At 73.0% G+C, this 40,448-nt stretch carries 38 protein-coding genes and 1 pseudogene; 25 read left to right on the top strand and 14 right to left on the bottom strand.

The genetic code is table 11. The features are described from left to right. Nucleotides 1-283 precede the first annotated feature (283 nt). Nucleotides 284-2,503, top strand: a complete 2,220-nt coding sequence (locus ACWD01_RS33790) for a catalase (protein ID WP_451167320.1) — start codon at nucleotides 284-286, stop codon at nucleotides 2,501-2,503. 57 nt (nucleotides 2,504-2,560) lie between these two features. On the opposite strand, the gene ACWD01_RS33785 is transcribed toward ACWD01_RS33790, so the two are convergent. Continuing rightward, complete coding sequence (locus ACWD01_RS33785; RefSeq protein ID WP_451167325.1) at nucleotides 2,561-3,265, bottom strand: class E sortase; 705 nt, start codon at nucleotides 3,263-3,265, stop codon at nucleotides 2,561-2,563. A gap of 221 nt (nucleotides 3,266-3,486) precedes the next feature. On the opposite strand from ACWD01_RS33785, the gene ACWD01_RS33780 reads away from it, so the two are divergent. Both ACWD01_RS33780 and ACWD01_RS33775 read left to right on the top strand, forming a co-directional pair. Then, nucleotides 3,487-3,984 carry a helix-turn-helix transcriptional regulator gene (locus ACWD01_RS33780; RefSeq protein WP_451167323.1) on the top strand — a complete coding sequence of 166 codons (498 nt, stop codon included), beginning with the start codon at nucleotides 3,487-3,489 and terminating at the stop codon, nucleotides 3,982-3,984. Then, nucleotides 3,981-4,430, top strand: coding sequence for a VOC family protein (locus tag ACWD01_RS33775; protein WP_451167318.1), 450 nt, complete (start codon nucleotides 3,981-3,983; stop codon nucleotides 4,428-4,430). Before ACWD01_RS33780 ends, ACWD01_RS33775 begins: the two co-directional genes overlap by 4 nt. 36 nt (nucleotides 4,431-4,466) lie before the next feature. Here the strand turns inward: ACWD01_RS33775 and ACWD01_RS33770 are convergent, their stop codons facing one another. The 6 genes and pseudogenes from ACWD01_RS33770 to ACWD01_RS33745 form a co-directional block, all read right to left on the bottom strand. Next, a complete protein-coding gene (locus ACWD01_RS33770) occupies nucleotides 4,467-5,621 on the bottom strand; it encodes an FUSC family protein (RefSeq protein WP_451167316.1) in 1,155 nt (384 codons plus the stop codon). A gap of 2 nt (nucleotides 5,622-5,623) precedes the next feature. Continuing rightward, the gene (locus tag ACWD01_RS33765) at nucleotides 5,624-6,751 is read right to left on the bottom strand and encodes a DUF6895 family protein (RefSeq protein ID WP_451167314.1); all 1,128 of its coding nucleotides are present in this window, start codon (nucleotides 6,749-6,751) and stop codon (nucleotides 5,624-5,626) included. Next, nucleotides 6,748-7,443, bottom strand: a complete 696-nt coding sequence (locus ACWD01_RS33760; protein WP_451167312.1) for a hypothetical protein — start codon at nucleotides 7,441-7,443, stop codon at nucleotides 6,748-6,750. Before ACWD01_RS33760 ends, ACWD01_RS33765 begins: the two co-directional genes overlap by 4 nt. A gap of 12 nt (nucleotides 7,444-7,455) precedes the next feature. Further along, nucleotides 7,456-7,639 (bottom strand): annotated as a pseudogene (locus ACWD01_RS33755) (hypothetical protein). 167 nt (nucleotides 7,640-7,806) lie between these two features. After that, a complete protein-coding gene (locus tag ACWD01_RS33750; protein ID WP_451167311.1) occupies nucleotides 7,807-8,688 on the bottom strand; it encodes a diacylglycerol/lipid kinase family protein in 882 nt (293 codons plus the stop codon). A 29-nt stretch (nucleotides 8,689-8,717) separates the two neighbouring features. Then, nucleotides 8,718-10,310 (bottom strand): FAD-binding oxidoreductase, encoded by a 1,593-nt coding sequence (locus tag ACWD01_RS33745; protein WP_451167309.1) that lies wholly within the window; start codon nucleotides 10,308-10,310, stop codon nucleotides 8,718-8,720. 85 nt (nucleotides 10,311-10,395) lie between these two features. On the opposite strand from ACWD01_RS33745, the gene ACWD01_RS33740 reads away from it, so the two are divergent. From ACWD01_RS33740 to ACWD01_RS33730, 3 genes are all read left to right on the top strand, one after another. Then, nucleotides 10,396-10,995, top strand: coding sequence for a TetR/AcrR family transcriptional regulator (locus ACWD01_RS33740; RefSeq protein ID WP_451167307.1), 600 nt, complete (start codon nucleotides 10,396-10,398; stop codon nucleotides 10,993-10,995). Further along, entirely contained in the window at nucleotides 10,992-12,605 is a 1,614-nt protein-coding gene (locus tag ACWD01_RS33735; RefSeq protein ID WP_451167306.1) for a glycerol-3-phosphate dehydrogenase/oxidase, read from the top strand. Before ACWD01_RS33740 ends, ACWD01_RS33735 begins: the two co-directional genes overlap by 4 nt. Before the next feature lie 73 nt (nucleotides 12,606-12,678). Continuing rightward, the gene (locus ACWD01_RS33730; RefSeq protein ID WP_451167304.1) at nucleotides 12,679-12,966 is read left to right on the top strand and encodes a hypothetical protein; all 288 of its coding nucleotides are present in this window, start codon (nucleotides 12,679-12,681) and stop codon (nucleotides 12,964-12,966) included. Nucleotides 12,967-13,020: 54 nt separating this feature from the next. Here ACWD01_RS33730 and ACWD01_RS33725 read toward each other — a convergent pair whose 3' ends face one another. Next, nucleotides 13,021-13,434, bottom strand: coding sequence for an SRPBCC family protein (locus ACWD01_RS33725; protein WP_451167302.1), 414 nt, complete (start codon nucleotides 13,432-13,434; stop codon nucleotides 13,021-13,023). A 413-nt stretch (nucleotides 13,435-13,847) separates the two neighbouring features. Between ACWD01_RS33725 and tgmA the strand changes: the two genes are divergently transcribed. Both tgmA and tgmB read left to right on the top strand, forming a co-directional pair. Further along, a complete protein-coding gene (gene tgmA, locus ACWD01_RS33720) occupies nucleotides 13,848-14,039 on the top strand; it encodes a putative ATP-grasp-modified RiPP (protein WP_451167300.1) in 192 nt (63 codons plus the stop codon). Nucleotides 14,040-14,052: 13 nt separating this feature from the next. Continuing rightward, the gene (gene tgmB, locus ACWD01_RS33715) at nucleotides 14,053-14,982 is read left to right on the top strand and encodes an ATP-grasp ribosomal peptide maturase (RefSeq protein ID WP_451167299.1); all 930 of its coding nucleotides are present in this window, start codon (nucleotides 14,053-14,055) and stop codon (nucleotides 14,980-14,982) included. Nucleotides 14,983-15,010: 28 nt separating this feature from the next. Here tgmB and ACWD01_RS33710 read toward each other — a convergent pair whose 3' ends face one another. Then, a complete protein-coding gene (locus tag ACWD01_RS33710) occupies nucleotides 15,011-15,421 on the bottom strand; it encodes a DnaJ family domain-containing protein (protein WP_451167297.1) in 411 nt (136 codons plus the stop codon). A gap of 31 nt (nucleotides 15,422-15,452) precedes the next feature. After that, nucleotides 15,453-16,907, bottom strand: a complete 1,455-nt coding sequence (locus tag ACWD01_RS33705) for an MGH1-like glycoside hydrolase domain-containing protein (protein ID WP_451167321.1) — start codon at nucleotides 16,905-16,907, stop codon at nucleotides 15,453-15,455. Nucleotides 16,908-17,322: 415 nt separating this feature from the next. Here ACWD01_RS33705 and ACWD01_RS33700 point away from each other — a divergent pair, with 415 nt between their 5' ends. From ACWD01_RS33700 to ACWD01_RS33690, 3 genes are all read left to right on the top strand, one after another. Then, nucleotides 17,323-17,901 carry a TetR/AcrR family transcriptional regulator gene (locus ACWD01_RS33700; protein WP_451167295.1) on the top strand — a complete coding sequence of 193 codons (579 nt, stop codon included), beginning with the start codon at nucleotides 17,323-17,325 and terminating at the stop codon, nucleotides 17,899-17,901. Nucleotides 17,902-18,077: 176 nt separating this feature from the next. Next, complete coding sequence (locus tag ACWD01_RS33695; RefSeq protein WP_451167294.1) at nucleotides 18,078-18,443, top strand: hypothetical protein; 366 nt, start codon at nucleotides 18,078-18,080, stop codon at nucleotides 18,441-18,443. 81 nt (nucleotides 18,444-18,524) lie between these two features. After that, on the top strand, nucleotides 18,525-19,007 hold the full coding sequence (locus ACWD01_RS33690; RefSeq protein ID WP_451167292.1) for a GNAT family N-acetyltransferase: 483 nt from the start codon (nucleotides 18,525-18,527) through the stop codon (nucleotides 19,005-19,007). A 33-nt stretch (nucleotides 19,008-19,040) separates the two neighbouring features. Here ACWD01_RS33690 and ACWD01_RS33685 read toward each other — a convergent pair whose 3' ends face one another. Then, entirely contained in the window at nucleotides 19,041-19,466 is a 426-nt protein-coding gene (locus tag ACWD01_RS33685; protein ID WP_451167290.1) for a VOC family protein, read from the bottom strand. A 188-nt stretch (nucleotides 19,467-19,654) separates the two neighbouring features. On the opposite strand from ACWD01_RS33685, the gene tap reads away from it, so the two are divergent. From tap to ACWD01_RS33630, 11 genes are all read left to right on the top strand, one after another. Then, complete coding sequence (gene tap, locus ACWD01_RS33680) at nucleotides 19,655-21,880, top strand: telomere-associated protein Tap (RefSeq protein WP_451167288.1); 2,226 nt, start codon at nucleotides 19,655-19,657, stop codon at nucleotides 21,878-21,880. A 3-nt stretch (nucleotides 21,881-21,883) separates the two neighbouring features. Further along, the gene (gene tpg / locus ACWD01_RS33675; protein WP_451167286.1) at nucleotides 21,884-22,438 is read left to right on the top strand and encodes a telomere-protecting terminal protein Tpg; all 555 of its coding nucleotides are present in this window, start codon (nucleotides 21,884-21,886) and stop codon (nucleotides 22,436-22,438) included. 751 nt (nucleotides 22,439-23,189) lie between these two features. Further along, complete coding sequence (gene rox / locus ACWD01_RS33670) at nucleotides 23,190-24,626, top strand: rifampin monooxygenase (RefSeq protein WP_451167284.1); 1,437 nt, start codon at nucleotides 23,190-23,192, stop codon at nucleotides 24,624-24,626. A 139-nt stretch (nucleotides 24,627-24,765) separates the two neighbouring features. Continuing rightward, a complete protein-coding gene (locus ACWD01_RS33665; RefSeq protein ID WP_451167282.1) occupies nucleotides 24,766-25,641 on the top strand; it encodes a GyrI-like domain-containing protein in 876 nt (291 codons plus the stop codon). A 174-nt stretch (nucleotides 25,642-25,815) separates the two neighbouring features. After that, nucleotides 25,816-29,292, top strand: coding sequence for an NACHT and WD repeat domain-containing protein (locus tag ACWD01_RS33660; protein ID WP_451167281.1), 3,477 nt, complete (start codon nucleotides 25,816-25,818; stop codon nucleotides 29,290-29,292). Between the two features lie 131 nt (nucleotides 29,293-29,423). After that, nucleotides 29,424-30,398: a slipin family protein gene (locus tag ACWD01_RS33655; RefSeq protein ID WP_451167279.1), complete on the top strand. Its 975-nt coding sequence runs from the start codon at nucleotides 29,424-29,426 to the stop codon at nucleotides 30,396-30,398. Between the two features lie 124 nt (nucleotides 30,399-30,522). Continuing rightward, the gene (dnaK, locus tag ACWD01_RS33650; protein ID WP_451167277.1) at nucleotides 30,523-32,415 is read left to right on the top strand and encodes a molecular chaperone DnaK; all 1,893 of its coding nucleotides are present in this window, start codon (nucleotides 30,523-30,525) and stop codon (nucleotides 32,413-32,415) included. Next, a complete protein-coding gene (grpE, locus tag ACWD01_RS33645) occupies nucleotides 32,412-33,098 on the top strand; it encodes a nucleotide exchange factor GrpE (RefSeq protein WP_451167275.1) in 687 nt (228 codons plus the stop codon). The genes dnaK and grpE overlap by 4 nt, the downstream gene beginning before the upstream one ends. Nucleotides 33,099-33,267: 169 nt before the next feature. Then, nucleotides 33,268-33,501, top strand: coding sequence for a hypothetical protein (locus tag ACWD01_RS33640; protein ID WP_356893061.1), 234 nt, complete (start codon nucleotides 33,268-33,270; stop codon nucleotides 33,499-33,501). Between the two features lie 131 nt (nucleotides 33,502-33,632). After that, nucleotides 33,633-34,124, top strand: coding sequence for an AAA family ATPase (locus ACWD01_RS33635; protein ID WP_451167273.1), 492 nt, complete (start codon nucleotides 33,633-33,635; stop codon nucleotides 34,122-34,124). Between the two features lie 39 nt (nucleotides 34,125-34,163). Beyond that, on the top strand, nucleotides 34,164-34,559 hold the full coding sequence (locus tag ACWD01_RS33630) for a cupin domain-containing protein (RefSeq protein ID WP_451167271.1): 396 nt from the start codon (nucleotides 34,164-34,166) through the stop codon (nucleotides 34,557-34,559). Nucleotides 34,560-34,631: 72 nt separating this feature from the next. Here ACWD01_RS33630 and ACWD01_RS33625 read toward each other — a convergent pair whose 3' ends face one another. Then, nucleotides 34,632-35,207, bottom strand: coding sequence for a GNAT family N-acetyltransferase (locus ACWD01_RS33625; protein WP_451167269.1), 576 nt, complete (start codon nucleotides 35,205-35,207; stop codon nucleotides 34,632-34,634). Between the two features lie 63 nt (nucleotides 35,208-35,270). Then, nucleotides 35,271-36,443, bottom strand: coding sequence for a cytochrome P450 (locus tag ACWD01_RS33620; RefSeq protein WP_451167267.1), 1,173 nt, complete (start codon nucleotides 36,441-36,443; stop codon nucleotides 35,271-35,273). Nucleotides 36,444-36,532: 89 nt separating this feature from the next. On the opposite strand from ACWD01_RS33620, the gene ACWD01_RS33615 reads away from it, so the two are divergent. Continuing rightward, nucleotides 36,533-37,132, top strand: a complete 600-nt coding sequence (locus tag ACWD01_RS33615; RefSeq protein ID WP_451167265.1) for a TetR/AcrR family transcriptional regulator — start codon at nucleotides 36,533-36,535, stop codon at nucleotides 37,130-37,132. A 393-nt stretch (nucleotides 37,133-37,525) separates the two neighbouring features. Here ACWD01_RS33615 and ACWD01_RS33610 read toward each other — a convergent pair whose 3' ends face one another. Next, the gene (locus ACWD01_RS33610; RefSeq protein WP_451167263.1) at nucleotides 37,526-37,993 is read right to left on the bottom strand and encodes a GNAT family N-acetyltransferase; all 468 of its coding nucleotides are present in this window, start codon (nucleotides 37,991-37,993) and stop codon (nucleotides 37,526-37,528) included. A 345-nt stretch (nucleotides 37,994-38,338) separates the two neighbouring features. Between ACWD01_RS33610 and ACWD01_RS33605 the strand changes: the two genes are divergently transcribed. Both ACWD01_RS33605 and ACWD01_RS33600 read left to right on the top strand, forming a co-directional pair. After that, a complete protein-coding gene (locus ACWD01_RS33605) occupies nucleotides 38,339-39,013 on the top strand; it encodes a hypothetical protein (RefSeq protein ID WP_451167261.1) in 675 nt (224 codons plus the stop codon). A 96-nt stretch (nucleotides 39,014-39,109) separates the two neighbouring features. Then, on the top strand, nucleotides 39,110-40,309 hold the full coding sequence (locus ACWD01_RS33600) for an AI-2E family transporter (RefSeq protein ID WP_451167260.1): 1,200 nt from the start codon (nucleotides 39,110-39,112) through the stop codon (nucleotides 40,307-40,309). Nucleotides 40,310-40,448: the final 139 nt, after the last annotated feature.

The raw sequence follows: 40,448 nt of genomic DNA, 5'->3' as shown, positions 1-40,448 counted from the left end.
CCTCCGCCTTGCGAGGCGTCCCCTCGGCCCTGGCGGGCCTGGGGAGACCCCATGCACCAGACCCCGCTCACCGATCCGGCCTGATCCAAACGAAAAACCCTAGCCGCGGGCGGCACGCGGCCGCCCCTCCGGCAGTACCCACCACGGTCCCGAACACCCCCGCTTGGCCCACCTGGATGGGGGTACTCAGGCTGCTCCGTGCCGCTCGCGGCAGAACAATCGGCCGGGTATGCCCGACGGCGGTCACCCTCCGGCGTCCGGCACCCGACATCGTGGAGGACGCATGAACCGGAAGGACTCCCCGCCCCGGAACGGCATCCCGGGCGGGCCCTCGCCAGAGCCGCCCACCGTCGAAGAGCCGACAGAGCCCCGACAGCCCCTCCCGCCCAAGCCGGACCAGACCGGTCCCGCGACCGTCAGCCCGACGGGCCAGGAGACCGGGGCGGAGCAGGCGGACCTGGCCCAGGGCGGCGCCTACCTCACCACCGCGCAGGGCGCCCGGCTCCCCGACACCGACCACTCGCTGAAGGCAGGCAGCCGAGGGCCCGTCCTGCTGCAGGACCACCATCTGCGCGAGAAGATCACCCACTTCGACCACGAGCGCATCCCCGAGCGGGTCGTCCACGCCCGCGGCGCCGCCGCGCACGGCGTCTTCCAGGGGTACGGCACCGCCGCCGAGGTCACCAGGGCGGCGTTCCTGGCCAAGGACGTCGAGACGCCGGTCTTCGTCCGCTTCTCGACGGTGCTCGGATCGCGGGGCTCCGCCGACACGGTGCGCGACACCCGCGGATTCGCGACCAAGTTCTACACCAGCGAGGGCACGTTCGACCTCGTCGGCAACAACATCCCGGTGTTCTTCATCCAGGACGCCATCAAGTTCCCCGACATCATCCACGCCGGAAAGCCGCACCCGGACCGGGAGATCCCGCAGGCGCAGAGCGCCCACGACACGTTCTGGGACTTCGTCACCCTGCACACGGAGGCCACCCACCACACGTTGTGGAACATGTCGGACCGCGGCATCCCCCGCTCCTTCCGCATGATGGAGGGGTTCGGCGTCCACACCTTCCGGCTGGTCAACGCCGCGGGCGCGACGACGCTGGTGAAGTTCCACTGGAAGCCGAAGCTGGGCGTGCACTCCATGGTCTGGGAGGAGGCCCAGATCACCGGCGGCATGGACCCCGACTTCCACCGCAGGGACCTCGCCGACGCGATCGAGGCCGGTGCCCACCCGCAGTGGGAGCTGGGCATCCAGACCTTCCCCGACAACCCGGAGCAGACCTTCGAGGGCATCGACCTCCTCGACCCGACGAACATCGTCCCCGAGGAAATGGCGCCGGTGCGGCCGATCGGCCTGCTCACCCTGAACGCCAACCCGTCGAACTTCTTCGCTGAGACCGAGCAGGTGGCCTTCCACCCGGGCCATCTCGTCCCCGGCATCGACATCACGGACGACCCCCTGCTGTCCGGCCGGCTCTTCTCGTACCTCGACACCCAGATCACCCGGCTCGGCGGCCCGAACTTCGCGCAGATCCCCGTCAACCGCACCCACGCACCCGTCAACGACATGCTGCGCGACGGCATGCACCAGACCGCCGTGCACCGGGGCGTGGCCCCCTACCGGCCCAACTCGCTCGACGGCGGCTGCCCCTTCCAGGCCGGGGCCGACCTGGGCGCCTACATCGAGGTGCCCCACGAGGTGCCGGCCGCGAAGAAGGTCCGCGAGGCGCCTGAGACGTTCGCCGACCACTTCAGCCAGCCCCGCCGGTTCTGGCTCAGCATGACCCCCGTGGAGCGGCAGCACATCATCGCCGCCTACTCGTTCGAGCTGGGCAAGTGTTACGAGCAGGCCGTCAAGGAACGCGGCCTGCGGGTCCTCGCCAACATCGACCCGGAGCTGTGCGCCGGCGTCGCGACCGCCCTCGGCCTGCCCGCCCCCGAGCCGTCGGAGCCCCTTGCCACGGTCGATCCGAGCCCGGCGCTGTCCCAGATCGGGCAGACCTGGCCCCTGGACGGCCGGGTCATCGGCATCGTCGCCGACGCCGGCTGCGACCTCGACGGGGTCCGCTCCGTGCGGCAGGCGGTGTTCGACGCGGGCATGGTGCCGCTCGTCGTCGCGCCGTCCGGCGGGACGCTGGGCGACGGCGGGGAGCCGGTGACCGCGCAGCGCACGTTCGCCACCGCCCGCTCGATCGAGTTCGACGCGGTCCTGCTCGCCGGCGCGCCCGGCCCGGCCGCCGACGCGGCGGGCGCGCTCGACGCGAAGGCCGGCGACCCGGCAACGGCGGGCGGCGGGGCCGACCCGCGGGTGCTGCTGATGCTGTCGGAGGCGTACCGCCACGGCAAGGCCATCGGCGGGTGGGCGGGCGCCGAGAGCGTCCTCACGGCGGCGGGTGTGCCCACGGACGCGCCCGGCGTGGTGACCGGCGACAGCGGTGACGACACGCTCGCCGGGATCACCCGGCTGCTGGGCGGCCACCGCGTCTGGGAGCGGTTCGCCTGACGCCCGACCCGCGCCGCCCCTGCCGCGTCTACCGGCGGGACACCTCGTGTGCCTCGTCTACTGGCGGGACACCTCACGGAGCACACCGATCTTGTCGATGCGGTGCTCCGGGTTGCCCTTGTCGTCCCGCCAGAAGTTGCCTGCCGCGTCGTCCTCGGGCGTCGCGCAGGTGGAGACGGTGATCATCGCCTTGGTGGGCCGCTCGCCCGGGGAGCCCGGCACCGCGGCCCGCTGCTCGGCGAGCGAGCGCTCCGAACGGAACGACGTCTGCCGGGTCTCGGTGATCACGTACTCGTAGACCGTGCCGCCCGCGCGGACGAACACCGACTCGCCCTTCTCGAGCGACGGCAGGTCACGCAGCGGGCCGCCGGCGGACAGCCGGTGCGCGGTGACCAGGTAGTTGCCGACCTCGCCGGGGCCGACGCCGCCGTTCTCCCCGTACGGACTGGCGGCCACGCCGCGGTTCTGGATGCGGGTGCCGGGCCAGTCGTCGGTCGTGCCCTCGTACGGGACGACCCGCAGGTCGTCGAGGCCGATGGCCGGTACGGACAGGGTCGCGGTCTCGGTCCGCGGCTCGGGCGTCGGCTTGGGGGTGGGCGTGGCGCTCGGCGGGGGAGCGGCGGCGGTCTGCGCCGGGGCGGAGGCCGGCGCCGCGACGGCGGACGAGCCGGGCCGCTCTTCGGCGGCAGCGCCGCCGCAGCCGACGACGAGCGCGGCCACCACGCCCGCGAGGGCGGCGGGAGCGATACGGGAAGAGATCATCAGCAGCCGGACTCCGTAGCCGGGGACGGTCGGGCCGAAGCGCGGACGGGCCACGACCCCTTTCAGGGCGAAACAGCACAATCCGAGCAGATGTTCCCCGCCGGGTCAACGCCCGCCATGCCCGTCCCGCCTGTCCGGTCTCAATGTCAGTGCCCCGTGCCAGCATGGACCGCGTGACCGACCAGGCCCACCTCCGACAGTTGCGGCTGGCCAAGGACGCGATGGACCGCGACTGGGCCGGCCCACTGGACCTCGAGGCGACCGCCGCCCACGCCGGATACTCCCGGTACCACTTCGTCCGTGCCTTCAAGGCCGTGTACGGGCAGACCCCCGGCCAGTACCTGTCCCGCCGCCGGGTCGAGCGGGCCGAGGAGATGCTGCGCTCCGCCGACCTCTCCGTCACCGAGATCTGCACGCTTGTCGGCTTCAACAGCCTCGGGACCTTCTCCGCCCGCTTCAAGAAGCAGACGGGCCTCTCCCCGAGCGAGTACCGCGCCGCGCACGTCGGCCGCGGCGCCGCCCTCATCCCAGGCTGCTACGCGATGTTCTGGGCCGGAGGCTTCCCGCCGCCGGGCGGCCGTCCAGAGCAGAGCGACCCGCCGCGGAGCGACCCGCAGCACGGCGATCCGGAACACCGCAATTCTGGAGAAGCGGACCGAGACGGCCGCTGCCTACCGTGGCAGGACCGCGAAGAACCCCGTCCGAGGAGCAAGAAATGATCAAGGGCCTCGCCATTTCCACCGTCTGGGTGCTGGACCAGGACCGCGCCAAGGCGTTCTACACCGAGAAGCTCGGCCTCGAAGTGCGTACGGACATGACGATGGGCGAGGGAGGCATGCGCTGGCTGACCGTCGGGGCCAAGGACCAGCCCGACGTCGAGCTGACGCTGATGGTGCCGGGCAACCCCGCCATGGACCCCGAGTCCGCCGAGGCGATGCGCACCCTCGTCTCCAAGGGCATCCTCGGCGCGGGCGTCCTCGCCACCGACGACATCCACGGCGACTACGAGAAGCTCAAGGCGCGCGGCGTGGAGTTCCTCCAGGAGCCGCAGGAACGGCCCTACGGGACGGAGGCCATCTTCCGCGACGACTCGGGCAACTGGTTCTCCTTCACCCAGCGGCGCGAACAGGCCGGCCTCGACCTCGACAAGGACTGGGCCTGCTGACCGGTTCCGCCGACCGGTTCTGCCGGCAACGGCCGTTCAGCGCGTCCGGGCGGCCGGTTCCGGCCCGGCCTCCAGGGCGTACAGCAGCTGCTGGGTCTGCGCGGCGATCCCGCCCACCGCGGTCGCCGTCTCGTGGTCGTGGTCCGGGAGGCGTTCCTTGAGACGCCGGTGCGCCTCCCAGGCCCGCCGCAGCGTCTCGCTCCGTTCCTCCCGGGCCTTCCCGGCCTCGCCGGCCGGCGGAGGGGAGGTGAGCGCGGCGCGGTCCGCCTCGCACGCGTCCGCCGCGGCCCGCAGCAGGTCGGTGAGCAAGCCGAGCGCCCCGGCCGGCGGCGCGGCGAGCCTGCGCGACTCCCCGGCCGTGTCCAGCAAGGTGGCCGTGAGCGACTCCAGACGGTCGGCGATCCCGTTCCAGTAGGTGTCCCAGTGGTCCGGGGGAGGGGGCGCGCAGCGCCGCAGCCGGTGGCCGGGGTTGAAGCGGTAGCTCTCCCGCGTCCAGCCGCGTGCGCTGTCCAGGCCCCGCACGGCGCCGCACAGCCGCTGGGCTCCCTCGTGCCACTGGCCGGCGCTGGTCCGGTCGTAGCCGTCCTCCACGTCGTCGGCCACGGTCCTCAGCAGTTTGGCGCTGTCACGGCCGAGTCTGTCCAGGTTCTCCTGGACGTCGCGGAGGTGGACCGGGGGCAGGACGAGGGCGTTCACGGCGATGCCGATCACCGCGCCGACGAAGGCCTCGAACAGGCGGTGCGCGATCGCGGTCGTCGTGAAGGAGCTGTACGCGAGCACGAAGATGGCCGTCGTCGGCGCGTAGATGCCCTGGTCCCCGAAGCGCGAGTAGTTCCCCAGCAGAACGGCCGGCGGCAGCGCCAGCGCCATCGCCGCCATGGAGTTCCCCGTCAGCGTCGCGGCGCCCGCGGCGAGCAGGGTGCCGAGGCCGATGAGGGTCATCTGCTGCGCCCCGGCACGCAGCGACCGGTAGACGGTGCTCTGCACCAGGACCACGGCCGTCCAAGGGGCCATCAGCGCCATCGGCGCCTTCCACCACCAGCCGACCAGCGCCCACGCGAGGATCGCGGCCCCGGCGGCCTTGAGCGACTGGACCACCAGGTCCCGCTCCGCCCCGGGCCCCGTCAGGGCCCGCCGCACGGACGCCCACACCCGCGCGCACTCCCACGTCACCCACCGCTGCGCCTGCACGGTCAGCTCCGCTCCCTCCCTGTGACTGCGGGCGCGGGGGCCCCGCGCCACCGGTCACGGAACGTGTAACCGGCAGGTCGTCCGCTGAATCCTCCGGCTTCCACCTGCGGCCTCGGCCCAGCAGCGGGCGCGGTCAGGCCGTCTCGCCGAGGAGCCGGTAGGCGGTCGTGACGAGCGCGTCGTGCCGGTGGCAGCGGCCGGTGGACAGGGCGGTGAGCGCGGTGCCGGCAGGCGTCGACGACGAGCAGCTCCCCGAGCAGGCCCCAGCGTTCGAGGTCGAGCCAGTCGTCCAGCCAGACCGGCAGCCAGACGTCGAGATAGTCGGCCACGTCCTGCGGCAGGCCCCCCGGATTCTCGCCCCAGTCGGTGAGGTGGAAGACGGTGTGCGTGATGTCGTAGCCGATGTGCGCGTCGACCGTCCACGGCTCCGGCCTGCCGCCGAGCCAGGTGCGGCCCAGCGCCTCGTCCTCCGCCATGGTGGCGGGCAGGCCCAGCCGGCGTTCGAACGCCGACAGACCGAGCCGCCGTACGGGCAGCACCTCGCGTGCGGCCCAGCTGCGCAGCCCGTGCTGGAGCCGGGCGACGCGTTCCATCTCGGGCTGCGAGTAGCCCAGTTCCCGGAACGGCACGTACACCTCGAGGGGGATGGGCGAGCTCGGCTCGATGCGCTGGCCGTGCGCCAGCAGCCGGCCGCCGTCCAGGGCCTCGCGCCAGGCGTGGTCGACCAGTCGGCGGGCCAGCTCCGACTGCCGGGAGCCGGAGACCCCTTCACGGAACAACACCTTGCAGATCAGGGCCAGTTCGCCGATCGGCTTGAAGCGTTCGAGGAAGCCCACTTCCGGGTCGACGTCCAGTTCGAGCCGGAAGCCGTCGCGGTGGGCGTACAGCCACTCGATGGCTCCCTCGCCGACCGCGTGGACCAGGCGGGTACTCGTCATGCCGGTGCCTTGCGGGGTGCCGCCGTGGCGGCGGCCGAGGGACAGGGCGGCGGCGAACGCCGCCATCAGCGTGGAGTGGTAGCAGTGGGCGAAGTCCCGGGGCACGTGCCTGCCCGGCCGTCCGGGGCCGATCTCGGGCAGCGCGCCCGACGGGTCCTGCGCGGCGGCCGCCGCGTCCGCTCGGGCCGTCACACCCGTGCTCCGGCCATCAGTTGAGCCGCCCGCACGTGCAGCACCACCCGGGGGTCACCACCGGCCATGTGCTCCACGAACTCCAGCCCGGCACCGAGGCCCAGACTGTCCGGGACCCCGTCGAGCACGGCGAGCCGGCGCCCCGCTCCCGCGGCCTGCAGCCAGTCGCGGCGCCGTACCGCGCGCACGAACCCGCGGGCCGCGTCGACCGGCCGCCTCTGGGCGGCCGGGGCGACCCCGCAGGTCGTGCCGGGCACACACAGGGCGCCCAGGACGGCGAGTTGATGCGTGAGCAGCTGCCAGGGCGCGCCGTCCAGCCACGCGGTGTCCGGCTCGTACGCCTGCGCCGGGTCGACGACCGCCGAAGTGCCCTGGTCCAGCAGAGCCGTTGTCATCGCCCAGTGGCTCCACACCGAGGTGGGGGCGGCGTCCGGGCCGGGCGGGAAGGCGACCACCGCCTTCTCCAGCGCGGCGAGGTCCTCCGCGGCGGGCGGCCGGCCGGCCATGACGGCCGGCAGCAGCACGTCCGCTCCGAGGACGCGAACCGCCGCGAGGGACAGACCCTCGTCCCCCGGTGCTCCGGCCGCACGGCAGACCGCTTCGCCGTGGTCTCCGCTGCCGAGAGCGGAGACCACCTGCAAAGCGAGTTCCTGCACGGCGCCCGTCAGCGGGGACGTGTCAGGACGCTCCATTCCGCTGTCCCGTCAGCGCTTCTTCGGGCGCGGAGTGGGCGGCGCGAGCAGCAGTTCGTGGCTGCCGCCCGAGAGCGCCAGTGCGGCGCATTCGCGGGTGTCACGGTAGAACCCCTGCTTTCACCGGGTTGAGGGCTGCTTCGACGTCTGTCTCCAGGACCTTGGCATCCTGGACCTCAGGCTTCGTGAAAGACATGCCACCATCCCCTTACGGGAGGAACGTGCAGTTGCCCTTCCAGTGGAGCGCAGCCGGAGGAACCGCGCCGATAGCATGAAATGGACACGGATTGTCCAGGTTTCAATCGCCGCACGCCAGTTGGAGCCGCGCGCAGCGCCGGCCACCGGGCGGGGCGCGGCGGCCCGTCAGCGGATCACGTTCAGCGCGCCGGGCTCGACGCGCACCGTCACCGGCAGCGCCGCCTCGACCTCGCCGTCGGCGCCGTACGGGACGTCCCGGTCCGCCTCGATACGGACCTCCCGGCCCCGCAGGACCTCCACTTCGGGGCGGGCGACGTGGGCCCCGGTCTTCAGCTCGTTCATCATCGTGAAGAACAGGCGCTTGGGCGCGTGCCGGATGACGACGACGTCCAGCAGGCCGTCGTCGACCCGGGCGCCCGGCGCGATCCGCCGACCGAAGCCGTAGAAGCCCGAGTTGGCCGCCACGACCGTGTAGCCGCGCCGCTCGTACCGGGTCCCGTCGACCGTGATGCGGTACGCGGCGGGCCGCCAGCCCAGGACGGCCCGCAGCCCGCCCGCGTAGTACGAGGCGGCGCCCCGCAGCAGCCGGGAGGTGTTGGCGTGCCGGTTGGCCACCGCGTCCACGCCCGCGTACACACTGCCCAGCACGGACGTTCCGGCGTGGAAGGCAGAGGACACCCGGATGGTGTCGACCGGCCGCGGCGAGCCGTTCAGCAGTAGTTCGGCCAGCGCGGCGGGCTCCGTGGGCAGCTCCAGCGCCCTGGCGAAGTCGTTGCCGCGCCCGGCGGGGACGATGCCGAGGACGGCGTCGGTGCCGCTGAGCGCGCCGCCGACGCAGCCGGCGATGCCGTCGCCGCCCACGGCGAGCACGACATGACCCTGCCCGCCCGCCTGCCGCGCCACCTCCTGGGCGTGTTCCAGGCTGCGGCTGTACTGCGTGTCGAGCCGCGCCCCGGCCTCCCGCAGGAGGCGGGCCAGCGGCAGCAGGGCCGCCGTACCGCTCGACCCGCCCGCGGCAGGGTTGACGACGGCGGTGAACTGTCGCATGAGTACGCCTTTCGGGAGGCAGTGGCCGGTCAGCGGAGGGGGACGAGCACGCCGGGACTGAGCACCCCGGCCGGGTCGAGTTCGGCCTTGAGTGCCTGGAGGACACGGACCCCGACCGGGCCGATCTCCCGCTCGTAGCCGTCGCGGTGGTCGGTGCCCACGCCGTGGTGGTGGCTGATGGTGCCGCCGGCCGCGAGGATCGCCTCGTTCGCCGCCTGCTTCGCCGGGGCCCAGTGGGCGACCGGGTCCTCGCCCTGCGCCGAGACGACCGTGAAGTACAGGGACGCGCCGTTCTCGTACACGTGCGAGATGTGGCACATCACCAGCGGCGGGGTTCCCGCCTCGGTGAGCGTGGCGGTGAGCGCCTGGCGCACCCGCTCGTAGAGCGCCGGCAGGGCGGACCAGAAGGCGGCCGTCTCCAGCGTCTCCGCGAAGGCGCCCGCGTCGAGCAGGGCGTCGCGCAGATAGGGCGCGTTGTAGCGGCCGTGCGCCCATCGGTCGCCCGGCTCCTCGCCCGCGTACTCGCCGCCGCACGCCAGCAGCACCTCGCGGGCCCGTGCCCGCCGGTCGGCGGTGTCCGCCGCGGTGCCCTCGTAGCCCGCGATCGCCATGCATCCGGCGGGCTGCTGGGTGAGGGAGCTGCCGATCCGGTCGGGCTGCGCCAGGCCGACGAACGTCTCCGTCTCGTCCGACAGGCGAAGCACGGTCGGCCGGGGGCCGTCCTGGGCGAGCCTGCGCAGGGCCGCGGCCCCGGCCTCGAACGACTCGAAGCGCCAGCCCTCGTAGACCCGGGTGGCCGGCAGCGGCCGGATCCGTACGGTCACCGAGGTGATCACGCCCAGCGCGCCCTCCGAGCCGAGCACCAGCTGCCGCAGGTCGGGCCCGGCCGCCGAGCGCGGCGCGCGCCCCGCCTCCAGGGTCCCCTCCGGGGTGGCGAGGGTGAGGCCGAGGACCATCTCGTCGAAACGGCCGTAACCCGCCGACGCCTGGCCGCTGGAGCGGGCCGCGGCGAAGCCGCCGATGGTGGCCCACTCGAAGGACTGCGGGAAGTGGCCCAGCGTCCAGCCCCGCTCGTTCAGCAGCCGCTCGCAGTCGGGGGCGCGCAGCCCCGGCTGCAGGGTGGCCGTACGCGAGACGTCGTCGAGGGCGAGCAGGGCGTCCAGCCGGCGCAGGTCCAGCGCGACGAAGGGGCGCTCGCCCTCTGGGGCGAGGCCGCCGACGACGGAGGTGCCGCCGCCGAACGGCACGACGGACACGGTGTGCTCCGCGCAGACCCGCAGCACGGCCGCCACCTCGTCGTGGCCGCCCGGCAGGACGACCGCCGCGGGGACGTCTGCCACGTCGCCGGCCCGGATCCGCAGCAGATCGGGGGTGGACTTGCCCCGGGTGTGCCGCAGGCGGCTCTCCGCGTCGGTGCGCACCTGCGCCTCGCCCACGCACCCGGTGAGCGCGGCGCGCGCCGCGTCGGTGAGGGGGCAGGCCGGGACGGCGATCTCCTCGAGCGCGGCGGCGCCGCTCGCCCGCGGTGTCACGCCGAGCAGATCGCGCAGCAGGCCGGTCACCGAATCCGGCAGGGGTGCTGCCTTGGCCGGGTCGCCCCAGCCGCTCCACAACATGTCCACGTGTGCTGTTTCCTCACATCGGTTTCCGCCGGGTTCCGGCGGGGCGCACTGCCGCGCGGGCTGCACTGGCATTACACTGTGACAGATGACGCCCATTCGTCACAACCATTCGGACGCGGACACCGTCCTCGACGCCGCCCGGGACTGCGTCCTGGCCGTCGGCGTACGCCGGACCACGCTCACCGACATCGCCCGGCGCGCCGGGGTCTCCCGGATGACCCTCTACCGCCGCTGGCCCGACGTGCGCACCCTCGTCGGCGACCTGATGACCCGGGAGTGGACCGGCCTCGCCGTCGGCGCCATGCCCGAGCAGCGGCCGGACACCCCCGCGCGCCGCCGCGTCGTCGACGGGCTCGTCGCGGGCGTCGCCGCCTTCCGCGCCCACCCGCTCTTCCACAAGATCATCGACGTGGACCCGGAGCTCCTGCTGCCCTACATCCTCGACCGCAGGGGCGCCAGCCAGGACGCCCTGCTGGAGCTGCTGGCCGGCGGCCTCGCGGAGGGCCACGCCGACGGGTCGATCCGCCGCTTCCACCCCGACCGCCAGGCCCGCTCCCTGCTGCTCGTCGTGCAGTCCTTCGCCCTGTCCCTGCGCACGATGACCGAAGAGGCCGACCCCGAACTCGCCGACGCAGCCTTCCTCGACGAACTGCGGACCATCCTGGAGAGGACCCTCGCCCCATGAGCCGCCGCCCCGACAGGAATGACAGGCGAGACAGTCACGGCAGCCACGACGGGCCCGGCGCCCCGGCCGCCGCGTCCTCGCTGAACGCGGCCCGCCGCAGCCGCGAACTCGCCGAACTCGCCGACGGGACCGAGGTCGACGTCCTCGTCGTCGGTCTCGGCGCCACCGGCGCCGGAGCCGCCCTCGACGCCGCCTCCCGCGGCCTCACCGTCGCCGCGATCGACGCCCACGATCTCGCCTTCGGCACCTCCCGCTGGAGCTCCAAACTCATCCACGGCGGACTGCGCTACCTCGCCACCGGCCACCTCGACGTCGCCCACGAAAGCGCCGTCGAACGCGGCATCCTCATGGAGCGCACCGCCCCCCACCTGGTCCGCGCCCAGCCCTTCGTCATGCCGCTCACCCCCCTCGTCTCCCGCGGCCAGGCCGCGCTGACCCGGGCGGGCCTGCGTGCCGGGGACCTGCTGCGCGCCGGCGCCCGCACCTCACGCGCCACCCTGCCCGCGCCCCGCGCCCTCTCCGCCGTCGAGACCCGGCACATGGCCCCCGTCCTGCGCCCGACCGGCCTGCGCGGCGGACTCCTCTCCTGGGACGGCCAACTCACCGACGACGCCCGGCTGGTGACCGCCGTCGCCCGGACCGCCGCCGCCCACGGCGCCCGCATCCTCACCCGGACCCGCGCACTCGAGGTGACCGGCGCCGACGCCCGCGTACGCGACGAACTCACCGGCGAGGAACTGCGCATCCGGGCCCGAACCGTCGTCAACGCCGCCGGCGTGTGGGCGGGCGGCCTCGTCGACGACATCCGCCTGCGCCCCTCCCGCGGCACCCACCTCGTGCTGCGCTCCGACGACCTGGGCGGCCTGCGGGCGGGCATGCACATCCCGGTCCCCGGCGAGACCAACCGCTTCGTCCTCGTCCTGCCGCAGGGCGACGGGCGGGTGTACGTGGGCCTCACCGACGAACCGGTCGAAGGCCCCGTGCCCGACGTGCCCGACGTGCCAGAGACCGACATCGGCTTCCTCCTCGACGTCCTCGGCTCCGCCCTCGACGTACCGCTGGGCCGCGAGGACGTCATCGGCGCGTTCGCCGGGCTGCGGCCATTGCTGGACACCGGCGCGCCGGGCGGCGCCGGACGCACGGCCGACATCTCCCGCAGGCACGCCGTCCTCACCTCGCCCGACGGCGTCGTCACCGTCGTCGGCGGGAAGCTCACCACCTACCGGCGGATGGCCCAGGACGCCGTGGACGCCGCCCTCACCGCGGGCGGCCTCACCGCCGCCCCCAGCCGCACCGCCACCACCCCCCTCGTCGGCGCGGCCCCGGCCGGCGCGCTCGCGCGGCTCGGCGCACCCCGGCGGCTGGTCCGCCGCTACGGGGCGGAGGCCCCGGCCGTCCACGCCCTCGGCCTCGCCGACCCCGCCCTCGCCCGGCCCGCCGTCCCCGGCCATCCCGTCACCCGCGCCGAACTCGTCTGGGCCGTGCGGCACGAGGGCGCCCTGGACGAGTCGGACGTCCTCGACCGCCGCACCAGGATCGGCCTGGTCGACGAGGACCGCCGGGCCGCGCACGAGGCGGCCCAGGAGGCGCTGGAACGCTGCTTCTCCTGACGGGCCTTCGCCGCCAGACCTGCTCGGCGGCCGTCCCCGGTAGCATGGAGCGCCTTCCGGGGAGGGGAGCGGGATGTTCGTCCTCATCTGGTCGGGGTGGGGCATTCTCGTCCTGCCGCTGGCGGGGCTCGGTATCGCCGCGGGGGTCGCGCTCGGGGCGCTGCTCGGCGGCTCGCTGCTCGCCGAGGACATCGGCCTGATCGTCGGGTGCCTGGTCTCGGCCGTCGCCATCCGCCTCGTCGGCAGGAAGCTGAACGACGGCCATGACCACCACCGGTTCTTCAACGTGCCGATGCAGCACTGGGCGTGGGGCGGCGTGCTGTTCGCCCTCGCGGGCATCGCCATCACCCTGTCGCGCTGACGTGCCCGCCCGGTGCGGGCCGGGCACGGTCACGCGCCCCGCAAGACCGGCCGGTCAGCCGGCGGCGCCCTCGCCCCTGAGCTGCACCTGCTCCTCGAGCCGCCGCAGGCTCCGGTCGAGGGCGTCGTTCACCGCCTGCTCCCCGGGGTCGTGCGTCTCGTCGAAGAACGACAGGTGGACGGTGACCTCGCTGGCGCCGGAGCCGATACCGGCCACCTGAAGCCACCCGGCGTAGCTCCCCTGCTCCCGCGTCCCCCACTCGACCCGCATCTGCTCCTTCTCCGGACTCAGCAGGGCGGGGGTGTCCTCGTCGGTCCGGTCCTCGTGCACGGTGACCGCGGGCAGCTCCTCCGCGCGGACGTGCAGGTCCTCCGGCAGCCAGCTGTCGAGCTGGTCGACCCGGGCCGCCTGGTCGTAGACATGCTCCGGGAGTGCGGGCATCGTCCGGGAACGTTCGTATTCGCTCATCAGTGCACCGATCCTTGGGGCAAGGGGTAACAGGTGTGAAGGAAGTGAAGAAGGCGGGGAGCCCTCCGACCAGCTTTTGCCCCGGCGGCCCGCATCGAAGCGACAACAGTGCACGGCCCACCCGTTCGCCGGGAATGCGACGTATCCGCCCCTTCGGTGTGTTGCCTGGGTCACGTTGGCGGCTTCTCTGAAACCTGTGGGGCTGGTGGTGCGTCTGTCTTCACGGCGCCGGAAGGCAGTGAAAGTCCCGCCAAGCAGCGTCACGGCGCTGCCGGTCCCGGGACTTCCATGGGGCAGCCGTAGAGGAACAGCAGACAGTTGGTCACAGTGCGTACTGAAACCATTACCTCGTACACACGTACCTGTCACACGAGAGCCCGGGCCGGCGTGCACGGGCAAGGGGAGGAAGAGGCATGAAACCGTTCGCGTGGAACTTCGCACGCCCAGCCGAGTCGGCCGCGGCGCTCGCCCCCTATTCGTACGACGCGGCCCTGCAGTTGAACGTCCTCGCCGACGGACGGCCCGCCGTGACGGACCGCGGGCTGCTCGCCCTGGCCGGCACGACGACGTCGAAGGCCGGCTCCGCGACCCACTTCGACGACTGACCGGCTGTGCGACGTGACGGTGCTGGTGCTCACGTGCGAGGCCGACGTCACCGCCGACATGGTGGTGGCCGAGCTGCACGAACAGGGCGTCCCGCTGGTCCGGTTCGACCCCGGTGACCTGCCCGGCGGAGCGTCGCTCTCCGTGGAGTACGTACGGGGCGAGTTCCGCGGCTATCTGTCCAGCGGCGGCCGGGTGGCGAGCATGCAGGGCCTGCGCTCGGTCTGGATCCGCAGGCCCGGCGAGCCGGCGGCACACGCGCCGGAGCCGTCCGACTGGCTGAGCGCCGAGAGCGCGCACGCCCTGTACGGGATGCTCGACTGCACCCGCGCACGGTGGATGAACCACCCGAGCGCCGCGGCAAAGGCCCGGCGCAAACCGTGGCAGATGCGCGTCGCGCACCTCAGCGGTTTCCCGGTCCCCGCCACCCTCCTCACCACGCATCCGACGATGGCCCGCCAATTCGCCGAGCAGTACCGGCAGGTGGTCGTGAAGTCGGTCTCCGGGAAGTCCCCGGGCGACCCGCCGATGGCGCTGCCGACCACACTCGTACCGCCGGACGCCGACTTCTCCGCCGTGGCCGCGGCCCCCACACTGCTGCAGCGCTACATCGCCAAGCGCGCCGACATCCGGCTCACCAGCGTCGGCGAACGGCACTTCGCCGCCCGCAAGGCCGCCGAACCGGGACAGGTCGACGGCCGCTACGGCGACACCGGGCACGCGTGGCAGCCCGTGGAGGTGCCCGCCCCGATCGCCCGGGCCGTCGAGACGTACAAGAAGCACGCCGAACTCGCCTACGGCGCCTTCGACTTCGCGGAGGACTCCACCGGCGCCTGGTGGTTCCTCGAGTGCAACCAGGGCGGGCAGTTCGGGTTCGTGGAACTGGAGACCGGGCAGCCCATCGCGCGGACGGTGGCGTCATGGCTGGGCGCGGAACCGTCCTGATCCGGACGGGGGGTGAGCGGGCCGGCCTTCAGGCGCGGCCGCGCCGCCAGTCCTCGACGACCGCCTCCACGTCGTACGGCGTCAACCCCAGCGGCGGGCCGGGCGGCGGCCGCCGGACCGCCGCCGCGATCTTCTCGTTGATCTCCCCGACGATGCGCCGCACCACGGACTCCGACGGCGCCCGCGCGGCCCTCTCGAGGGCCTCCTCCGCCTCCTTGCGCAGCGCGAGCGTCGGCGGGAGAAAACCGAGCCCTTCGCGGCGCATCTTCCCCTTGATCCACCACATCTCGTCGTGCGTGTCGCCGGACGTGCCGTCGGACGACGGGAGCGGACGGCCGAAGCCCGGCAGATCCTGGAACTCGCCACGCTCGGTGGCCTCCCGGATCTGCTTGTCGACCCAGGACTCGAAGCTGACGCCTGGCGGCTTGCGCTCAGTCATGCGTTCAAGGCTACGTCGGCCGTTCCGGCGCTCAGACGCCCGCAGCCACCGGTGCGTCGTCCCTGTCGCGGGCCCGGGCGAGGAGATCGACCACGACGGCGGCGGTCCAGCTGAAGCCCGCCGCGCCGCGCGCCCGACCGGTGTGCGGGTCGACGTACTCGGCGAAGCCGGACGCGCCGGCGGCCGCGAGGAGGGACTGCTCCAGCGCGTCGGCGCGGACGGCCGCGCCGTGCTGCCGCAGCCCGCGTTCCAGCAGCCAGTTCACGTTGAACCAGGCGGGGCCGCGCCAGTAGCGGCAGGCGTCGAAGGCCGGGCCGTGCAGGTCGTAGCTGGGCACCAGGTCCGTCGTCGTACCGAGTCCGAAACGCGGTCCGCCCATGGTGCGCACCAGTGCGCCGGCGATGTCCCCGGGAAGGCCGGGGAGCACCAGCGGCAGCAGACCCGTGACGCTCATCTCCCGTACGGGACGGCCGGTGTGCACGTCGCGGCAGAGGAACATCCCGGCGTCCTCGTCCCACAGCCGCCGCACCAGTGCGGCGGTCAGCCGGCGCGCCCGAGACCGGTGCGGGGCGGGGTCCTGGCCCAGCTCCGCGGTGATCTCGGCGAGGGCGTGCTCGGACAGGGCGAGCAGCGCGTTGAAGCCGGGGTCCTCGACGGCGAACGGGTGCTCGCGGCCCGCGTCGCGGTAGCCGCCGTCACGGTACTGGGCGGCGAGGCGGACGTAGCGGCCGTAGTCCAGGTCGGTGGGGCGGTCGGCGCCGTCGCCGCAGTCGAGGTCGGCCCGCCGGAAGGAGCCGGCGGGAGCGGGCTCGACACGGTCGAGGGGCTCGTCCCAGCACGGGCTGTTGTCCATGCCGGACTCCCAGGGATGGACCACGGCGGCCAGCCCCTCGCCGCCGAGGTCGCGGGACCCGGTCAGATAGTCGTGCCAGGCCGCGAGCCGCGGCCGGACGCGCGCCAGGAACCCGCGGCGCCGGGAGAGCTCGGGATCGCTCCGGTGGACCAGCCAGGCGGCCAGCGCGTGGACGGGCGGCTGCACGATGCCGGACGTCTCCACGTCGTCCGGCGCACCGGACGCCCGGCCTGCGGTGGAGGACCGCCAGAAGTCCGGGCTCGGGAAGTACGCGCCGAGGGGCACGGCGGGGCTGAACACGATGTGCGGGACGCGGCCGTCCGCCCACTGGGCGTCCAGCAGCGTCTCCAGTTCGCCCTGGGCGCGCCGGGGCGACAGATGGCGCAGGCCGATGGCGATGAAGGCCGAGTCCCAGCTCCACTGGTGTGGATACAGCGCGGGGGAGGGGACCGTCGAGGTGCCCCGCCAGTTGCCCTCGAGGATCTGCGCGGCCTGCCGGCCGAGCTCTTCCCGGCGGAGTTCTTCGTCGCTTCGGGTGGGGCGGCCGTCGGCGGGCGGCGCGGACGCGGGAGCGGTGGGCGGCGGGCCGGGCTGCGCGGGGACCGTGGGCGGTCCGGCCTGTGCCGGGACCAGGGTCCGGCGCGGTCCGCTCGCCTCGCCGGGCAGCTCGCCCGGCGCCCGGGGCCCCTCGGAGGCGGCCCGCCCGGGGGTGAGCGGGCCGCGGGCGACGCGTTCCACTGAGGAGCTCCAGATGATTGAGAGCGCAATATATGCCGACGAACCGCAAGGTTAGGCGCTGGTCCCCGGAGAAATCACCACCCCGGCGTAGTGACATTCCCGACATACATGCCGATCGTGACCATGGCATGCCTCTGCGTCCCCGTGAGGCCCGCCTGCCGCCCTCGCGTCGCGCCACGAGAGCTTCCAGCTGCTCTGTAGCCTGACAAAACGCTGCACCCGCAGTACTGCATCTGTTGTGGGTCCCGGCTCGCCGGGACGGGAAGCTCGACCGGGCAGAAAGCCCGACCGGACCCGACCGGAGAGGAACATGCGCCAGAACCCCCAGCGCCGTACCGCGCTGCTCGACGCGGCGATCGAGGTCCTCGCCCGCGAAGGCTCCCGCGGGCTGACCCTGCGCGCCGTCGACGCCGAAGCCGGCGTCCCCACCGGCACCAGCTCCAACTACTTCACCCACCGCGCCCAGATGCTCGGCCAGATCATGAAGCGCACCCATGAACGCCTCACCCCCGATCCGGACCGCCTCGCCCGGACGCTCTCCGCGCCGCCCGACCATCAGCTCGTCGCCCGGCTGCTGCGCGAGATCCACCAGCGGATGGAGGCCGACCGCAGCAGTTATCTCGCGATGCTCGAACTGCGCCTGGAAGGCACCCGCCGCCCGGAACTGGGCGCCGAGCTGGGGCGGATCCTGGCCGCCGAGCTGGAGAACAACATCCGCTTCCATCTCGACCAGGGCCTGCCCGGCGACCGCACCGACGTGGTCCTGCTCTACGTGGCCGTCCACGGCATGATCGTCGACGACCTGACCGTGCCCGCCGTCCTCGCCGGACAGGCCCCCGCCCTCATCGACCAGCTCACCGCCCGCCTCCTCGGCCCCGCCGCCCCCTGAGCGGGCCGTGCCGCGCCGGGACGTGCGGGCGCCCCGGCACTGTGCGCACCGTCGGTTCATCGCACGTGTGAAGAAATGCCATAGGGTACATTCGGGTGGCAATCTGCCCGAACCGCAACTGCCCCCGCCCCGCCCGCAGTCCTCCTGTGCACACGCACCCCGACAGAGGAGGCACCATGACCGGCTGGCAGACCCCGACCATGACCCCGGACGCCGCGGCCACGGCCGACCCCTACCGCTTCCCGGGCACCACCGTCCTGGACGACCGGCCCCGGCCGTCCGCCCTCTCCGTCCCCGACACGGGCGACTACCTCCTCGCCGCCCCCGACCGGGTCGACACCCTCCTCGCCGCGCCCGTCCCCGAGCGGCGCGTACCGCTGACCCTCGAGCCGGCCGACCGGCGCCGCCTGGACCTGCACGCCGCCCTCACCACCGCCGGGATCGCCCCGCTCCCGGGCGATCTCGCCGCCATCGAGGCCCTGTGCGCCCTGGACGACAACACCCACGCGGCGCTCCAGCGCTGGCTCACCCACACCCCGTGACCGGCCGGTCCGGCCGTACCCAGCCCCGGCAGAGGCGGCCGGGCGACGCCCGCCCGGCCGCCCCCGGCTAACGTTTCCCCCATGCCCGCACTCGAGCGCCTCACCGCAGCCCACGCCACCGCCCTGCTCGCCTTCGAGCAGGAGAACCGGGCCTACTTCGCCGCCTCCGTACCCGACCGCGGCGACGCCTACTTCACCGACTTCGCCGCCCAACTCGGCGCTCGCCTCGACGAACAGGCCGCGGGGCTGTGCCACTTCCACGTACTCGTCGACTCGTCCGGCGCGATAGTGGGCCGCGTCAACCTCGTCGACGTGGCCGACCAGAGTGCCGAACTGGGCTTCCGCATCGCCGAGTCGGCCGCCGGCGCCGGTCTCGCCACCGCGGCGGTCCGCCAGATGTGCGACCGGGCCGCAACCCATTACGGCCTCACGGCCCTCCGCGCCGCGGCCACACTCGACAACACCGGCTCGCGGACCGTCCTGACCCGCACCGGTTTCACCGAGACCGGCCCGACCGTCCTCGACGGCAGGCCCGGCCTGCTCTACATCCGCAAGCTGCCCTGACATGCCGTCACCGTCCGAGCCCAAGTGTCCGGCTCAGCGGACCGGTTCGCCGACGCCCAGCATGTTTCCCTCACTGTCACGGAACCAGCCGCCGCGCTCGCCCCGTGCGCCCTTGCTCGGATAGTTCCCATCGATCTCCGCGATCCCGTCCCGCGTCCGGAGCCCGGGCAGGTCGACCTCCTCGAACACCACGCCCCGCTGCTTGAGCTCCGACACGACCGTCTCGATGTCCTCGACCTCCCATGCCATCTGAGTGAAGGTGCCGGGTGACGCCCCCGTCGACGCGAACAGTGCGAAGTCCACACCCCCGCACCGGTACAGCAGCCCGCCGGGCCGCTCGTCGACGGGTTCCAGGCCGAGCTTCTCGGCGTAGAATCGCCGCGCCCGCTCCAGGTCCTGCGCGGGCAGCCTGGTCGCCACGCGTCCCCGGGCCAGGAGGTTGCTCTCGTCTGCGTTCATGCCTCCACTGTGCCGTGCGCGGTGCCCGGAGAGCGGTCGATCGCCGATCGACACGGCCGTCGCCCGGCGGAGTCACACCACCGGCCCGGACACCTCCGGATCCCGACCGGCCCCTGAGCGATCAGGGTGCGATTCGAGGAGCGATGGGGGTACGTGATCCCTGTAGGCTGCTGAGCGGAGGTGAGCCGGTGGCCACGGAGAACGAGCTGTTCGGCGCGGTGGACGCACTCCTGGAGCAGGTCGCCCAGGACGATCTGCCGGAGCCGGCCGAGCGCAAGAGGCTGCGTGAGGCGGCCGGGCTGAGCCAGGCCCAGATCGCGAAGGCCCTGGACGCCCGGCGCGAGGCGGTGGGGAACTGGGAGGCCGGCAAGACCGAGCCCAGGCCGCCGAAGCGCGCCGCGTACGCCCGGCTGCTGGAGGGGCTTGCCGCCCGGTTCCCCGCCCCGGCCGACGGGACGCCCGCCCCGGCGTCGGCGGTCCCCGAAGCCCCCGCCGTCCCGGCCCCTTCCCCGGCCGTGCCCGCACCGGCCGAGCCGGCGCCCACCCCGCCCGAGCCGGTGCCTGCCGCACCCCAACCGGCCACGCCCGAGCCCGCACCGGCCCCCGCCGCCCCTCCCGCCCGCCCGGCGACGAGCGGCCCGGCCCCGTCGCCGGCACGGCGCCGCCCCGCCCCGGCGACCGCCCCGGCAGCGAATGCCGCCGCGAAGGGGACGCTCGCGCCCGCCGCCGACCCGCGTTTCGCCAACGGCCCGCTCGCCGTCGTCGACTTCGAGGACGGCGGCGTCGTCGCGTACTGCCTCGGCGGCCTCGTCCTGGACGTACCCGCCAAGTCCCTGCCCGCGCTGGTCGAGTGGACGCTCACAGAGGCGCAGCTCGGCGCGCCCCGGCTCAGCCGCCATGGGAAGGACGCCGATCCGCTCCTCGTCCTCACCGACGCGGCCGCCGGGCGCTACGGCCTACCGGCCCGGCTGACCGACGACGAGCGCCGCGCCGGGCGGCTGGGCGACGGCCACAAGGTCCTCGACCAGCTGGCGCGGGCCGACTGGCAGCTCACCCGCCGCGGCTTCGGCCCCTGGGCGCGGATCTACCGCCCCGCGAAGGGCTCGCAGCGCGCCTGTGTGCAGCTCTGCATCCCCGGCTGGGAGGCACTCGACTCCCGATCGTGGGGCGACGCGGCCGACCTGCCGCCGGGCGACCTGGCGAATCTCCTGGGCACCTACGCCGACCGCGTCATGACCCCGCGCGGCTCCACCGCCGTCACCGGCCTGGAGCTGATGACCGCGCTGCATCCGCCGACCCGGGCGAGCGAACCGGACGAGAACGGCAGGCGGCACAGCGAACCCAACCCTGGCTCGCTGGGCACCGAGCCGGTGGACTGCGCGCCGTGCGAGGCCCCGGACGGCCACCCGCTCCTCGCCGACCTGCCCCGCTTCCACCAACGCACCCCGGAAGAAGTGCTGGTGGAAGAGGCGTACGACTGGGCCCGCCCCCTCACCGACGAGGAGTGCGCGAAGCCGTACGTCGTCGGGATCGACGTCAACATGGCGTTCGCGGCCGCGGCGAACGGCACCGTCGTCGGGCTGGGCGCGCCGGTCCATGCCACCCACCCGTCCTTCGACCCGAAACTGCCCGGCAGCTGGCTGGTCGACCTCTCCCGCATCGAGCTGGACCCGCGGCTGCCGTCACCGTTCACCCCGACCGGCGAACGGCCCACCGGCCCCGCCTGGTACGCGACGCCGACCGTCGCCTACGCGGTCGAACTCGGCCACGCCGTCGCGCCGATCGAGGCGTACGTCCGTCCCGAGAACGGCCGCTACCTCGACGCCTGGTACAACCGGCTGCGCGACGCGTACGTGGCGACGATGGCCGACCTGGGCGTCACCGCCGGCCTCGAACCCCAGGCATTCCTCGAGGCGATGGCCGGCCACAGGCAGGCCGATCCCCAGGCGGCGATCGTGCTGGCGGCCGTCAAGGCGACGGTGAAGGGCGGCATCGGCAAGCTCCGTGAACGCCCGCGGGGCGGCGGCTGGCGCCCCGGCCGGCCCTGGCCCGCCCTGAACCGGCCCACCTGGCGGCCGGACATCCGGGCGGCGGTCATCTCCAAGGCGCGGATCAACATGCACCGCAAGATGCTCAAGACCGCCCAGGTCACCGGGCACTTCCCGGTCGCGGTCCTGTCCGACTGCGCCGTGTACGCCGCCGACGGGCCCTCGCCGCTCGACTTCCTCCCCTACCGTGAGGGCAAGCCGCTGCCGGGCGGGTTCCGGCTCGGCGTCTCGCCCGGCATGGTGAAGCACGAGGGCACCCAGACCGTGCTGTGGGCCGAGGGCGTACGCGAAGAGCACGGCCAGGACCTGAACATCGCCCGGTACATCAAGGACGGCGCGGTCGCCGCCACGGACACGGGGGAGTAGCCGATGGGCAAGCTGGCGGACAGCCTCGACAAGGCGGTACAGGGCGCGTTCACCCGCCCCGCGCCCAAGTCGGCCGGAGCGCAGATGCGCTACCTGGTCAGACAGCTCAAGGGCACCAGAGCCGTGGCCGAGGTGCTGGGAGTCACCCAGCGAACGGTGGAGCGGTACGTCACAGGGCAGTTGAAGCGGCCCCGCAGGGACCTCGCCGCGCGCCTGGAGCGGGAGGTCAAGCGGCGATGGCAGCCGCAGATCCGGGCGAAGGCGAAACAGCAGGCGGCCACCACCGGCGGCCTCGTCATCGATACCCGCGCCCGCTTCGGCTACACCGCCGCCCCCGGCACCACCGACGACGCCCGCCTGCGCCACCTCACCCAGGCGCTCCCCCCGCAGTACGCCGCCCGCCTCTTCGACGCCCAGGAACAGGGCGCCACCGAGCAGCAACTCCTGGCCATCACCGCCGAGGGCCTTCAGGAGATCTACTTCAAGGACCGCGGCCGCCGCGCCCAGGGCCTGCTGGTGGAGTTCACCGACATCGACCACATCGACGTCGAACTCTGACGCCACTGTCCCGCCACTGCCTCGTGGGGCAGGTGTGACTGAGCGCCACAGCCGGCCACTGAGCACTCGAGTTGGCCGCTTCGGCCCTCAGCCCAGCACTGATCTCCGCCCTTCGCGCCAGGCGGGATTTCCCGTACCCCGGCACGGTGGTTGCCCACAGGGTCGGGAGCGAGGCCGCCGCCGTTGCCCTGATCGAGAGCCTGCCCGGCAGTGAACAGCACCGCTGTGGCTTCTCGCCCGGCCGGAGCGTTCGGGCATACGAGGACTCTCTCGATCTGGCGCTGTTCGAGGCGGCGTTCTGCTTCACCTGCCACGAGGTCCACATGCAGAGAACGGCGGTGCCGCCCGCTCTGCCCACGCAGTTCTTCGCCCGGGCGCCCTGCCGGCCCGGACCCTGCTGCCTCTCTCCCGTAAGGCGGCTCCGTAGCCGACCGACTGGATGAGCGTCACGCCTCGACGTGATGACAGGCAGGCTGCACGATGTCGTGCTTCGGCTCACCCGTGGCGGACGGAGAAATGACAAAGGCAAGGAGGTCACGGACTCCTTGCCACTCTCAACTTATAGCGCAGTGGGGGGCTTGCGGCAAGGCCCCGGTGGTGCCGCAGAATGATCGGCCCAGGCCGGAACCAGCGTAAATGACGGGTTAGCGAACTGTGCGCGCTTTTGGTCGGCGTCGTGGCCGGTGGTGCGTGCCGTCGGACCGCGTGGAGCGGGCGGCCGGAATCCAATCTCGTTGAATGGGCGTTCTTGATGATTGACGTGATCGTGGTCGGTGGCGGGCCGACCGGGTTGATGCTGGCCGGAGAGCTGCGGCTGGCCGGAGTGGGCACGGTCGTGCTCGAGAAGTCGGCCGAGCCCACCAAGGAGTCCCGCGGACGCGGCCTGCATGTGCGCAGCGTCGAGATGATGGACCAGCGCGGTCTGCTCGACCGGTTCCTCGCGGTCAGCGAGAAGTTCCAGGTCGGCGGACTTTTCGGCGGCATCGCCAAGCCGTGGCCGGACCGGCTGGACACGGGACACCCGTACGGCCTCTCCACCCTGCAGCCGGTCACCGAACGGCTGCTCGGCGAGCGTGCCCTCGAGCTCGGCGCCGAGATCCGGCGCGGCTGCGAAGTGGTCGGGCTGAGCCAGGACGAGGACGGGGTGACCGTCGAGCTGGCGGACGGGACGCAGCTCCGCTCGCGCTATCTCGTCGGGTGCGACGGGGCACGCAGCGTGGTGCGCAAGCAGCTCGGCGTCGGCTTCCCCGGTGAGCCCGCCAAGGTCGAGACGTTGCTCGGCGACATGGAGATGACCGAGTCGCAGGAGAAGGTCGCCGCCGTCGTCGAGGAAGTCCGCAAGACGCAACTGCGGTTCGGCACGATCCCCAACGGGGACGGGACGTACCGCGTCATCGTGCCCGCCGACGGCGTGGCCGAGGATCGTGCGACCGCGCCGACCCTCGAGGAGTTCCAGCAGCGGCTGCGGGCGGTCGCGGGCACCGACTTCGGCGTGCACTCGCCGCGTTGGCTGTCCCGGTTCGGGGACGCCACCCGGCAGGCCGAGCGCTATCGGGCCGGCCGCGTGCTGCTGGCGGGCGACGCGGCGCACATCCACCCGCCGACCGGCGGACAGGGGCTCAACCTCGGCGTGCAGGACGCGTTCAACCTCGGCTGGAAGCTGGCCGCCGCGGTGAACGGCTGGGCGCCCGAGGGGCTGCTCGACACCTACCACGCCGAACGGCACCCGGTGGGCGCCCGCGTGCTGGAGAACACCCGCGCGCAGATCACCCTGCTGGGGACGGACCCGGGCGCGACCGCGCTGAGGGAGCTGTTCACGAGGCTGATGGACTTCGAGGAGGTGAACCGCTACGTGACCGAGATGATCACCGCGGTCGGCGTCCGCTACGACTTCGGCGAGGGCCACGACCTGCTCGGCCGCCGGATGCGGGACGTGCGGCTGAAGCGGGGACGCCTCTACGAGCTGATGCACGACGGTCGCGGGCTGCTGCTCGACCAGACCGGCCGGCTCTCGGTGGAGGGCTGGGCGGACCGGGTCGACCACGTCGTGGACGTCAGCGAGGAGCTGGACGTGCCCGCGGTGCTGCTGCGGCCGGACGGCCATGTGGCATGGGCCGGCGAGGACCAGCAGGAGCTGCTCGGCCGGCTGCCCCAGTGGTTCGGTGCCGCCACCGGCCCCACCGGCTGAGCCTGCCCCCCGGCTGAGCCTGCCCGCCGCCCGCCCCGTATCGGCTCCGCGGCCGCACCCGACCGGACCGGGCACAGGATGTCGGGTCCGGCAGGGTGGACGCTCCGTAGCGTCGTGGTCGTAAGGGAAGGAGACCGGAGTGCTGGAGCGCCTGAACGAGGCCATGGAGTACCTCGAGCAGCGTCTCGACCAGCGCGTCGAGGTCGCAGAGCTCGCGCGGATCGCCGTCACGTCGGAGTACCACTTCCGGCGGCTGTTCTCCGCACTGGCGGGCATGCCGCTGTCGGAGTACGTCCGCCGCCGGCGGCTCACCGTCGCGGGGGCCGAAGTGCTCGACGGGCGGCGGACGTTGCTGGAGATCGCGGTGCGGTACGGCTACGGCTCGGGCGAGTCCTTCGCGCGCGCCTTCCGTGCCGTGCACGGCGTGGGCCCGGGCGAGGCCCGGCGCGACGGCGCGACGCTGAACTCGCAGCCCCGGATGTCCTTCCGCCTCGTCGTCGAAGGGAGTACGAGCATGCGGTACCGGGTCGTGGAGAAGGACGAGTTCCGGGTGGTGGGCAGGAAGGCGCGGGTGCCGCTCGTCCACGAAGGGATGAACCCGGCGATCGTCGCCTTCATGCGGAGCATCGGAGAGGAGACCCGGCAGCGTATGGAGGCGCTGTCGGACCAGGAGCCGAGCGGCCTGCTGAACGTCAGCGTCAACGTCGACGAGAGCCGTGCGGAGGGGACCGAGCTCGACTACTACCACGGGGTCGCGACGGGGGCCGACGTCCCCGAGGACATGGACAGCCTCACCGTGCCCGCCGGGACGTGGGCGGTGTTCGAGAGCTCGGGCCGGCTGCCGGAGGCGGTCCAGTTCCTGTGGCGCGACGTGTTCACCCAGTGGTTCCCGTCCAACCCGTACCGCAGCAGGCCCGGCCCCGAGATCCTGAGCGCCGAGGTGTCGCGGGACGGGGCGGACGCGGAGGCGCGGCTGTGGATCCCCGTCGAGCGGACGGAGGCCGGGACCGGCTGACGGCAGCAGGGCGGCGGCGTGGCGGCGCGAGGACGCCACGCCGCCGTCCCGGGCGTGTCCCACCTCTGTGGCGCGGCCGGCACGGTGCTCGCCGCGTTCGTCTCCTGGCCGCAGGGCCGCCTTGTGGCCATGCTCCTGCGCAACTCCCCACGGCGGCCGATAGGTTGTCGGATCATGGATCGACGCCCGCTCAAGCTCGCCCTCGATGTCCTGCTCATCCTCGTAGGGGCGTTACTGGGCATCGCGACGAACTACGCGACCGGCGCCGAGGGCGATGTGCCGCTGCTGCTGCGGCTGTTGCGGGAATGGTCCGTGCCGGCGGTGGGCGTGGCCCTGGTCCTCCTGGTCGTCGGTCAGATATGGCTTCACCACCTCGAACGGCCGCCGCCGGTACGCCGGGTGTGGAACCGGGCCGAGCCGCCCTACCCCGGGCTCGAACCCTTCGAGGAGAGCGACGCGGCGGTCTTCTTCGGCCGGGACCGGGACATCGCCGAGCTGGTGGCGCGGCTGCATCCCGCCGTGCCGGGGCGGGCCCACCGGTTCGTGACGGTGGTCGGGCCGTCCGGCAGCGGGAAGTCGTCGCTGGTACGGGCCGGGCTGCTGCCCGCGCTGGCCCGGCGGCGCGGACGGTGGACGGTCGCTGAGCCGTTCTCGCCCGGCTCCGACCCGGTCGGCACGCTGCGGCGACGACTGGCGGAACTCCCCGCCGACCGCCCCGCGCTGCTCGTCGTCGACCAGCTGGAGGAACTGCTCACCCTCTGCGGGCCCGAGGAACGCGACGCGTTCGTCGCGGCGGTGGGCGACGCCCTCTCCGCCGACCCGCGACTGTGGGCCGTGGCCACTCTGCGCTCGGACTTTCTCACCCGGTTCCTGGAGGCGGGCCTGTCCGAGCTGGTACGCGGCCCGATGGCGATCGGCCCGCTGGGGCGGGAGGAGCTGTACGAGGTCATCGAGAAGCCCGCGGAACAGGCCGGCCTGACGTTCGCTCCGGGCGTGGTCGCCCGGATGGTCGACGACTGCGGTGGCGGCGACGCGCTCCCACTGCTCGCGTACACGCTGCACGAGCTGTACCTGCGCGCCGGAGGACCGGGTGGGACCGTGACGGAGGAGACCTACCGCGCCCTCGGCGGCGTGGCCGGAGCCATGTCCGACCGGGCCGACCGGATCACCGCCGAACTGGGAGCCGACGCGCCCGTGATGGCCACGCTGCTGCACTTCGTCACCGTGGACGGCACCGAACCCACCCGTCGCCGCGTCCACCGCGCCGACCTGACGTCCGAGGAGCGCGAGGTCGCCGACGCCTTCGTCGCCGGGCGGCTGCTCATCGGTGACGAAGGCACCCTGGACGTCGCACACGAGGCCCTCTTTCGCCGCTGGGCACCCCTGAGGCAGGCGGTCGTCGCACGCGGGGAGGAGCTGCGCCGCCGCACCGAACTGGAGCGCTGGGCCCAGGACTGGGAGCACGCCGGCCGGCCGACGGCGTACCTCCTCGCCGGGGAACGTCTCCTGGTCGCGCGGCAGTGGATGACGCAGTCCGCCCGAACGCTCGGCGCGGCACCTCTCGTGCGCGAGTTCGTGGACCGCTCGACGCGGGCCGACCGGGCGACGATGGCGCTCACGGCGGACGCGGTGGCCGTCCGGGTGCTTGAGAACGTCGAGCGCGAGCCGGATTCGGCCGTCATGGCGGCACTCGCCGCCGTGGAGGAGTGCGCGGCGACGCCGACGTCAGCGCTGGCACTGCAGACCGCGCTGGGCGCGTCCCGGCTCCGTACGGTCCGGCAGGGGTTCGGTCACTCCGTCACGGGCGTCGCCTGGTCGCCGGAGGGCACACGGCTGGCCGCGTGCTGCGGCGACGGCAGGATCCGCGTCTGGCCCGCGGGCGACGACGACACCGGCCCGGTGGTCGTCGAGGCCCCGGGCGGTTTCCTGCGCGACATGGCCTGGTCGCCCGACGGCGGCAGACTCGCCTGCGCCGCACGGAACGGCCTGGTGAGCGTGTGGTCCACCGCGACCTGGGCCCAGCTCGCCGTCCTCGACCACACGAGCGCCGCGGGAGCACCCCGCGACGGCCTCGCCGCCGTGGCCTGGTCGCCCGACGGATCCCGTCTCGTCTCCGCGGGCAGCGACCGGGTACTGCGCGTCTGGGACGCCCGGACCTACGCCGAAGGGGCCCAGCTCCACGGACACGAGCGCATGGTGTGGAGCGTGCACTGGTCACCGGACGGCAGGCACATCGCCAGTTCGGGCGAGGACGGGACGGTGCGCGTCTGGGACGCGGCCACCGGCGACGTGCGGCATGTGCTCACCGACCACCAGGACATCGTCGAAGCGGTGCGCTGGTCACCCGAGGGCAGCCGCCTCGCCTCCAGGGACCGCACGGTACGGATCTGGTCCACGCGCGACTGGACCGTGGAACACAAGCTCGAAAGCATGGACGGCCTCTACTGCCTGGCCTGGTCCCCGGACGGGACTCGGCTGGCCGCCGGGGACCAGGACCGGACGGCCCGCGTCTGGGACCTCGCCCGCAACGGCTCGGGCGACGCACGGACCTGGCTGAACGGACACACCGACACCCTGTACGCGATCGCCTGGTCCCCGGACGGACGGCAGGTGGCGACGGCGTCCCGTGACCGGCTGCTGGCCGTCTGGGACGTCGGGGACCGGGCGGACGTGCTGCGCGGCCACGAGGACTCGGTGTGGCAGGCCGCCTGGTCGCCGGACGGCACACGGGTGGCCGGTGCCTCGCAGGACGGCACCGTACGGATCTGGGAGGCCGCCACCGGGCGGCGGACCGCAGTGCTCCGCGACGGCGGCGAGATGTCCGACGTGGCGTGGGCGCCCGACGGAACGCGCCTGGTGGCGGCGCTGCGGGACGGCTCCGCCGTGATCCGGGCCGCCGACGGAACCGGCGAGGGCATGGTGCTGCGCGGCCACACGGACGAGGTGTCCACGGTCGCCTGGTCGCCCGACGGGCGCCGCATCGCCACCGCGTCGCGCGACAGCACGGCCCGGATCTGGGACGCGGACACCGCCCAGGTCGTGCACGTACTGGCCCGCGGTATGGCGGTGCGCGGCCACGACGACTGGATCAGCGGGGCGGCCTGGTCGCCGGACAGCCGCCGGCTCGCCACCTCCGCCACCGACCGGAGGGTCATCGTCTGGGACGCCGACGACGGCACGCCCGTCATCACGCTCCACGGCCACCGGGACCACCCCTGGAGGATCGACTGGTCGCCGGACGGCCGCCGGCTCGCGACCGGCTCACGCGACCGCACCATCCGGCTGTGGGACCCGGTCGACGGGACTCAGCTCGCGGTCATGGCGGGCCACGAGGACCGGGTCCAGGACGTCGCCTGGTCGCCGGACGGCACCCGTATCGCCTCGGTGTCGCGCGACCGGACGGTCCGGTTGTGGGATCCGGACACCGCCGCACAGATCGCCGTGGTCGGCGTGCACGCCGACTGGGCGAACGGCCTGAGCTGGCACCCGGACGGCTCGCGGCTGGCGACGGCGTCCCGCGACCGGACCGTACGCATCTGGGACCTGACCGACCCCGACCTCGACGTCCTGCTGCGCCGGGCCCGCTCGCGCGTCTTCCGGATGCCGACCGCGGAGGAACGGCGCGCCTTCCTCCTGCCGCCGGCGGACTGAGCCGGCTCGCCGGCCTTCGGCCGGCGCCCCCGTCTGCCCCCGGCCCGATCCGCTGTCCGCCGATCGGGTCAAGGGTTGGCAAAAGGGGTATATCCCGAAAATGGGCCCCGTTCCTGGAGGAGGTGGCTGTCATGGTCGAGGATCTGCTGACAGCGTTGGCCCTGGCGGGCTCCGGTGTGGTGGCGTACGTGGCGGCGGCCGCCCGGGTGGTGAAGCAGTACGAGCGAGGGGTGGTCCTGCGCTTCGGGCGGCTGCACGGCGGGATACGCATGCCGGGATTCACCATGATCATCCCGGGCGTGGACCGGATGCACAAAGTGAACATGCAGATCGTGACCATGCCGGTGCCCGCGCAGGACGGCATCACGCGGGACAACGTCACGGTCCGGGTGGACGCGGTCATCTACTTCAAGGTGGTCGACCCGGCCGACGCGATCATCCGGGTCGAGGACTACCGGTTCGCGGTCTCCCAGATGGCGCAGACCTCCCTGCGTTCGATCCTGGGCAAGAGCGACCTCGACGATCTGCTCTCGAACCGGGAGAAGCTCAATGAGGGGCTGGAGCTCATGATGGACAGCCCCGCCGTCGAGTGGGGCGTCACCATCGACCGGGTGGAGATCAAGGACGTCTCCCTGCCCGAGACCATGAAGCGGTCGATGGCCCGGCAGGCCGAGGCGGACCGCGAGCGGCGGGCGCGCGTCATCAACGCCGACGCCGAGCTGCAGGCGTCGAAGAAGCTGGCGGAGGCGGCCGGTGCGATGGCCGACGAGCCGGCCGCCCTGCAACTGCGGCTGCTGCAGACCGTCGTGGCGGTCGCCGCCGAGAAGAACTCGACCCTGGTCCTGCCCTTCCCCGTCGAGCTGCTGCGCTTCCTGGAACGGTCCACCCCGAGGGAACGCGAGCAGCAACAGCAGAGCGCCGAGAAGCTGGCGGACGCGCTCGGTTCGCTCACGGGCGGGACGGCGGCGAAGGGCCGGACGGAGGAGACGGCGGAGAAGGACGAGGCGGCGGCTGAGGAGACGCCCATGCTGGAGACGCCCGTCCCCGAGCGGCCCGGTCCCGTGGCCTCCGGCGGCCGGCTGCCCCTTCAGGGGGAAGGCGGCTGACCACGACGCACCCGGAGCCGACCGGCCGGGCAGGGGCCTCCGGGCGGCTACTTGACTCCAGGGCACTCAAGTTTTATGTAGGAGGGGACGGCAGATCCGCGGTGGCAACCTTGAGGAGGCGGCCATGGCCCGAGCAGTCGGAATCGATCTGGGAACCACGAACTCCGTGGTCTGTGTCCTGGAGGGCGGTGAACCGGCGGTCATCGCGAACACCGAGGGCGCCAGGACCACACCGTCGGTGGTGGCGTTCGCCAAGAACGGCGACGTGCTCGTCGGTGAGCTCGCCAAGCGCCAGGCGGTGACCAACGTCGACCGCACCGCACGCTCCGTCAAGCGGCACATCGGCGAGGCCCAGTGGCGCTTCCCGGACTCCGGGGACATCGACGGCAAGCGGTACACCACGCAGGAGATCTCGGCACGGGTCCTGCAGAAGCTGAAGCGTGACGCGGAGGCGTATCTCGGCGAGGACGTCACCGACGCGGTGATCACCGTCCCGGCGTACTTCAACGACAGCCAGCGCACCGCGACGAAGGAGGCCGGTGAGATCGCCGGCCTGAAGGTGCTGCGGATCATCAACGAGCCCACCGCGGCCGCCCTGGCGTACGGGCTGGACAAGGAGAACGACCAGACGATCCTCGTCTTCGACCTCGGCGGCGGCACCTTCGACGTCTCGCTGCTGGAGATCGGCGAGGGGCTGGTCGAGGTGAAGGCGACCAACGGCGACACGCACCTCGGCGGTGACGACTGGGACCAGCGGATCGTCGACCATCTGGTCAAGCAGTTCAAGAACGGCCACGGCATCGACCTGTCCAAGGACAGGATGGCGCTCCAGCGTCTGCGCGAGGCCGCGGAGAAGGCGAAGATCGAGCTGTCCTCGTCCACCGAGACGTCGATCAACCTGCCGTACATCACGGCCTCCGCCGAGGGCGCCCTGCATCTGGACGAGAAGCTGACCCGCGCCCAGTTCGAGCAGCTCACGGCCGATCTGCTCGATCGCTGCAAGGCCCCGTTCCACAACGCGATCAAGGACGCCGGGATCGACGTGGCGGCCATCGACCATGTGATCCTGGTCGGCGGCTCGACGCGGATGCCGGCGGTGACCGGACTGGTCAAGGAACTGACCGGCAAGGACCCGCACAAGGGCGTGAACCCGGACGAGGTCGTCGCGATCGGCGCCGCGCTGCAGGCCGGTGTGCTCAAGGGTGAGGTCAAGGACGTCCTGCTCCTCGACGTGACCCCGCTGTCCCTCGGTATCGAGACCAAGGGCGGCATCATGACCAAGCTCATCGAGCGCAACACCACGATCCCGACCAAGCGGTCCGAGATCTTCACGACGGCCGAGGACAACCAGCCGTCCGTGCAGATCCAGGTCTACCAGGGCGAGCGTGAGATCGCGGCGTACAACAAGAAGCTCGGGGTGTTCGAGCTGACCGGTCTGCCGCCGGCCCCGCGCGGCGTGCCGCAGATCGAGGTCGCCTTCGACATCGACGCCAACGGCATCATGCACGTCGCGGCAAAGGACCTCGCCACCGGCAGGGAGCAGAAGATGACCGTCACCGGCGGTTCCTCGCTGCCGAAGCAGGACATCGACCGCATGGTCCGGGAGGCGGAGCAGCACGCGGAGGACGACCGCCGCCGCAAGGAGGCCGCGGAGACCCGCAACCAGGCGGAGAGCACCGTCTACCAGACGGAGAAGCTGCTCCAGGACAACCGCGACAAGATCCCCGACGACGTACGGTCCGAGACCCAGGCGGCTCTGGCGGAGGTCAAGGAGAAGCTCAAGGGCGAGGACACCGCCGAGATCCGCACCGCCACCGAGAAGGCCACCGCGGCCGCCCAGCGGATCGGGTCCGCGCTGTACGCCCAGGCGCAGACCGAGGGCGCGGGCGCGGGGGCGGGCGCCGGTACGGCCGGGACGGCCGGCACCGGTACGGCGTCGGCGGCGGAGGACCAGGACGACCAGGTCGTCGACGCGGAGATCGTGGACGACGACGAGGAGAAGGGAGGCACCGGATGAGCCAGGACTCCGACGTCAGGAACGCATCGGACCGGCGGCCACCCGTCGTGATCCGCGACCGCCGCAGGATCGACCCGGTCACCCTCCAGCCGCGCCGCCCGGCCGAGCCCGCTACGCCCTCGCCGCACGAGGCGCCCGCCGGGCGGGAGACCTACGAGGCGCCCGCCGGGCGGGAGAACCACGCGCCGGCAGGGCCGGAGTCCGCCGAACCGCGGCGCGCGCGGACCGAGTTGGCCCGCCTGCGCGACGCGAACGCCGAACTGACGGCCGACCTGCAACGCGTGAAGGCCGAGTACGACAACTACCGCAAGCGCGTGCGGCGGGACCGGCTGGCCATCCGGGAGATCGCCGTGACCAACGTCCTGGCCGCGCTGCTTCCCGTACTCGACGCGTTCGAAGGGGCACGCAAGCAGGGGCCCGACGACGGGATCGGCGCGGTGGCCGAGGTGCTCGACGAGCAGCTGGCGGCGCTCGGACTGCGTACGGTCGGAGAACCGGGGGAGCCCTTCGACCCGCGGACCCACGAAGCGCTCGCCTACACCTCGTCCGACGACGCGGCCCAGGCCGTCTGCACGGAGGTGTTCCGGCACGGATACCGCGTCGGGGACCAACTCCTGCGCCCCGCCCAGGTCTCCGTCACCGGTCCGCCGGCCGCCGACACGGCGGGGCCGGGGACTCCCTGAGCCGGCGTCGAGGCGGCAGGACACAGCCGTTGGTGTGAACGGCCCGGTCGCCCAGCGCCGCTGCTCCGGCCCGGCCCCGCCACGCCGCTACGGTCGGGTCTGTCCCGGGGTGGAGCGCCGGCCGGCTGCGGGCGCCACCCGATCCACGACACCGAAAGGCGGGTCCAGCATGGCCAGCACCACCGAAACCGGCGGGGTCACAGGTACCAAGGACAAGGACTACAACCTGATCTGGTACGTCGAGAGCTGCCTGAACAACGCCCTGCGGCTGGAGACGTACATCCAGGACGCGGACCGCGACGGCGACAGCGACGTCGCCGAGCTGTTCCGCAAGGCCCAGGCCGACAGCCGCAAGGGCGCGGAGATGGGCAAGCAGCTGCTGCGTACCCGCATCGGCGGCTGACCCCGGCCCCTGCGCCCCCGCCGGCGCGAGCCCGGCGCACCCCGCGGCCGCGTCACCGCCGAGCGGCGCGCCGTGGGGGCGCGGCGGCGAGCGGGTCGGCCACCGTACGGGAGGGACAGGAGCGATACGCGATGGCCGTGGACGGACGCGGGCTCGAAGTCGCGGTGCTGGTCGGGCTGCAGGCCGCGGGCAAGTCGACCTTCTACCGGCAGCGGCTCGCCACCGACCACGCCCTGGTGAGCAAGGACATGTTCCCCCGGGCGGCCAGGAACAAGCAGCGGCGGCAGATGCGCTTCGTCGAGGAGGCCCTGACCGCGGGGACCCCGGTGGCCGTGGACAACACCAACCCGTCCCCGGAGGAGTGGGGGCCGCTGATCGAGCTGGGCCACGAGCTGGGGGCCGTGGTGGCGGCGTACTGGTTCCCGCCCGACGTCGAGGGATCGCTGCGGCGCAACGCCGCCCGCGAAGGCCCGGAACGCGTCCCGGACGTCGGCGTCCACGCCACCCTCCGCAAACTGCGCCGCCCGTCCGCCGCCGACGGCTTCGACGCCGTGCACGAAGTACGGTTCGACGGCGCCGGAGGTTTCCGGGTACGGCTCCTGCGGGACCCGGCCGGGCCCTGACCCTCGCGCAGGCGGCGCTCAACCGGCAAGGATGCACACATGACCAACGAACCCCTCGCCCTCGGCGAAGCCCTCGCCTCGTTCGACGCACTGTGGAGCCCCCGCATCGTCACCCGCGTCAACGACTACGACGTACGCATCGCCAAGGTCGAGGGCGAACACCTCTGGCACTCCCACGACGACACCGACGAGTTCTTCCTGGTCCTCGACGGCGAACTGCACATCTCTCTGCGCGAGCCGGCCGGGGAGCGTACGGTCCGGCTTCCGAAGGGGTCGGTCTTCACCGTCCCGCGAGGCACGGAGCACAAGCCGTACGCCCCCACCGGTGCGGCACTCCTGCTCTTCGAGCCCACCGGCACACCGACGGTCGGCGACCGCCACGACGAGATCCCCGACCACGTGGACGCGACGACGGGGCACGCACTCGGCACCTGACCGCACGGTGCCGCCGCCACAGGCATCCGCGGCGACGGCCCCGCTGCCCGGTGTTGCCGCTCGGTGGGTGTCTCAGCCGGCGCGGCGCGACGTCCGCCGCTCCCACTCGCTCTTCGTCAGCGCGTACTCGACCTCGCCGTGCTCGGAGCCGGGGATGGTCTCCGGCCAGTCGCCGAAGTAGGTGCGGACATAAGCCAGTCCCGACTTCTCCATCACCCGCCGTGAACCGGCGTTGACCGCCATCGTGTTCGCAGTCACCCGCTCGGCGCCCAGCTCGGTGAACCCCTTGCGGATCAGGGCCCGCGAGCCCTCCGTGGCGTAGCCGTGGCCCCAGGCGGCCCGGCGCAGGCGGTAGCCGAGCTCGACCACCGCCGGACTGCCGTCGTCCAGCGGGCGGAGTTCGAACCAGCCGAGGAACGTCTGCGTGTCCCTGGTCTCGGCGGCCCAGAAACCATGGGTTCCGGTGCACGGGTGGCGGTGGAGGAGGCGTGGCAGTTGCACGGTGCGGACGGTGTCCCGGGGCGTGGGGCGACCGCCGTTGAGGTACCGCATCACCTCGGGATCACTGTCGAGTTCGGCCAGCCGGTCCGTGTCGTCGGCGGTGAACGGTCGCAGCGCCATCCGCTCGGTACGCAGGAAGAAGCCCATGGCGTGATCCTCGGCGCCGCCGAGGCCGCTCCGCCACCGAATTTCCCGGTGCTGCTCGCGTGGTCACCACACGACGGGCAGGGCGACGATGCCGCCCGTGAGGACGTCCTTCCGTACGGTGAGGTCGTCGACGTCCACGGCGAGTCGCATGTCGGGGAACCTGTCGAGGAGTTGCGCGAACGCGACCTGGAGTTCCATACGGGCCAGCGGGGCGCCGATGCAGTAGCGGGCGCCGTGCCCGAAGGTGAGGTGGGACGCCGCCGCGGGGCGGGCGATGTCGAACCGGTCCGGGTCCTCGAACACGGCGGCGTCATGGTTGGCGGCGCCGTTGTCGAGCATCAGAAGGCTGCCGGCCGGGACGGTGACACCGCCGATCTCCAGGTCGGTGCGCGCATAGCGCGGTATGCCGCCGCCGCCCCTGCCCGGTGCGCGCAGGATCTCCTCCACCGCCCCCGGGACGAGCGAAGGATCCCCGGTCAGCGCCTGCCACTGGCTCCGGTCGCCGAGCAGGAGAACCGCGCCCAGGCCGAGTTGGACGACGGTGGTCTCGTGGCCGGCGAACAGCAGGGCCATCGACAGCATGGCGATCTCGTCGTCGCCGACGCCGTCGGTCGCGCAGAGCCGGGAGATCACGTCCTGGCCCGGCGTACGGCGCTTGGCGGCGACGAGGCCCTGGCCGTACGTGAAGAGGTCTCCCAGTCCTTGTTCGGAGCGGGCCCTGTCGTTGATGTCCGCCGCCGCCTGCGTCCAGGCGCGGAACCGTTCCCGGTCCTCGTAGGGGACTCCGAGCAGTTCGCAGATCGCCAGGATCGGCAGGGGCAGGGCCAGATGGGTATTGAGGTCGGCGGGCTGCGGCTGTCGCGCGAGGTCGTCGAGGAGTTCCGCGGTCAGCGCCTCGACGCGGTGGCGGAAGGCTCGCATCAGACGAGGGGAGAAATGGGGCTGCAGCAGGGAGCGCATCCGCCGGTGGTCGGTCTCCTCGGTCGTGTGGTCGCCCAGCGGGCCGCCGAACAGGGCCGACTCGCTGGAGCGGGCCGCGTGTCGGGGATCGGGGTGGGAGCGCCCGAGCCGGTCGTCGTCGAGCAGGGCGCGTACGTCGTCGTAGTGGGTGACCAGCCAGGCCTCGTCCCCCACCCGGGTGCGGATCCGGTGGACCGGGCCCTCGGTCTGGAGCCGGCGCAGCAGCGGGGGCACCTGGAGGGGACCGGGCTGGTCGAAGGGCAGTTGGGCGGTCATGGGAGACTCCCTCGTAAACGCAGACTTGTATACGTGGACGTAAACAAGCGTAGTTGTATACTTGCATGTAAACAAGAGAGGTGGGGGTCATGGCAGCCGCCGACAACGAGGCCACCGCGGCCGGGCCCGTGAAGCGGATGAAGCGGGCGGAGCGGCGTGAGCAGATCCTCGACGCCGCGACGCGCGCCTTCGCCCGCGCGGGTTTCGCGAGCACCGGCCTGGACGACGTCGCGGCGGAGGCGGGCATCACGCGCGTGCTGCTCTACCGGCACTTCGAGTCGAAGGCCGACATGTACCGGGCGGCCCTGGACCGGGCCTGTGAGCGGGTGGCGGGCACGGTGGGGACGGACGACTTCGACGGCTCGTCCATCCCCGCGCTCATCGGCGCGGCCGACGCCGACGCGGACGCCTTCCGGCTGCTGTTCAGCCACGCCGCCCGTGAGCCGGAGTTCCGCGACCTGGTGGACAGCATCACGGAGGCCTCCGCCGAGGTCGCCCGGCGCAATCTGGCGCGGCTCATCCCCGAGGGGCCCTGGCTGGACTGGGCGGCGCGGGTGATCCCGGCGTTCACCGTGGAGGCGGTCGTCGGCTGGCTGGACGCCGGCCGGCCCGACGACCCGCAGCGTGCCGCTGCGCGCATCGGCCGCGCCGTGGACGGCATCGTGGAAGCTGCCCGAGCGTCGGCGTGACCGCGGGGTCCACGGGGGCGCGCCGTCGCTCGGGGTGTGTGGAGTTCTTGATCAGCCGGTCCGGCGGCCAGCAGCACGGCCTGTTCGTCCAGGCGCCCCGGCCCTGCTGCCTCGTGTGCGCCATGCACCTGCACCTGCCCTCCGAGAGCGATCCCCGGCCGTGGTGCGCGGCGTCACCGTGCGGCCGGTCCGATCATGCTGGCGGTGGGGAGGCGGGGGGCACGGAATACCCCATCGAGCTACCCCGTGAACGGGTGTCCGGTTCAGGTCCCCTGGGGCCGTTGCGCGGACACGCCCGGGTCACCCGCTCCGGCGGGAGCAGGCCCGCTGCTCGCACGGGTCCTTGCCGTGCTCGTCTCCCGTACGGCCTCGTCAGCACCCTCGCCTGCCGGATCAGGCGACGGCCCGCCGGAAGATCTGGCGCGAACCGCCTTCCGGGCCCGGCTCCGTGACCTCGGCGGCGGTGAAGCCGAGACGCTCGTAGAAGTCGCGGGCACCACTGGCGACGGCTCCCGGATGGCCGGCGCCGAAGGTGACCACCTCGAGGGTGGCGGGCCCGCGCACCCACCTGCGCAGGGAGTCCGCCATCAGCGCCTGCCCGACGCCCTGCCCCCGCGCCGACTCGCAGACCACGAGCCAGTGGACGTGGTGGACCGGCGCCTTCGCCCCGAACAGCAGCCCGCCGAGGGGCTCCGGCCGGCCGGGGGAGACGGCGACGAGCGCCATGGACCGGCGTATGTGCTCCCGTACGGCGTCATGGAAGCCGGCGTCCTCCACCATCGGACCGAACCAGTGCTCGACCTGGGCCGCCAGGGCCAGGAAACCCGGGAAGTCCTGCTCTTCGGCTGTTCTGACGATCACCCGAGCAGTCTGGCAGAGCCCGGATCCGGCCGGGCTGCGCGCCCTCGTCACCCGCAAGGCGGGTCTCGGCCCGTCGGCCGTCATCGCGCAGGGCTTCCCGGACCTCCGGGACGGCGCCGGCCTGGCACTGGCCGGCAAGCAGGTCTCCCGGACACCCGGGCCGTCCGGACCGGTTGCGGACCGTATGGGGCACCGTGTCCGACAACAGTGCCCGGTATCCGCAACCATCGTGGAAAATGGCGCGTCTTCGACCGTGCCGAGCGCGCATGCGATCGGCACGAAGCGGACAAGGGGGGACCTTCAGTGAAGGGATCCAGGAGGTGCCTGAGACGGGGTGCGGGGCTGGTGGCCGCGCTCGCGCTGGCGTCGGGCGCGGTGGGGTGCCGGCCCGCGGAAGACGGCGGGGACGGCTCGGGGTCGAAGGGGCCCAAGCCTGCCGCCTCTTCGAAGACACCCGGCAGTGACCCGGGCAAGGGCGAGGGCAAGGAATCGGCCAAGCCGTCGGCGGATGCTTCGAAGAGGCCCGGAGGCAGCGGCCCCGCACGGGCGCTGACCTGCGACCAGCTGCGGAACGCCGAGCTGCAGAACTCATCCCTGCGACTGCCCGACGTCCCCGAGGGGGACATCGCCCTCCGGGACGGACGGTGGGAGGGCGACGGCGTGGTGATCGAGCTGCAGCCGCGGTGCGGCATCGGGAACATGACGGGCGACGCGGCGGCGGACGCCGTGGGCGCCATCAAGGTCACCTCCGGGGGCACCGGCAGGTTCTACGCCCTCGTCACCTGGCGCAACGACGCCGGAACCCCGGTCCCGGCCGCCGCGGCCCCGCTCGGCGACCGCACACCGGTGGTCTCGATCGACGCGGCGACGCCGCCCGCGAGGCAGGCGACCGTCGTGTACCTCACCCGCCGTGACACCGATCCGGCGGCCGTGGTGACGGTCAGGCGGACCGCCGACTACCGGGTCATGGAGCCCGCCATGGTCGAAGTCCGCCACAGCGACGCCCCGTACACGCCGTAGCGCGGCCGGACACCGGCGGTACGGGGTGCCGGCGGGGCCCGTACGCCGTGGGTGGCCGGACATAGGTGGGGCTGAAGTACGAATAGGGTGAACTCCATGTCTGCCACATTGAGTTCCACGAGAACACGCGCCGCGCTCCGCGCTTCGGCGCGTGTCTCCGTCGAGTTGTTGCTGGTCCTGGTGGCGGCCGGGGTGGCCCTCTGGCTTCTCGGCCGGATGTGGCCGGTCGTGTGGCCGCTCGTCGTGGCATTGTTCCTCACGACGCTGACCTGGCCGCTGGCCCGCTTCCTGCGCGGGCACGGATGGCCTCCCGCCCTGGCCGCCGCGGTGGTGACCCTGCTCTTCCTCTCCGCCACCGCGGGCATCGTGGCGCTGATCGCGGTGCCGGTGGCCTCCCAGTCCGGCGAGCTCGCCGACGGCGTGGTGGCAGGCATCCAGCAGCTCCGCGAGTGGGCCGCCGGACCGCCGCTGAACATCGGCGACGACCAGATCACCGGGGCGCTCGACACCGCGACCGCCCGCGTCCAGGACAGCGTCGGCAGCATGGTCACCACGGTCGTCTCGGGAGTGGGCACCGTGTTCAGCGGTGTGGTCACCGCAGTCCTGGCGCTCTTCCTGATGTTCTTCTTCCTCAAGGACGGCCCGCGGTTCCTGCCGTGGCTCGCCCGTCAGCTCCCCGGCCGGCTCGCCGCCGACATTCCGACCGTGGCCGCGCGCAGTTGGGACACTCTCGGCGCGTTCGTGCGGTCCCAGGCGTTCGTCGGCCTGCTCGACGCCGTCTTCATCGGCCTCGGGCTGTGGATCCTGGACGTCCCGCTGGTGCTTCCGCTGGCGGTGCTGACCTTCGTGTCCGCGTTCGTGCCGATCGTGGGCGCCCTGTTCGCCGGTCTGGTCGCGGTGCTCATCGCACTGGTGTCGAACGGGCTGACGGACGCGCTGCTCGTGCTGGCGATCATCGTCGTGGTGCAGCAGCTCGAGGGCAATGTGTTCCAGCCCATGATCCAGAGCCGCGGGCTTGGCCTGCACGCGGCGGTGATCCTGCTGGCGGTGACGTTGGGCGGGAGCCTGGCCGGCGTCGTGGGCAGCCTGCTGGCCGTACCGGTCGCCGCGCTGATCGCGGTGGTCTGGAACTATCTGCGCGAGCAGCTGACCGACCCGCCGCAGGAGCCCGAGCCCGACGAGTCCGGGCCCGCGTCCGGTGAGCCCGCGTCCGGCGAACCGGAGGGCGATCGGCCCGAGAGCGGTCAGGCGGAGGGCGACGAGCCGCACACCGACACCGTCGCCGTCCCGTCGTAGCGCCGGCAGGTCGCAGTACGGGCACTGACGAAGCACTGACGAAGCAACGGCGGGGCGGGGCCGCGGACCTGGCCGCGGCATGGCGGACGCTCGGCCGGGTCCGGGCGGCTGTCGGCATGGACAAGCCCGTGTCACGGAC

This window comes from Streptomyces sp. NPDC002835 (assembly GCF_053591995.1).
Note: the sequence above shows the minus strand (reverse complement) of the source record. Positions and strands in the feature narration are given on the sequence as shown.

Coding starts and splice junctions, on each gene's coding strand:
- ACWD01_RS33790 (WP_451167320.1), top strand. CDS start 284: ATGAACCGGAAGGACTCCCCGCCCCGGAACGGCATCCCGGGCGGGCCC.
- ACWD01_RS33785 (WP_451167325.1), bottom strand. CDS start 3,265: ATGATCTCTTCCCGTATCGCTCCCGCCGCCCTCGCGGGCGTGGTGGCC.
- ACWD01_RS33780 (WP_451167323.1), top strand. CDS start 3,487: ATGGACCGCGACTGGGCCGGCCCACTGGACCTCGAGGCGACCGCCGCC.
- ACWD01_RS33775 (WP_451167318.1), top strand. CDS start 3,981: ATGATCAAGGGCCTCGCCATTTCCACCGTCTGGGTGCTGGACCAGGAC.
- ACWD01_RS33760 (WP_451167312.1), bottom strand. CDS start 7,443: ATGGAGCGTCCTGACACGTCCCCGCTGACGGGCGCCGTGCAGGAACTC.
- ACWD01_RS33750 (WP_451167311.1), bottom strand. CDS start 8,688: ATGCGACAGTTCACCGCCGTCGTCAACCCTGCCGCGGGCGGGTCGAGC.
- ACWD01_RS33740 (WP_451167307.1), top strand. CDS start 10,396: ATGACGCCCATTCGTCACAACCATTCGGACGCGGACACCGTCCTCGAC.
- ACWD01_RS33735 (WP_451167306.1), top strand. CDS start 10,992: ATGAGCCGCCGCCCCGACAGGAATGACAGGCGAGACAGTCACGGCAGC.
- ACWD01_RS33730 (WP_451167304.1), top strand. CDS start 12,679: ATGTTCGTCCTCATCTGGTCGGGGTGGGGCATTCTCGTCCTGCCGCTG.
- ACWD01_RS33725 (WP_451167302.1), bottom strand. CDS start 13,434: ATGAGCGAATACGAACGTTCCCGGACGATGCCCGCACTCCCGGAGCAT.
- tgmA (WP_451167300.1), top strand. CDS start 13,848: ATGAAACCGTTCGCGTGGAACTTCGCACGCCCAGCCGAGTCGGCCGCG.
- ACWD01_RS33710 (WP_451167297.1), bottom strand. CDS start 15,421: ATGACTGAGCGCAAGCCGCCAGGCGTCAGCTTCGAGTCCTGGGTCGAC.
- ACWD01_RS33700 (WP_451167295.1), top strand. CDS start 17,323: ATGCGCCAGAACCCCCAGCGCCGTACCGCGCTGCTCGACGCGGCGATC.
- ACWD01_RS33695 (WP_451167294.1), top strand. CDS start 18,078: ATGACCGGCTGGCAGACCCCGACCATGACCCCGGACGCCGCGGCCACG.
- ACWD01_RS33690 (WP_451167292.1), top strand. CDS start 18,525: ATGCCCGCACTCGAGCGCCTCACCGCAGCCCACGCCACCGCCCTGCTC.
- ACWD01_RS33685 (WP_451167290.1), bottom strand. CDS start 19,466: ATGAACGCAGACGAGAGCAACCTCCTGGCCCGGGGACGCGTGGCGACC.
- tpg (WP_451167286.1), top strand. CDS start 21,884: ATGGGCAAGCTGGCGGACAGCCTCGACAAGGCGGTACAGGGCGCGTTC.
- rox (WP_451167284.1), top strand. CDS start 23,190: ATGATTGACGTGATCGTGGTCGGTGGCGGGCCGACCGGGTTGATGCTG.
- ACWD01_RS33660 (WP_451167281.1), top strand. CDS start 25,816: ATGGATCGACGCCCGCTCAAGCTCGCCCTCGATGTCCTGCTCATCCTC.
- ACWD01_RS33655 (WP_451167279.1), top strand. CDS start 29,424: ATGGTCGAGGATCTGCTGACAGCGTTGGCCCTGGCGGGCTCCGGTGTG.
- dnaK (WP_451167277.1), top strand. CDS start 30,523: ATGGCCCGAGCAGTCGGAATCGATCTGGGAACCACGAACTCCGTGGTC.
- grpE (WP_451167275.1), top strand. CDS start 32,412: ATGAGCCAGGACTCCGACGTCAGGAACGCATCGGACCGGCGGCCACCC.
- ACWD01_RS33640 (WP_356893061.1), top strand. CDS start 33,268: ATGGCCAGCACCACCGAAACCGGCGGGGTCACAGGTACCAAGGACAAG.
- ACWD01_RS33635 (WP_451167273.1), top strand. CDS start 33,633: ATGGCCGTGGACGGACGCGGGCTCGAAGTCGCGGTGCTGGTCGGGCTG.
- ACWD01_RS33630 (WP_451167271.1), top strand. CDS start 34,164: ATGACCAACGAACCCCTCGCCCTCGGCGAAGCCCTCGCCTCGTTCGAC.
- ACWD01_RS33625 (WP_451167269.1), bottom strand. CDS start 35,207: ATGGGCTTCTTCCTGCGTACCGAGCGGATGGCGCTGCGACCGTTCACC.
- ACWD01_RS33620 (WP_451167267.1), bottom strand. CDS start 36,443: ATGACCGCCCAACTGCCCTTCGACCAGCCCGGTCCCCTCCAGGTGCCC.
- ACWD01_RS33615 (WP_451167265.1), top strand. CDS start 36,533: ATGGCAGCCGCCGACAACGAGGCCACCGCGGCCGGGCCCGTGAAGCGG.
- ACWD01_RS33600 (WP_451167260.1), top strand. CDS start 39,110: ATGTCTGCCACATTGAGTTCCACGAGAACACGCGCCGCGCTCCGCGCT.